Genomic DNA, 55507 nt, shown 5'->3' on the forward strand with positions numbered 1-55507 from the left:
CGGGCTCTTAGCTCAGTTGGTAGAGCAGCGGACTCTTAATCCGTTGGTCGTAGGTTCGAATCCTACAGGGCCCACCAAGAATTCAGAGGCTGCCTGCGGGCAGCCGCCGTCAGCGATGACGGGCTCTTAGCTCAGTTGGTAGAGCAGCGGACTCTTAATCCGTTGGTCGTAGGTTCGAATCCTACAGGGCCCACCACCTTCACCCCCTGGCCGCGCACACCGCGGCCCCTCCGGCCGGCGCTGGATGCGAACATCGCGGGGTGAGCCACCTTTTTCCTCGCGCTTGTGACCGCCTGAACCGGCGTCGGTGTCTGTTGACCATCGCCTCGGCCCTGGCCGGCTGTGCCACGCCCCGCCCACGCGCCACCTGGCAACCGGACGATGCCGTGATGGCCGCGCTGCCCGACTGGATGCAGCGCGCCCAGGTGCCTGCCGTGTCGATGGCGGTGCTGGAAGGGGGCGAACTCGCCTGGCAGCACCAGCAGGGGCTGGCGAATGCGCAGACCGGGCAGGCGCTGGCGCCGCAGGCCTTGTTCGAGGCGGCCTCGCTGACCAAACCAGTGTTCGCCTGGCTGGCCTTGCAGCAGGCGAGCGAGGGGCGGCTGCGGCTGGACGAGCCGCTGGTCGACACCCTGCGGCCAGCCTGGCTGGATGACCACCCCTGGAGTGCCCGCATCACTGCGCGCCACGTGCTGTGCCACACCAGCGGTCTGCCCAACTGGCGCCGCGAGCCGATGAAGGAGACCCTGCGGCCCGCCTTTGAGCCGGGGACGCGCCTGAGCTACTCCGGCGAGGCCTTCTTCTGGTTGCAGTTCGTGGTCGAGCAGCGCAGCGGCCTGTCGCTGCCGCGGCTGGCGCAGCGTGCCCTGTTTGAGCCCGCGGGCCTGCGCGACAGTGATCTGGCCTGGAGCGAGGAGGTCGCCCGCCGCGCGGTGTGGGGCCATGCCGCACCCCAGGCCGCGCCTTTGGTGCCGCTGCCCCGACAGATGATGCGCGAGGCCTGGCTGCAGGCGCTGCCACTGGCCAGGGCCTGGGGGCGGCCCTTGGCCGACTGGCGCTGGGACGACGCACAGCGGGCCTTCGCGGCCCTGGGCGGCAGCGTGCCCTCGGCCGCGGTGGCCTGGCCGGGCGACCTGATGAGCAATGCCGCCGCCAGCCTGCGCTGCACGGCGGCCGACTACGCGCGCTTCCTGCGGGTGCTGATGCCCATGGCCCGCGGGCCCCACCTGGCACCGGCCTGGCAGCGACTGCACACCGAGCCGCAGTTCGAGACCCGCCCGCCGTGGTCCGCCAAGACCCTGGGCTGGAACCGGGAGCAAACGGCCATCGGACCGCTGCTCTACCACGCCGGCAACAACGCCAACCAGTTCCGCGCCTTCGCGCTGGCTGATGTGGCGCGCGGCCATGCGCTGGTGGTGCTGACCAATGGCGGTGGCGGTGACGCGCTGTGTCAGGCCGTGGTGCGCGCGGCCACCGGGCTGGCGCTGCAGGCGTTCGAGCCTTGAACGCCGCGGCGCCGGATCGGCTCAAGCCTCCTTGAACATGAACTCGGTGACTTCCTTGGCCACGCCGGTGGGCGGGTTGTTGCGCTTGAGCCAGGTGATGGCGTAGACCTCGGCAAACCATTCGGCCGGCGAGCGCCACTGGTACTTGTTGACCTTGGTGGCGGCGACACTGGCGTGCCGGTAGCTCCACCAGTCGTTGCTGTAGGACTCGATGTAGCAGCGGCCGTCGGCCAGCGCCGGCGGCGGGTTGAACCAGGGCTCGGCGGCCTCGCAGGACGGCCGGACCGTGGGAGACAGAAAGCCCGACAGCAGGGCGTTCCACTCAGTGGCATCGACCCCCTGCGGCACCGCCAGCGAGGTGCTGCCCTTGAGCACCTGCTTGATGGCGCTCTCGACCACCGCATCGCTCAGCGTGGCGCCCGCCGGCCCGGAGCCCTTGAACTCCTTGAGCATGGCCGCCACCACCGAAGCCAGGCTCTCCTTGACCCAGCCGCCGCAGCCGTCCAGGCCCTGGAAGCGGTCCATGATCTTCTTCTCGTCGTCCAGCGCATGGCCCATCTCGTGCAGCATGGTGACGTCGAAGGAGTTGGCCGGCAGGGCCTTGCCGTCCACGGTGTAGGTCTCTTCGCCGGTGGCGTCGCCGAAGTCGCCCATCAGGATCTCGCCGCCGCCGTAGGCACCGCTGCCCTTCCAGCCCTTGTCGCGGGTGTACTCCAGCTTCTTGAGCTTGTCGTGGCCGGTCTGGCCCTTGGGCACGGTGCCCATCATGTCGAAGACCCGGTCGAGGTGGGTGTTGCTCATCAGCAGCGGCACCGAGAGCTTCAGGCCGTAGAAGTCCTCCAGGGCCTGCTGGTAGATCTTGTTCTTCTGGGCGTCGGTGGGGGCCTTCTTGCTGTCACCCATCACCGCCTTGCGCGCGTTTTCCAGGGCGTTGGCGTGGGCCTGGATTTCATCGATGCGGCGGTTGATGCGCTCGATCGCCGCCTGCCGTTCTCCCTCGTCGGTGATCGATGCGGCGTTCTCCAGTGCCTTGCGCTGGTAGGCCAGGTCGTCCTTGATGCGCGTGGTGTCCAGGCCGGTATCGCCGTCGGTCAGCGTCTTGGTGGTGGAGAACAGGCGCATCAGCTTGTTCTCGGCCGAGGACAGGGCCTCGGTGAAGGCGTTCTTGCGCGCCTTGCCGGATTCGGGAGGGGTGTCGCCCTCGTCGGCGCCCACGCCCAGCACCTCCTGCAGCCAGGCCAGCTTCAGTTCCTGGCTCATGAGGCACCTCCACGCCGGACCTTCTGCCAGCCCTGCAGCATGGTCGACTCGGCGTCGCAGGCATCGGCCACGCGCTGGCACAGCAAACGCAGTTCGGCGTCGCGGCCATGCGTCAGGCCAATGCGGGCCAGTCGGCCCAGTGCGGCCAGTTGCACCGCCAGCAGCGCGGCCACGTCCGCGTCGGGGTCCTGGGTGAATGCGATGCTCAGCTGCAGTCGCAACTGGTCGACGTGGGTGTTCAGGTCCAGCGTGGCTTGCGGCGGCTCGGGGCGCTTGCCCGGGCCCTTGGACAGCAGTCCCATGGGGGCGTTCTCCGAAGTGGCGGCCAGGCCGGCACGCGCACCGGCCAGCCAGGTCATGCCGACAGCCGTCAGCCCGGCCAGGCGGCGGCGGGTGATGGGCGTGCGCATCAGGCCTGCGCGCTGGCGAACATCAGCCGGCGCCAGTCGATGAGCAGGGCGCCGTCGAACTGCGCGCGCAACTCGGCCCAGTCGTCGGGGTGGTCGATGATCTCGTCGTAGCGGCTGCGCGGCACCTCGACGGCTTCGAGCACGCGCTCGGTGGCCAGCTCGTGCCAGGCCATCACCAGCGCCTGGGCGTTGCCCTGAACCAGACGCAGCTCGGTCTGGTCGGCCAGCGGCGGGCTGTCCATGTCACGCAGCACGCCCAGCTTGCACATCTCTAGGGCCACGTCGTCCAGGCCCAGCTCAAAGGCGATGAGCTTCTCGCGCAGCGCCGGCCAGCCCAGCACCAGGCGGCTGGTCATGCTCTCGCCCATGCGCCGGGCGTGCGGCGTGGCGCGGCTGCCGAAGGCACGGTCCCAGGTCTGGCGGGCGCTGTCCTCCAGCGCTTCGAAGCCGTTGATGCGGTCGGCCGAGTCGATCATGAACCACTGCTTGCGGGCCATGTCGAGGTAGGTCAGGTGAGGGGGGATGCGCAGCACGGTGCCGCACTGGGCGCAGTCCTGCTGCTGGAAGCTGCCGTCGAGGATGGCGGCGCGCAGGTCAGGGCGGCGGTCGGCGTTGACGCTGGCGGTGCGCTGCACCTCGTTGGTGTGTCCGCATTGGCCGCAGATGGCCTGGACCGGGTGGAAGATCGACATCGGGGGGCTCCTGGTTCAGTCCTGCCACATGTAGGCGGCCACGCTGGCGTCCACCGCCGCGGGCGGCTTGGTGCGCTTGAGCCAGCTGATCGCGTAGACCTCGGCGAACCACTCCGCCGGCGAGCGCCACTGGTAGTCGTTGACCCGCGTCTTGCCGCGCGCGGCGTGCTCGAAGCTCCACCATTCATCGGTGTAGGACTCGAGGTAGCAGCGCCCGCCCAGCGACACCGGCGCCGGGTTGAACCAGGGATCGGCGTCCTCGGTGGACGGATAGACCACGCGGACGATGAAGTCCAGCAGGTCGTTCCAGTCATCGGGGTCGACGCCGGACGGGGCAGCCGGCGTGGCGCTGTCCAGCGCGGTGTCGATGGCCGCCAGCACCGCGGCCTCGTCCAGCGTGCCGCCCATGGTCTCGGTGGCCTTGTAGTGGTCGAGCATGGCAGCGGCCACGCTGGCCTTGGTCTCGGACTTCCAGCCGCCGCAACCGCTCAGTGCGCCATGGGCCGACATGATGCCCTCGGCATCGTCGAGCGCGTGGCCCATCTCGTGGAGCATGGTGACGTCGAAGGAGTTGGCCGGCAGCACCTTGCCATCGACCTCGTAGTTCTCAGCACCCTTGGCGCGGCCGAAGTCGCCCATCAGGACCTCGGCGCCACCGTAGGCGCCGCTGCCCTTCCAGTCGGCGGTCTTGTCATAGGTGAGCTTCTTGAGCTTGCCGTGTTCGACCTGCGACTTGGGCACCGTGCCCATCATGTCGAACACACGGTCGAAGTGCGTGTTGCTCATGCCCGCCGGCACCGTGATGGCCAGGCCGTAGTGGTCCTCCAGCGCCTTCTGGTAGATGGCCGATTTCTGCGCGGCACTGGGCTTGCCCTTGGCGCCGGCCATCACGGCCTCGGTGGCGGTCTTCAGGGCCTCGGCATGCTCCTGCAGTTCCTCCAGGCGCAGACGGATGCGCTCCATGGCGGCGGTGCGCTCGGCGCCCTCGGGCAGGGCCATCGCGGCCTTCAGGGCCTTCTGCTGGAACTGCTGGTCCTTCTGCAGACGCGACGTGTCCAGGCCCAGCTTCTTCAGCTCGGCGACTTCGCCGCTCAGGAAGTGCTCGGCAGCCTTGTCCCCCTGCTTGGTGACCTCCTCGGTGAAGTCGCTCGCGCTGATCTTGCGGGCCGGCTGGCGGGTGGTGCCCGGGGTGCTGCCGGATGCCTGGGCCTGACCGACCCCCAGGACCTGCTGCAACCAGGCGAGTTTGGTGTCCTGCGTGGCCATGCTCAGGCCTTGGGCAGGCGCTGCTTGAGCGCGCGCAGCTGCTGCTCGTCGGTGCTGCTGGACTGCTGCACCCGCTGCACCAGTGCCTTCAGCTCAGCGTCGGTCGCATGGGTCTGGCCGATGCGGGCCAGCTCGGCCAGCGCCTCCAGTTGCACCGCCATCACGGCTGCGACGTCGCGGTCGGCCTGGCCGGTGAAGGCCACGCTGAGCTTGAGGCGCAGGTGGTCAGCCTGCGTCTTCAAATCCAGCGTCGACTGCGGCGGACGGGGGATCTTGTTGGGGGTCTTCGGCGTAGAGGTCATGGTGGTCGGTTCCGGCCGTGGATCGGTGTGTCAGGGGGTCAGGCGGTGGCGAACATCAGCCGGCGCCAGTCGATGAGCAGGGCGCCGTCGAACTGCGCGCGCAACTCGGCCCAGTCGTCAGGGTGGTCGATGATCTCGTCGTAGCGGCTGCGCGGCACCTCGACGGCTTCGAGCACGCGCTCGGTGGCCAGCTCGTGCCAGGCCATCACCAGCGCCTGGGCGTTGCCCTGAACCAGACGCAGCTCGGTCTGGTCGGCCAGCGGCGGGCTGTCCATGTCACGCAGCACGCCCAGCTTGCACATCTCTAGGGCCACGTCGTCCAGGCCCAGCTCAAAGGCGATGAGCTTCTCGCGCAGCGCCGGCCAGCCCAGCACCAGGCGGCTGGTCATGCTCTCGCCCATGCGCCGGGCGTGCGGCGTGGCGCGGCTGCCGAAGGCACGGTCCCAGGTCTGGCGGGCGCTGTCCTCCAGCGCTTCGAAGCCGTTGATGCGGTCGGCCGAGTCGATCATGAACCACTGCTTGCGGGCCATGTCGAGGTAGGTCAGGTGAGGGGGGATGCGCAGCACGGTGCCGCACTGGGCGCAGTCCTGCTGCTGGAAGCTGCCGTCGAGGATGGCGGCGCGCAGGTCAGGGCGGCGGTCGGCGTTGACGCTGGCGGTGCGCTGCACCTCGTTGGTGTGTCCGCATTGGCCGCAGATGGCCTGGACCGGGTGGAAGATCGACATCGGGGGGCTCCTGGTTCAGTCCTGCCACATGTAGGCGGCCACGCTGGCGTCCACCGCCGCGGGCGGCTTGGTGCGCTTGAGCCAGCTGATCGCGTAGACCTCGGCGAACCACTCGCCGGGCGCACGCCACTGGTAGCTGTTGACGAGTGTGCCGGCACGCGAAGCCAGCTGGTAGCTCCACCAGTCGTTCGAGTAGGACTCGACATAGACGGTGCCATCGACGTCCACCGGTGCCTTCCACCACGGCTTGGCGGCCGCGATGATGGTCAGGCAATGGGCGCGCACGTAGCCGATGACCTTCTGCCAGTCCTCGTCAGTGGCGTCGTCGGGCTTGGGCGCCTGGGTGCCGGTCAGGCCCTGGTCGATGGCTGTGCGCAAGGCGTCGTCGGCGATCGGCTTGGACAACGTCACCGTCTTCTTCAGGTGGGCCAGCAGCGCGGTGCCGACGGAGGCCGCACTCTGCCGGGTCCAGCCGCCGCAGCCGGCCTTGTTGCCGTGGTTCTGCATGATCTGCTGCTCGGCATCCAGCGCATGGCCCAGCTCGTGCAGCGTGGTCACGTCGAAGGAGTTGGCCGCGTGGGTGGTGCCGTCGACCACGTAGTCCTCGGTGCCGGAGGCGTCGCCGAAGTCACCCATCGTGACGCGGCCCAGGCCGCGGTTGTAGGAGCCGCTGCCGGACGAGCTGTTGTAGTTCAGGATCTTCAGCTTGTCGTGCTTGGCCTGCGACTTGGGCACGGTGCCCATCATGTCGTAGACGCGGTCGAAGTGGGTGTTGGTCATGCCCTCGGGCACGGTGATGGTCAGACCGTAGCGGTCTTCCAGCGCCTTCTTGTAGATGGCCGACTTCTGGGCCGGCGTGGGGGCGTCCTTGGACTTGCCCATCACCTCCCTGGCGGCAGCCTCCAGGGCGTTGGCGTGGGCCTTGATCTCGCTGAGCCGCTGGCGGATGCGCTCCAGCGCCGCGGCGCGCTTGTCGGGGTCGGTGATGGCCTTGGCATCGGCCAGCGCCTTCTCCTGCGCTGCCTGGTCCTGGGCCAGCCGATCGGTGTTCAGGCCCAGCTTCTTCAGGCCCTCCACCTCGGCGCTCAGGAAGTGCGCCACCACCTTGTCGCCCAGGTTGGCGATGGCGTCGGTGAAGCCTGAGAGGCTGAACTTGCCACTCTCCTCGGGCCCCTGCCCGGCGGCCACGCCCAGCACCTGGGACAGCCAGTCGAGCTTGGCTTGTGCGTTGTCCATCGCATGGTCCTTTCAGGCCGGCACGCTGGCCGGCGGGCACATCAACGCGCCAGGCGCGCCTGGATGTCCTTGAGCGATCCCTCGAGGCTGCCGGTCTGGTCGGCGATGCGCTGGGCCAGCGCGCGCAGCTCCGGATCGCGGGCATGCTGCAGCGCGATCGTGGCCAGCCGGCCCAGCGCGCGCTGCTGCACCGCCAGCAGCGCGGCCACATCGCGGTCGGCCTGACCACTCAGGGTCAGGCCCAGGTCGAAGCGCAGGTCGATCACATGCTGCTCGAGCGCCAGCGTGGCGTCGCTGGGACGCGGGCTCTTGCCGGGCTCCCGGGTGTCGTCGGTCATGGGGGAACTCTCCTTCGATGAGACCGCGGCCGCAGCCACCAGCCAGGGGGCCAGCAGCAGCGCACGGCGCCGGCGCAGCATGGAGGCCACGTCAGGCCACCTGCTTGGACAGCACCTGCAGCGTGGCGCCCAGCGCGGCGCGCGGATCGATCGGCACGAAGGGGTTGTCCTTCAGCCGCGAGAGGACGGGGTCGGTGTCGAGCTGCGACAGCATGCGCTGGATGCTTTGCGCGGCCTGGCGGTGCAGGCGGATGCGCTCGGCCTCGTCGGCGGCGGCGCCGGCCTGGCTGAGCACGGCCTCAAGCTGGTCATCGAAGCGCTGCGCCACCTCGTCCAGGCGGCCGATGCGCGCGTTGATCTCGTTGATCAGCGGGCTGGCGGCGAACTCGCTGAGGATGGCCTCGCGCAGCTTCTTCAGGTCGTCGCTGACGCGGGTGCGGGTGACGGTCCAGACCTGGGCGCAGCGGGCGTAGTCGGCCTTCTTGGGCACGTCGGTCGCGGGGGTGGGGGCGGGCGCCTCGCCGCCGCCCTGACCCAGCAGCTTGGCCAGCACCTCCAGCGCCTGCAGTCCGGCGCCGAACTGGCCGCCGTCGGCCTTGCCCTTGGCGAAGTTGAGCAGCTCGCGCAGCTTGGCCGCCGCCGGATGGCCACCGTCGAGCGCCTGCTGCAGCGGGGTGGCCAGCGCCTTCAGGCGCTGCTCGTAGGGGGTCTTCTGCGGGTCTTCGCTGCGGGGCGATTCCTGGGGGGGGGCGTTGTCCGATGAGCTGCCTTCCGGCGGCGGCAGGTCCTTCTCGTCGGCGACGTCTTCCTCGAGGACCTTGCCCTCGGCGTCCCACAGCACCACCTTGGCGATGCGGAAGCCGCAGGCCTTGATCGGTGCGCGCACCTTCTTGACGACGCCACCCATGGCCTTGTCGATCTGCAGCACCAGCGTGGTGCCGTCCAGCCAGGCCACGCCAAAGGTGCCGACCTTGCTTTCCAGCGCCTCGCTCAGCTTGGCAAACAGCTTGCGGCCCGCGACCTTGGGGCTGAGCGTGAAGCCCGACTCGGTCTTGGCGGCGACAAAGGCGAACTGCGCCCGCCGCTGCGGGTCGCGCTTGAGCATCTGGAACTGCGACAGCAGGCGCTTGGGATCGAGCAGCACCGCTGCCGCGGCGTTCTCCTCGTCGTCCTCGGACTCGCCCTTGGCGGCGTCCTTGGCGTTCTTCGCGGCCTTGGCGGCCTCGGCCACCACCTTCTCGTAGTCCTTGCGCTGGCTGCTGATCGACTTGTCCAGGTTGCCCAGCCAGGTGGTCAGCACCTTGTCGCCCTTGGCCGACTTGCCCAGCAGGTCGGCCTGCTTCTGCACCTCATCGAGCGCCTTGAGCCCATCTTCGGGGCCGGACTTGTCGGCCTTCTCGAAGGCGGCCAGGGCCTTGGCCAGCGGTTCGGCCTTCCAGGCCGTGCCCTTGCTGGTGTTCTTCCATTCCTTCTCGCTGAGGTACTTGTCAGCCATGCGATGGTCCTCCTGGTCTGTTCGCCGGGCCCTGGGCCCGGCGCGCTAGTATCGGCCGATGATCACGCTCTATGGTATCCCCAACTGTGACACGGTGAAAGCGGCGCGCGCCTGGTTGGCTGCTCAGCAGATTCCCCATGTCTTCCATGACTACAAGAAGCTGGGCGTGCCGCCCGATCACCTGGCCCGCTGGGCCGCGGCGCTGGGGTGGGAGCGGCTGCTGAACCGCCAGGGCACGACCTGGCGGCGCCTGGACCCCCGCCGGCAGGCGGCCGTGGTGGACAGCGCCGCGGCGATGGCCCTGATGGTGGAGGAACCCAGCCTGGTGCGGCGGCCGGTGGTGGAATGGCCCGATGGCGGCATCAGTGTCGGCTTCACCGCCGACGACTGGCAGGCGCGGGCCGGGCGGCAGCCGCCCGGCTGATCAGTCCGGCAGCGCCAGGCTCAGGCTGTCGGTGCGGGCCCAGGCCTGGGCCTCTTGCGCCAGCAGGTAGCGGGTGCGGGGATTGGCCAGTGCCTTGCCGGCCTGAAGCTGCACCTGGCGACCGCGCCGCTGCAGCCGTACCGCGCTGCTCGGCTGATCGACGCGTGCATGGCATACGATGACGGCCAGCCGCAGGCACAGCAGCTGCTCGACGAAGCCTTCGCGCGGCAATGCCCCTTCCAGCTTGCGCAGCCCGCCGCGCTGTCCCAGCACCAGTTCGCCCAGGCGCCGCTGCTGGCTCTGCGAGAAGCCGGCGGCGTCGACGTGGTCCAGCAGGTAGGCGCTGTGGCGGTGGTGGTCGTGGTGCGAGACCATCATGCCGATCTCGTGCAGTTGGGCCGCCCACCACAGCTCGCGGCGCTCTTCCGCCGCCGCCTGCGGCGAGAGCTGGTCGTGTAGGGCCATCGCCACACGGGCCACACGCTCGGCCTGGGCGGTGTCGATGCCGAAGCGCCGCTGCAGCGCCTGCACGCTGTCGTCGCGCATGTCACGGCGCCCGCTGCGGGGCCGGTGCGCGCGCAGGCGCTCTTGCAGGTCGATGATGACGCCCTGGCGCAGCGCGCCCTTGGCGGGCAGCAGGGCCTGGATGTCGAAGTGGGCAGCCAGGGTGTAGAGGATGGCCAGGCCGCCCGGCAGCACCGCGCGCCGCTCGGGCTTCAGGCCGGGCAGGTCCAGGCGGTCGACGTGGCCGGCCTCGATGCAGCGGCCGATAAGCCAGCGCAGGCCCGCCGGCGTGATCACGCCATCGTCGATGCCGCTGGCCTTGAGCACGTCGGAGACCGCCCCGGCCGTGCCGGAGGAGCCCAGCGCCTGCGCCCAGCGGCTGGGGGCGAACACCGCCAGCGCCTCTTCGATCTCGGCGCCCGCCGCCACCTGCGCGGCGCGAAAGCCCTCGGCATCGAGCCGGCCCTGCGGGAAGTGGTTCATCGACAGGCTGACACTGCCGATCTGGAAGGATTCCGCGTCGCCCGGCTGCCGGCCCTGGCCCAGGATCAGCTCGGTCGAGCGCCCGCCGATGTCGATGACCAGGCGCCGCTCGTCGGAGGGCTGCAGAAAGGACACGCCCACATAGATCAGCCGGGCCTCCTCGCGGCCCGAGATCACCTCGATCGGCTGCCCCAGCGCCGCGCTGGCCCGCTGCAGGAAGGCATTGCGGTTGCGCGCCTCGCGCAGCGTCTGTGTGGCCACGGCGCGCACCCGTCCCGGCTCGAAGCCCTCCAGGTGCTGGGCGAAGCGGCGCAGGCAGTCCAGGCCGCGCTGCATCGCCTCCTCGGTCAGGCACAGCTCGGCATCCAGGCCGGCGCCCAGGCGCACGGTCTCCTTCAGGTACAGCTGTCGCTGGTAGCGGGCTCCCCGGACCTGGCCAACCTCAAGGCGGAAGCTGTTGGAGCCCATGTCGATCGCCGCCAGCGGGGCATCTGCAGCGGCGGAGGTCAAGGCGGTGTGCGGCATGGAGGGGCATTGTGCCCGCGCTGGCGGGTCCATCTCCCCGGGCGCCTTGGGGATCGCTGCCCACTCCTAGAATCGGTCGATCCCCATCAACGCGGAGACGGACCATGACGGTGAATCAGTGGCACGAGGACGGTGAGGCCCTGGTGGGCCAGACGGCGGGCCTGCAACGCCGGGGGGTGCTGCGCGCCGCCCTGGGCAGCGGTTTCGCGGCGGCAGCGCTGCCGGTGGTGGCGCAGACCGTGGTCAAGACCCCGGCTGAGGGGCTGGAGGCCGGTGAGGTGACCATCCCGGTCGGTGACTTCAAGATGCCGGCCTACCGGGCGATGCCCCAGGGCAAGCGCGGTGCGCCGGTGATCCTGGTGATCAGCGAGATCTTCGGTGTGCACGAGCACATCGCCGATGTCTGCCGGCGCTTCGCCCGGCTGGGCTGGTGCGCCATCGCCCCCGAGCTGTTCGTCCGGCAGGGCGATGCCAGCGCCTATGGCGAGATCGCCAAGCTGGTGGCCGAGGTGATTTCCAAGGTGCCCGACGAGCAGGTCATGACCGACCTGGACGCCACCGTGGCCTGGGCCGAGGCCCAGGGCCAGGACGCCGGCAAGCTGGCCATCACCGGCTTCTGCTGGGGCGGGCGCATCACCTGGCTGTACGCGGCCCGCCAGCCGCGGCTGAAGGCGGCGGTGGCCTGGTATGGCCGGCTGGAGGGCGCCTCCACACCGCTGACCCCGAAGCACCCGGTAGAGCTGACCGTTGCGCTGAAAGCGCCGGTGCTGGGCCTGTACGGTGGCCAGGACACCGGCATCCCGCTTGACAGCGTTGCTAAGATGAAGACCGCGCTGGCCCAGGGCTCGGCGGCCGCCAAGGCCTCCGAGTTCGTCATCTACGCCGACGCCCCGCATGCCTTCCACGCCGACTACCGCCCCAGCTACCGGGCCGAGGCGGCGCAGCAAGGCTGGGCGCGTTGCGTGGCCTGGCTGCGCGACCACGGCGCCGCCTGAAGACGCCTCCCGCCCTGAACTCCGGTCCGGGGCGTCTGCCCTGACTCCCCGATGACCCTGTTCTACATCGTCCTGGCCACGCTGATCGGCGGCGTGCTGTCGGTGGTGATTGCCGCCTCGCTGACCACTTCGGTGCTGACCTATGTGGTCAAGCACCTGGTGAGCCTGTCGGCTGGCGTGCTGCTGGGCACGGCGCTGCTGCACACCCTGCCCGAGGCCTTCGAGAGCGCGGTCGACGCCCACACGCTGTTCGCCACGCTGCTGGGGGGGCTGCTGTTCTTCTTTCTGCTGGAGAAGGCCGAGCTCTACCGCCACGACCACCACCACGAGGGCGACGGCCACCACCATCACCACCAGCACGACGCCGAGCAGGCCGGGCGCGGCGGCTACAGCGTGCTGGTGGGCGACAGCATCCACAACTTCTGCGACGGCATCATCATCGCCGCCGCCTTCATCGCCGACCCCTGGCTGGGTGTCACCACCTCGGTGGCCATCATCCTGCACGAGATCCCGCAGGAGGTGGGCGACACCATCGTGCTGATCAATGCCGGCTTCGGCCGCCGCAAGGCGTTGCTGTTCAACGCGCTGTCAGGCCTGGCCGCGGTGGTGGGCGGCTTGCTGGGCTACTACGTGCTGGCCTGGTGGCAGTCGCTGTACCCGTACCTGCTGGTGGTCGCGGCCAGCAGCTTCATCTACGTGGCGGTGGCCGACCTGATCCCGCAGATGCAGCGCCGCATGCCGCTGCGCGACCTGCTCAGCCAAGTGGCCTGGATCGGCGCCGGACTGCTGCTGATCGTGGTGGCGATCAGCTTCATGCACGAACACGGCTGATCCTCAGGCCTGAGAAGGCCGCGGGGCCGTGATCGGCCCCGCGTGGTCGTACGTCACCGGGCGATGGCCCGTGCGGTCCTCACTTGATGACCAGCACCGGCACCTGGCAGTGGGTCAGCACCTTCTGCGTCTCGCTGCCCAGCAGCAGTGCGCTGACGCCCCGGCGGCCGTGCGAGGCCATGACGATCAGGTCGCAGGACTGGGTCTTGGCGTGGTCGACGATGGCTTCCCAGGGATGGACCGCCTCGACCGTCGCCGCCTCGCAGGCCACGCCAGCGGCGGCAGCGGCATCGGCCACCGTCTTGACGCGGGCTGCGGCGATGCGCTCCTGGGCGTCATAGAACTCCTGCGGCGGCACCGGCTGCATCTCGGAGATGGCGCTGTAGGGGAAGGGCTCCTTGACGCTGATGACGGTGAGCTTGGCGCCCAGAGTCTTGGCCAGCGTCAGGGCGGTCTGGACCGCGTTGGCGGTGATGTCGGAACCGTCGGTGGGAACCAGGATGTTGCGGTACATGTGGGACTCCTTGCACTCGTCTGCCGGGGATGCCGGCCCATGGGCACAGTGTCGTCTTCTGGACTTTTCAGTTCTTGATGGCGGTCAAGCCGATTGCGCCACCGGACGCGTCGGGTCGGCCGACCACTCGCTCCACGAGCCGGGGTAGAGCGCGCTGCCGCCCAGGCCGGCGGCCTCCATGGCCAGCAGGTTGTGGCAGGCAGTGACGCCCGAGCCGCACTGGTGCACCACGCGTGCCGCGTCGGCACCCAGGCTGGCGAACCGCTGGCGCAGCGCGTCTGCGGGCAGGAAGCGGCCGTCGGGGCCCAGGTTGTCCTTGAAGAAACGGTGGCGCGCACCGGGGATGTGGCCGGCCTGGGCGTCCAGCGGCTCGACCTCGCCGCGGTAGCGCTCGCCGGCCCGGGCATCCACCACCACCCGGGCGCCAGGCGCGGACAGCAGGGTGGCGGCGTCCACGGTGGGCATGCTCGCGCCACCCAGCGGGTAGGGCGGGGCGGCCTCGGGGGCGGCCGGGGCGATGGTCTCCATCGCCCCCCCGGCGGCCTGCCACGCGGCGATGCCGCCGTCGAGCACCGCCACCTCGGCGTGGCCGATCCAGCGCAGCATCCACCAGGCCCGCGCGGCATAGCAGCCGCCCTGGGCGTCGTAGGCGACGACCAGGCGGCCCGGGCGCAGCCCCCAGCGGCCGGCCCGTTCGGCAAAGACCTCGCGCGAGGGCAGCGGGTGGCGGCCGCCATCGATCGAGCCGCGCGGCGACTTCGGCCCCGAGAGGTCCCGGTCCAGGTGGACGTAGAGCGCACCGGGCAGGTGGCCCGCGGCATGGGCCCGCTCGCCGGCCGCCGGGTCCATCAGGTCGAAGCTGCAGTCCAGCAGCAGCGGGGGCGGTGCCTCGCCCAGTCGTTGACGCAGCGCGGTGGCGGTGATCAGCGGATGCATGGTGGGGTCTCCCGGGCTGGATCAGCCCTCGGTGGTGGTGTCGGGGGTGTTGGCGGCCACCTGCTGGCGCAGCCGCGTGGCGACGACGCCGGCGCCAATGATCAGCGCCATGCCGGCCACGGCTTCCGTCGTGACCGGGTCGTCGAACAGCAGCACGCCGAAGATGAACGAGAAGACGATGCCCAGGTACTGCAGGCTGGCGTTGCTGAGCGTGCGGCCGATCGCGTAGGCGCGGGTCATGGCCATCTGGGCGGTGGTGGCCAGCAGGCCGATGGCCAGCAGCAGCGCGGCCCCCTGCAGATCATGCGGCCGTGGCGGCGCCGGCAGCCACTGCGCCAGCACGGCGCCCGCCACGCAGCCGCCCATCGAGAAATAGAAGACGATGCGGTACTCCGGCTCGCCGGCCCGGCCCAGGGCCGTGACCTGCAGATAGGCCAGCGCCGAGATCATGCCCGACAGCAGGCCCGCCAGCGCGCCGGGCGCCTGGCCCGGCCCGAGCGAGGGCTGCAGCACCAGCGCCACGCCGCCGAAGCCCACCATCACCGTGGCCACCAGCCGCGGGTCGACCCGGGCCGCGCCCATCAGGATCGCGCCGCCCACCAGGAACATCGCCATCCACACCGAGGACATGTAGTTCAGCGTCACCGCGGTGGCCAGCGGCAGGCGCGACATTGACCAGAACCACAGCATCAGCGCCGTCACGCCCACCGCGGCACGCGTGACATGCATCATCGGCACCGCGGTGCGCAGGCTGCCGCCGCGCAGCCGCACCACGCCCAGCACGAAGAGCATGCCGATCAGGCCACGCCAGAACACGATCTCGCCGGTGTTGTACTGCAGCGAGGCGAGCTTCACGCACACCCCCATGCCGGCGAACAGCAGGGATGCAAGAACCATCAGGACAGGGGCCGACATGCGGGCATTGTCACCGCCGCGGCTACACTGCGCGGCCTCATGAAGAACATCGTCATCCTGCTCTCCGGGCGCGGCAGCAACATGCGCTCGGTGGTGCAGGCCTGCCGTGCCGAATCCTGGCCGGCACGCATCGCCGCCGTCATCGCCAACCGCCCCGACGCCGAAGGCCTGGCCTGGGCTGCGGCCCAGGGCCTGACCACCGCCGTGGTCGACCACCGCGCCCATGCCGACCGCGAGGCCTTCGACGCTGCGCTGGCCGCCGAGATCGACCGCCACCAGCCCGACCTGCTGCTGCTGGCCGGCTTCATGCGCATCCTGACCGATGGTTTCGTGCGCCACTACGAGGGCCGGATGCTGAACATCCATCCCTCGCTGCTGCCGGCCTTCCCGGGCCTGCACACCCACCGCCAGGCCCTGGCCGCGGGCGTCCAGGCGGCGGGCGCGACCGTGCACTTCGTGACCCCGCAGCTGGACCACGGCCCGATCGTCGCCCAGGCGGTGGTGCCGGTGCTGCCTGGCGACGATGAGACCGCCCTGGCGGACCGGGTGCTCGCTGCCGAGCACCGCCTGTACCCGATGGCGGCGCGCTGGTTCGTCGAGGGCCGGCTGGCGCTGGCGCAGGGCCGGGTGCGGCAGCTGGATGGCGCCCCCCAACTGCTGTGGGATGGCGGGCTGGGATAATCCGGCCGATGCACCCGAATGCCCTGTTGGACCTCGCCACCGAACTGCTGCGCCAGGTCCTGAAACTCGACGCCCCCGCCGACCAGACGGTGTCGGCCTTCTTCCGCAAGCACCGCACGCTGGGCCCCCGCGAGCGGCACAGCCTGGCCGAGACCACCTACCAGGTGCTGCGCCAGCGCCTGCTGCTGGCCAACCTGGCGCAAAGCGGCAGCGGCGCGCTGGAGCGCCGCCTGGCCATCCTGGCCTGGCAGGGCAGCGAGTCCTTCCTGCGGGGTGCCCTGGGCCCGAACGAGCAGAAATGGCTGGCCGAGGTGCAGGCGGTGGACCGCGCCAGCCTGCCCGAGAAACTGCGCCACAACCTGCCCGACTGGCTGGCCCAGGCGCTGCATGCCGAGCTGGGCCAGGACTTCTGGCCGCTGGTCGAGGCGATGGAGCAGTCCGCGCCGCTGGACCTGCGGGTCAATCTGCTGAAGGCCAGCCGCGCCGAGGTGCTGGCCGAGCTGGCCGAGGCCGGCATCCCGGCCACCGCCACGCCGCACTCGCCCTGGGGCGTGCGGCTGGAGGGCAAGCCGGCGCTGCAGAAGCTGCCGCTGTTCACCGCTGGACGGGTCGAGGTGCAGGACGAGGGCAGCCAGTTGCTGGCGGCGCTCACCGGCGCCAAGCGCGGCGAGATGGTGGTGGACTTCTGCGCTGGTGCCGGCGGCAAGACGCTGGCGCTGGGCGCGATGATGCGCAACACCGGCCGCCTGTACGCCTTTGACGTGTCCGGCCACCGGCTGGATGGGCTGAAGCCGCGCCTGGCGCGCTCGGGGTTGTCCAATGTCTACCCGGCACAGATCGCCCATGAGCGCGACGAGCGCGTCAAGCGCCTGGCCGGCAAGATCGACCGCGTGCTGGTGGATGCCCCCTGCTCGGGACTGGGCACGCTGCGCCGCAACCCCGACCTGAAATGGCGCCAGTCGCCGCAGGCGCTGGAGGAACTGGGCGCCAAGCAAAGTGCCATCCTGGCCAGTGCCGCCCGCCTGCTCAAGCCTGGCGGCCGGCTGGTCTACGCCACCTGCAGCCTGCTGCGGCGCGAGAACGAGGCGGTGGCCGAGGCCTTCGGCGCCGCCCACCCGGACTTCGAGCCCCTGCCAGCCGGTCCGCTGCTGGAAACCGCCCAGGTCGAGGGCGCCGCCGAACTGGTCAGCGAGGCCGGCCACCTGCGGCTGTGGCCGCAGCGGCACCGCACCGACGGCTTCTTCGCCACCGCCTGGCAGCGCAAGACCTGATCTGGCGCACACGCCCTGGGGAGTTTCCCCTGACCTGATCGGTATCAAGCGCCTAGAATTGAAGCACGCGTCCATCCGCCGGTGGATTCGATTGCAGTTGGGAACCCTCGCACGATGAACGACCTGCTCGTCTGGGCGGCTGATTTCGCCGCCAACGGACTGCTCCACGCCTCTGGCTGGCAGCTCCTGGCCTACACCCTGGTGGTGACGCACATCACCATCGCCGCGGTGACCATCTTCCTGCACCGGGCGCAGGCGCACCGGGCGCTGGACCTGGGTCCGATTCCCTCGCACTTCTTCCGCTTCTGGCTGTGGCTGACCACCGGCATGGTCACCAAGGAATGGGTCGCCATCCACCGCAAGCACCACGCCAAGTGCGAGACGCCCGACGACCCGCACAGCCCGATCACCCGCGGCATCGACACCGTGCTGCTGCGTGGCGCCGAGCTCTACCGCACCGAGGCCAAGGTGGCCGAGACGCTGAGCAAGTACGGCCACAACACGCCGGATGACTGGATCGAGCGCCACCTCTACACCCGCCACAGCGCGCTGGGCGTGAGTCTGCTGCTGATCGCCAATGTGCTGATGTTCGGTGGCTGGGGCCTGACGATCTGGGCGGTGCAGATGCTGTGGATCCCGATCTGGGCCGCTGGCGTCATCAACGGCATCGGCCACTACTGGGGCTACCGCAACTTCGAGGCGCCGGATGCCTCCACCAACATCTCGCCCTGGGGCCTGCTGATCGGTGGCGAGGAACTGCACAACAACCACCACACCTACGCCACCTCGGCCAAGTTCTCGGTCAAGCCCTACGAATTCGACCTGGGCTGGGCCTACATCCGGGTGCTGCAGGCGCTGGGCTGGGCCAAGGTGCGCAAGGTGGCACCGCAGCTGGTGCTGGGTTCGGTCAAGGCCGAGGCCGACCGCCGCACACTGGAGGTCATCATCGCCAACCGCTACGAGCTGATGGCCGAGTACGCCAAGGAGCTGCGCCGCACCTGCGCCACCGAGCTGGCGCGGCTGAAGGCCGAGGGCGCCGCCAAGAGCGCCGCCTGGACCAACCTGCGCCTGGCCGAACGCTGGCTGCACCGCGATGCCGACCGCATTCCCGGCAATGTGCGCGAGCAACTGGACGCCGCGATCGCCGGCAGCCCGTCGCTGCAGAAGCTGGTGACGATGCGCGAAGAGCTGCGCCAGCTCTGGACCCGCACCAATGTCTCCGGCGAACAGCTGGTGGCCGAGCTGCAGGACTGGTGCCGCCGCGCCGAAGCCAGCGGCGTGGCCGCGCTGCGCGACTTCTCGGTGCAGCTGCGCTCGGCGCGCGCCTGACGCCGCGGCGCCTGGCGCGCTGGAACTAGGGCCCGCCTCGTGCGGGCCTTTTTCCTGGGCGTGTGGATCCCGTCACCCGCGGGGTCGGTGCGCCCCGCACCCGCCCATGAAAAAAGCCCGCCGGTGGCGGGCTTTTCATCGCGTGAAGCGCGGCGCGGGGCCGATCACTTCAGCTTGGTTTCCTTGTAGAGGACGTGCTTGCGGGCCTTGGGGTCGAACTTCATGAATTCGAGCTTGCCCGGGGTCGTCTTCTTGTTCTTGTTCGTGGTGTAGAAGTGGCCGGTGCCCGCGGTGGACTCCAGCTTGATCTTCTCGCGGCCGCCTTTGGATGCCATGGTGTCGCTCCTGATTCAGTGGATTAGGCTTGACCGCGCGCGCGCAGGTCGGCCAGAACGGCGTCAATGCCCTTCTTGTCGATCAGACGCAGGGCGGCGTTGCTGATGCGCAGGCGCACCCAGCGGTTCTCGCTCTCGACCCAGAAACGACGGTATTGCAGGTTCGGAAGGAACCGGCGCTTGGTCTTGTTGTTGGCGTGGGAAACATTGTTCCCGACCATGGGCTTCTTGCCCGTGACTTCGCAGACGCGTGCCATGAGGACACTCCTGTTGTTGTCCGGCGGAACACACTTCCCAACCTCGACCTGTGCCAGCGCACATGCAGTTGTGAAATTGCGTTCGGCCTCACCTCGCCATTCGCTTGTGCGGGGTGGCGGTAACCCCTTGTTCCTTCGGCTCTGCTTCGGGCCCAGCGTTGGGCTCTAATTCGGCAGGTCGCGCGCGGGAAAACCAGGCATTGTAGCAGAACCCGCCGGGCCTGCTCAATGGCCCCCTTCCAGGAAGCGCTGGGCATCCAGCGCGGCCATGCAGCCGGTGCCGGCCGAGGTGATCGCCTGGCGGTAAATGTGGTCCTGCACATCGCCAGCGGCGAACACGCCGGGCACGCTGGTCTGGGTGGCAAAGCCGTTCTGGCCACTCTTCGTGACCAGGTAGCCGTCCTTCATCTCCAGCTGGCCCTTGAAGATCTCGGTGTTGGGCGAGTGGCCGATGGCGATGAAGCAGCCGTGCAGCGTCAGGTCCTGGGTGCTGCCGTCCTGGGTGGACTTGATGCGCACGCCGGTCACGCCGCTGGCGTCGCCCAGCACCTCGTCCAGCGTGTTGTGCAGGTGCAGGACGATCTTGCCCTCGGACACCTTCTCCATCAGGTGGTCGATCATGATCGCCTCGGCGCGGAACTTGTCGCGGCGGTGGATCAGGTGCACCTTGGTGGCGATGTTCGACAGGTACAGCGCCTCCTCGACCGCGGTGTTGCCGCCGCCCACCACGCAGACCTCCTGGCCCCGGTAGAAGAAGCCGTCGCAGGTGGCGCAGGCGCTGACGCCGCGGCCCGAGAAGGCCTGCTCGGATTCCAGGCCGAGGTACTTGGCGGAGGCGCCGGTGGCGATGATCAGGCTGTCGCAGGTGTAGCTGCCCGAGTCGCCGGTCAGCGTGAACGGACGCCTGGACAGATCGACCGCGTTGATGTGGTCGAAGACGATCTGGGTGTTGAAGCGCTCGGCGTGCTGCTGGAAGCGCTGCATCAGCTCAGGGCCCTGCACGCCCATCACGTCGGCGGGCCAGTTGTCCACCTCGGTGGTGGTCATCAACTGGCCGCCCTGGGCCAGGCCGGTGACCAGCAGCGGCTTGAGGTTGGCGCGCGCGGCGTAGATGGCGGCGGTGTAGCCGGCGGGGCCGGAGCCCAGGATCAGCACCTGGGCGTGGGTGGTGGAAGCGCTCATGGCCAGCAAGAGGAGGTGGTGTGATCTGGGGACGATGCGTTGCGGGGCGCGCAACAGGGGTGGGACGGATGTCCTGGGCCCCGTGCGCAAACCGGATATGCTCGCGCATGCATCGGGCTTATCGATGCCGCGATTGTAGGCAAGCACCGGGCCCCTGGCTTCGGGTGCCGCGGACCTGCCATTTTGAGAGGGGACATTGAATGTCGATGCTGTCGAACCTGGACCTGATCCGCCGGGTGCCGCTGTTCTCGATGCTGACCAATGACCAGGCGCGTGCCGTCGCCGATGGCGTGGTCAAGCGCCGCTACCGCCGGGGCGAGCTGGTGGTGGAGCAGGGCAAGAAGAGCAATGCGCTCTACATCCTGCTCAATGGCCGGGCGCGCGTGCTGACCGCCGACTCCCGCGGGCGCGAGGTCATCCTGGCGGTGCTGGAAGCTGGCGACTATGTCGGCGAGATGAGCCTGATCGACAACCAGCCCCACTCGGCCACGGTGCGCTGCGAGGTGCAGTGCGACATGCTGATCCTGGGCCGCGCCGAGTTCGCCCGCTGCCTGCCCGAGAACTCCAGCCTGTCCTACGCGATCATGCGCGGCCTGGTGACGCGCCTGCGCGCCGCCGACCGTCAGATCGAGTCGCTGGCGCTGCTGGACGTCTACGGCCGCGTCGCCCGCACGCTGCTGGACATGGCCGAGGATGTCGATGGCGAAAAGGTCATCCGCAGCAAGGTGTCGCGCCAGGACATGGCGAAGATCGTCGGCGCCTCGCGCGAGATGGTCAGCCGGGTCATGAAGGACCTGGAGGAGCGCGGCGTGATCGAGACCCAGGAGAACGGGTCGGTGCTGCTGAAGAATCGATTGGGCTGATGACCTGCATGTGTCTGTGGTGCCGCCGCCCGGTGGCGCCCTGGGAGGCCCGGTGAGCGGGCTCGTGGGATGGCGCCGTGGCATGGGCGCGGCTTTGACCGGCGTGGCGCCCGAGCCGCCGCGGCGGGTGCCTGCCTGGCGTCTGCTGGTGCGGGCCGCGCTGTGGGGCGCGCTGTGGCTGGTCCTGACCTTGTCGCTGCTGAGCCGTCGGCCCGGCGATCCGGCCTTCAGCACCTCGGGCGTGGATGGCAGCACGCTGAACTGGCTGGGCGCGCCCGGCGCCTGGGTGGCCGACCTGACGCTGATGCTCTTCGGCTTCTCGGCCTGGTGGCTGGTGCTGGCAGGACTGCGGCATTGGCTGTCGGCGCTGGCAGCGCTGTGGCGCTCGACCCAGCCGCCAGGGCCTGCCGCGGCCCCGGCTGCCGAGCCCGACGGCACGGTGCCGCTGGGCCTGGCGCTGGTGATGCTGTCGAGCTGTGCGCTGGAATGGACCCGCATCTACGCCTGGGAAGCCCACCTGCCCGGACCGGCCGGTGGCGTGCTGGGCCACTGGGCGGGGCCGGTCTCGCAGCAGTGGCTGGGCTTTGCCGGTTCCGGCGCGCTGTGGATTGCCCTGCTGGTGGCGGCGCTGCCCTGGGCGCTGCGTTTCTCGTGGGTGCGCACCGCCGACACGATTGGCGGCTGGATCGACGGCGCCCGTGAGCGGCGCACGCAGGCGCGCGAGTTCCAAGAAGACGTCCGCCTGGGCGAGCAGGCCCTGCGCGAGCGCGAGCAGGAGGTGGTCGAGGAGCGCCAGGAGCAGGTCGAGCACCGCCCCATCGTGATCGAGCCGCCGGTGCTGGAGGTGCCCAAGTCCGAGCGCGTGGCCAAGGAGCGCCAGAAGCCGCTGTTCATGGAGCTGGCCGACACCAAGCTGCCGCAGATCGACCTGCTTGACAAGCCGCCCGCGCGGGTCGAGACGGTGACGCCCGAGTCGCTGGAGATGACCAGCCGCCTGATCGAGAAGAAGCTGGGCGACTTCGGTGTCGAGGTGCAGGTCATCGCGGCCCAGCCCGGCCCGGTGATCACCCGCTACGAGATCGAGCCGGCCACCGGGGTCAAGGGATCCCAGGTGGTGAACCTGGCGAAGGATCTGGCGCGTTCGCTGAGCCTGGTCAGCATCCGCGTGGTCGAGACCATTCCGGGCAAGAACCTGATGGCGCTGGAACTGCCCAACGCCAAGCGGCAGACCATTCGCCTGTCCGAGATCCTGGGCTCCAAGGTCTACCACGACGCCGGCTCGCTGCTGACGATCGGCCTGGGCAAGGACATCGTCGGCTCGCCGGTGGTGGCCGACCTGGCCAAGATGCCGCACTGCCTGGTGGCCGGCACCACCGGCTCGGGCAAGTCGGTGGGCATCAACGGCATGATCCTCAGCCTGCTCTACAAGGCCGAGGCGCGTGATGTGCGCCTGATCCTGATCGACCCCAAGATGCTCGAGATGAGCGTCTACGAGGGCATCCCGCACCTGCTGTGTCCGGTGGTCACCGACATGAAGCAGGCCGGCAACGCGCTGAACTGGTGCGTCGGCGAGATGGAGCGGCGCTACAAGCTGATGAGCAAGCTGGGCGTGCGCAACCTGGCCGGCTACAACAAGAAGATCGACGAGGCGGCGGCCCGCGGCGAGCACCTGCCCAACCCGTTCAGCCTGACGCCCGAGGCTCCGGAGCCGCTGGAGCGGCTGCCCTACATCGTTATCGTCATCGACGAACTCGCCGACCTGATGATGGTGGTGGGCAAGAAGATCGAGGAGCTGATCGCCCGTCTGGCCCAGAAGGCGCGCGCCGCCGGCGTCCACCTGGTGCTGGCCACGCAGCGGCCTTCGGTGGATGTGATCACCGGCCTGATCAAGGCCAACATCCCCACCCGGCTGTCCTTCCAGGTCAGCAGCAAGATCGACAGCCGCACCATCCTGGACCAGATGGGCGCCGAGGCGCTGCTGGGCATGGGCGACATGCTCTACCTGGCGCCCGGCACCGGCCTGCCGGTGCGGGTGCACGGCGCCTTTGTCTCCGACGAGGAAGTGCACCGGGTGGTCGAATCGCTGAAGGCCCAGGGCGAGCCCAACTACATCGAGGGCATCCTGGAAGGCGGCACCCTGGATGGCGAGGCGGGCGACGCCGCCGGCGGCGGTGCCGCAGGCGGCGACGGCGAGTCCGATCCGCTCTACGACCAGGCGGTGGCGGTGGTGCTGCAGCACCGCAAGGCGTCCATCTCGCTGGTCCAGCGGCATCTGCGGATTGGTTACAACCGCGCGGCGCGACTGCTGGAACAAATGGAGCAATCCGGGCTCGTATCGGCACTGTCCCCCAACGGCAGCCGCGACCTGCTGCTGCCCAAGCGCGATGAATGAACGAACCGTCGGACGACGGGAATGCCTGGGTCTGCTGGCCCTGGCGATGCTGCCGCCGGGCGCGCGCGCCGATGCGCTGTCGGCCCTGAACACCTTCATCCGCGACGTGCGCTTCGGCCGCGCTGATTTCACCCAGACGGTGACCTCGCCAGACGGCCTGAAGAAGAAGTTGTCCAGTGGCCGCTTCGAGTTCCAGCGCCCGAACCGCTTCCGTTTCGCCTACCTGAAGCCCTATGCGCAGACCATCGTCGGCGATGGCCAGAAGGTCTGGTTCCACGACCCCGACCTGAACCAGGTCACGGTGCGGCCCTGGAACGAGGCGCTGGGCAGCACGCCCGCCGCCTTGCTGGCCGGCCAGTCGCTGGAGCGCGAGTTCGAGCTGAAGGTCCTGCCCTCGACCGGCGGCCTCGACTGGGTGCAGGCGGTGCCTCGCCAGCCGGGCGGCACGATCGTGTCGATGAAGGCGGGTTTCCGCGGCGCGGCCTGGGCGGCGCTGGAGATCGCCGACAGCTTTGGTCAGCGCTCGCTGATCGAGTTCGGCGCGATGCAGACCGATGCCGCACCGCCGCCCGAGACCTTCCGCTTCGTCCCGCCTCCCGGCGCGGACGTCAACGCGGGCTGATCAGAACGCGAAGCGCAGACCCAGGGTCATCGCCCGGGCGCGCGGATGTCCGGTCTGCCAGCCCCAGCTGGCATCCAGCCACAGGCGGTTGGGCAACGGATTCCAGCGCACGCCGGCCTGGATCCAGGGGCGGCGCGTGCGGTCGTTGTCGAACAGCTCGCCCATCAGGTCCCACTGGCCGCTGGCCGCATGTTCCACGGCCAGCGCCCAGGAGGTGGTGCTGGCATGCGCCTGCCGCGAGCGGGTCCAGCCCAGGTTGCCGTGCAGCACGAAGCCAGGCGCCATCGGCCAGCTGACCACGCCATTGACGTAGCTCTGGTCCGAGCGCAGGCCAGCGCCATCGTCGGTCGCGCCCAGGCCATAGGCCAGGGCGATGCTGGCGCCGTCGTCCCCGCCGTCGATCAGGCGGGATTTGCCGGCCAGCGTCAGGCTGCGGACCGAGCTGCCCGCGCTGTGGGCCCGCTGGCCCAGCAGGGCCAGTTGGGTGTGTTCGGTGGCGCCGCAGCCCAGCTGAAGGCTCTGCACGCCCACGCTGGGCGTGCCATCCTCCCGGCCGTGGCCCAGGTAGCTTTCCAGTTCGCAGACGCCGGGGCTGATCGTGCCGGCATCCTCGGTGGCGGCGGGTCGCCCGGCCAGCGCCGGCAGCGACAGGCTCAGCAGCAGCGCAGACAGCAGGGGGTGGTGGCGCATGGCGTGGGCCTTCAGTGCAGGACGGCGTCCATCAGGCCCATGTCGGCGGAGGTCATCATCTGCTCGATGTCCATCAGGATCAGCATGCGTTCGTCGTCGCCGTGCTTGATCGTGCCCAGGCCGGTGATGTAGCTGGCGTCGATCGCGCCGTTGAATTCGGGGGCCGGCTTGATCTGGCCGGCCGGCAGCTCCAGCACGTCGCTGACCGAGTCCACGACCATGCCCACGGTGCGGTGGGCGATGTTCAGGATGATCACGACGGTGAATGCATCGTACTTCACGTCGGGCAGGTCGAAGCGCAGCCGCATGTCGACGATCGGCACGATCACGCCGCGCAGGTTGACCACACCCTTGATGAAGTGCGGCGCATTGGCGATGCGCGTGGGTTGTTCGTAGCCGCGGATTTCCTGCACCTTCAGGATGTCGATGCCGTACTCCTCATGGCCCAGCTTGAAGGACAGGTACTCGCGCGGCGCGCCGGTGGCGGCCAGGGTGGGCTGCAGGGTGCTGCGTTGGTCGCTGGTCATCAGGGTGCTCATCGTCAGGGACTCCTCGGGAGGCGGCTCAGGTGGCTGGAAGTGTGCGGCGCAGGCCGCCGTCGCAAGCCCTGAAAAGCAGCCGTCCGGCCGGGCTATTCGCGCCGACTGCGGCCACAATCCGCGCATGGACCACTCCCAGGACGGCCTTTTCGAAGACCTGCCGGCCCCCGCTGCCAGCGCCGACGCCGCCGCCAATCCGCCGCTGGCCGAACGCCTGCGTCCGGCCACGGTGGACGAGGTGGTCGGCCAGACGCACCTGCTGGGCCCGGGCCGGCCGCTGCGGCTGGCCTTCCAGTCGGGGCGGCCCCACTCGATGATCTTCTGGGGCCCGCCGGGGGTGGGCAAGACCACGCTGGCCCGCCTGACCGCCCATGCCTTCGAGTGCGAGTTCATCGCGCTGTCGGCGGTGTTCAGCGGCGTCAAGGACATCCGCGCGGCGATGGAGCAGGCGCAGCAGCACCAGCGGCGCGGCCGACGCACCATCCTCTTCGTCGACGAGATCCACCGCTTCAACAAGGCCCAGCAGGACGCGCTGCTGCCCTATGTCGAGAACGGCCTGGTCACCTTCATCGGCGCGACCACCGAGAACCCGTCGTTCGAGGTGAACTCGGCGCTGCTCTCGCGCGCCCAGGTCTATGTGCTCAAGCCGCTCAGCGAGGACGAGCTCAAGCAGCTGCTCGAGCGCGCCCGGCGCCAGGTGATGCCCGAGCTGTCGATCGATGCCGCCGCGTCCGACACGCTGGTGGGCTACGCCGACGGCGATGCACGGCGCTTCCTCAACCTGGTCGAGCAGTGCGCCAGCGCGGCGATGGCGGCTGGCGTGGCGGCCATCGATGCGGCGTTCGTCCAGGCGGCGATGGCGCTCAACAGCCGCCGCTTCGACAAGGGCGGCGACGCCTTCTTCGACCAGATCTCGGCGCTGCACAAGTCGGTGCGCGGCTCCCACCCCGACGCCGCGCTGTACTGGCTGTGCCGCATGCTCGACGGCGGCGCCGATCCGCGCTACCTGGCCCGGCGCATCGTGCGCATGGCCTGGGAGGACATCGGCCTGGCCGATCCGCGCGCGATGCAGATCGCCAACGATGCCGCCGCCACCTATGAGCGCCTGGGCAGCCCCGAGGGCGAGCTGGCGCTGGCCCAGGCCGTGATCTACCTGGCCGTGGCCGCCAAGAGCAATGCCGGCTACAACGCCTACAACGAGGCGCGTGCCTTCGTGAAGCAGGACCGCAGCCGCGAGGTGCCACCGCACCTGCGCAACGCGCCCACGAAGCTGATGAAGGAACTGGGCCACGGCCATGCCTATCGCTATGCGCACGACGAGCCCGACGCCTACGCGGCCGGCGAAACCTACCTGCCCGACGGGCTGACCGAGCCCGGCTGGTACCGGCCGGTGCCGCGTGGGCTGGAGCAGCGCATCGCCGACAAGCTGGCGCAACTGCGCCGCTGGGACGACGAGGCGCGCCAGACACCGCCAGCGGCGCCCTGAACCGCCGCATGGCTTGTCCACGGCGGGCGTGAGCAAGCCTGTGGGCAAGTCGTGGGAGAGGCGCGCAAGTGCTTGTCACTGCTGCGCTTTTTCTGGTCTGCCGGGAAATGTGGCAGTTCGGTGACGGCTTGTCCACGGCGCTGCGGAGCAAGCCTGTGGGTAAGTCGTGGGTGGATGCGGCAAGTGCGTGTCGCGCCGTGGGTTTTCCTGGACTGCCCGAAAAGCGGGCAGGCCGGCGCCGAGCGCCTACACTGGCGGGCTCTTCTCGCTGAGTCCCTGCACCGTGTCGCTGTCCGATCGCCTGGCCGTCCTGCCGCAATACCTGCTGCCCAAGCAGGCCCTGACCCAACTGGCCGGCGCCTTCGCCCAGCACCGCGGCGGCGCGCTCACCACGGCGGTGATCCGGCGCTTCATCGCCCGCTACGGCGTGGACATGGCCGAGGCGGCCAACCCCGACCCGGCGGCCTACGCCAGCTTCAACGACTTCTTCACCCGTGCGCTGCGCGACGGGGCCCGGCCGCTGGCCGCCCAGGGCCTGTTGTGCCCGGTCGATGGCGCGATCAGCCAGTTCGGCCCGGTGCAGGGCGACCAGGTCTTCCAGGCCAAGGGCCATGCCTACAGCACGACGGCGCTGGTCGGTGGTGATGCCGCGCTGGCGGCGCGTTTCCAGGACGGCCATTTCGCCACGCTGTACCTGAGCCCGCGCGACTACCACCGCATCCACATGCCTTGCGCCGGCCGGCTGCGCCGGATGATCCATGTGCCGGGCGATCTGTTCTCGGTCAACCCCACCACCGCGCGCGGTGTGCCGGGGCTGTTCGCGCGCAATGAGCGGGTGGTCTGCGTGTTCGACACCGACGCCGGCCCCTTTGTGCTGGTGCTGGTGGGGGCCACCATCGTTGGCAGCATGGCCACCGTCTGGCATGGCGTGGTCAACCCGCCGCGGCCGGGCGAGGTGCGCGAGTGGGCCTACGACGACCAGGATATCCGGCTGGCGCGCGGCGCCGAGATGGGCCGTTTCCTGCTGGGCTCGACCGTGGTGATGCTGTGGCCCAAGGGGCCGCTGCGCTTCAACCCGGCCTGGGTGCCGGGCCGGCCGATCCGCATGGGCGAGCCGATGGCCGGTTTAGCCTGACATGCGACACTGACCCACCCCACCGCAGGAGAGCACCTTGGCCGCGCCGCGCATGAGCACCGACGACGAGATCGACGCACTGGACCGCGTCTGCCAACGCCTGGCCGGCTTCGAGGACGACCTGTCGCTCGAGTGGCTCGACGGCTACATGACCGCCCTGCTGGCTGGCCCGCGGCGCATTGCCCGCGACGAATGGCTGCCGCGCTTGGGCCAGGGCGTGTTCGGCCGCGCCTATGGCGACCCCGAGGACGCCGCGCCCGCACTGGCCGCGATTGACGCCCGCTACGAGGTGCTGGCGCAGCAGCTCGACCCCGACCAGATCCTCGACGACCCGGACGTGCTGCGCCTGGCGCCACTGATGATCGAGCTGACCGACGAGGACAAGCAGCGCCTGGTCGCCGAAGGCCATGTGCAGCAGGATCAGCTGCACCTGCTGGAGCAGACCGGTGAGGTCTGGGCGATCGGCTTCATCGAGGCCACGCGCGACTACCCCGACGACTGGCCGCCGCAGGACATGGAGACCGAGGACGGCCAGCTGTTTGACGAGTGCCTCACGCGCATCGTTTCGCTGACCATGGAGGCCGAGGAGCTGAAGGAAGTCTTCGAGGACCTCTACGACGGCGAGGAACTGAACCGCGACGAACTGGTCAACGAGGCGCTCTATGCCGCCCAGGACCTGCGCCTGTACTGGCTGGACCATGCGCCCAAGCCGGCGCCGCGCCGCGTCGAGGCCCTGCCGGGTCGCAACGACCTGTGCCCCTGCGGCAGCGGCAAGAAGTTCAAGAAGTGCCACGGCGCGCAGATGCAGTGAGACCATGGCTGATCGACTGGATCTGAGCGGCCGCCACATCGTTCTCGGGCTCTCCGGCGGCATCGCCTGCTACAAGGCGGCCGAGCTGGCGCGCGAGCTGGTCAAGGCCGGCGCCACCGTGCAGGTGGTGATGACCGAGGCGGCGACGCACTTCATCACCCCGGTGACCATGCAGGCCCTGACCAACCGGCCGGTCTACACCCACCAGTGGGACCCGCGCGAGGCCAACCACATGGCCCACATCAACCTCTCGCGCGAGGCCGATGCGGTGCTGGTGGCCCCGGCCAGCGCCGATTTCATGGCCAAGCTGGTGCACGGCCGGGCCGACGAGATCCTGTCGCTGCTGTGCCTGGCGCGGCCGGCCGAGCGCGTGCCACTGCTGGTGGCGCCAGCGATGAACCGCGAGATGTGGGCCCACCCGGCCACCCAGCGCAACGTGGCTGCGCTGCGCGCCGATGGCGTCAGCGTGCTGGGTCCGGCCGCCGGCGACCAGGCCTGCGGCGAGGTGGGCGACGGCCGCATGCTGGAGGCGGCCGAGTTGCGCGACGAGCTGATCGCCTTCTTCCAGCCCAAGCGGCTGGCCGGCCAGCGCGTGCTGATCACCGCCGGCCCCACTTTTGAGGCGATCGATCCGGTACGCGGCATCACCAACCACTCCAGCGGCAAGATGGGCTTCGCGATCGCCCGCGCGGCGCAGGAGGCCGGGGCGCAGGTCACGCTGGTCGCCGGCCCGGTGCACCTGCCCACGCCGGCCCATGTGCGGCGGATCGATGTGCAGAGTGCGCTGCAGATGCACGACGCGGTGATGCCGCTGGCCGCCGCGCATGACGTCTTCATCGCCACCGCCGCGGTGGCCGACTGGCGCCCGGTGGCGGCGGCCGAGCAGAAGCTGAAAAAGGACGGCAGCGGCTGCCCGCCGGCGATCGAGATGGTTGAGAACCCCGACATCCTGGCTGCGGTGGCGCGGCTGCCGCAGCGCCCGTACTGCGTCGGCTTCGCGGCCGAGAGCCACGACCTGCTGCGGCACGCACAGGACAAACGCGCCCGCAAGCAGGTCCCGCTGCTGGTGGGCAACCTGGGCCCGGCCACCTTCGGCCAGGACACCAACGCGCTGCTGCTGGTCGATGAACACGGCCACCGCGAACTGCCGCAGGCCGACAAGCTGACGCTGGCGCGTCAGCTCGTGGCCGAGATCGCCACCCGTTTGACCCCACCCACCCGATGACGACGATCGACGTGAAGCTGCTGGACCCGCGCATGGCGGACCAGCTGCCCGCCTACGCCACGCCCGGCAGCGCCGGCCTGGACCTGCGCGCCTGCCTGGATGCGCCACTGGAGCTGGCCCCGGGCCAGACCGCACTGATCCCCACCGGCCTGGCGGTGCACATCGCTGATCCGGGCCTGGCGGCGATGATCCTGCCGCGCTCGGGCCTGGGCCACAAGCATGGCATCGTGCTGGGCAACCTGGTGGGCCTGATCGACTCCGATTACCAGGGCCCGCTGATGGTCAGCTGCTGGAACCGCGGCCACACCGCGTTCACGGTCCAGCCGCTGGAGCGCATCGCGCAGATGGTGATCGTGCCGGTGGTGCAGGCGGCGTTCCGCGTGGTCGACGATTTCGAAGCCAGCGACCGCGGTGCCGGTGGCTTCGGCTCGACCGGCCAGGCCTGATCAGTGCACTGAGCTGCCGGGTGGCGGGCCGCTGAGCACCGCCAGTGGCGAGTCGCCCACGCTGCCGGCGGCCTGCTCCTCGGCGGTGGCCTCGCGCACGCCGCGCACCTTCAGCGCGATGCGCAGCGCGATGCCGGCCAGCGGATGGTTGGCGTCCAGCACCACGTGCTCGGGGTAGATCTCGGTGACGGTGTAGATCAGGCCCTCGGGCATCTCCGAAGCGGCGCCCTCGGGCAGGCCGTCGAAGCGCATGCCGGGCTCCAGATCGGCCGGGAAGAGGGCGCGGCGCTCGAAGCAGACCAGCTCGGCGTCGTAGTCGCCAAAGGCGTGTTCGGGTTCCAGGTGCAGCTGGGTCTCGAAGCCCTCGGCCTGACCGGCCAGGGCCTCCTCGACCTTGGGCAGCAGGTCCTCGCCGCCATAGAAGAACTCGACCGGCTCGTCGAGCTCGTCGATCAGCTGGCCCTGGGCGTCAGACAACGTCCAGGTGAGCGTCACGACGCAAGGGGAAGTGATGTCCATCAACGGATCATCGCACAGCCCCTGCGGCGGCCGCGCGACAATCCGGGCCCATGGACATCGATCAAGCGCTGCCGCTGCTCGGCGGCCTCTCTCCCGCGGCCTTCATGCGCCGCTACTGGCAGAAGAAGCCCTTCGTCATCCGCCAGGCCGTGCCCGGCGTGGTGCCGCCGCTGCCCCGCGCCGAGCTGTTCGAGCTGGCCGGACGCGAGGACGTGGAGTCGCGCCTGCTGCAGCAGTCACCCACCACCTGGACCCTGCGCCACGGACCGTTCACGCGTCGCCAGATTCCGCCGCTGGGCAAGCCGGGCTGGACGCTGCTGGTGCAGGGGCTGGACCTGCATGTGCCGGCGGCCCATGAGCTGCTGTCGCGTTTTCGCTTCGTGCCCGAGGCGCGCCTGGACGATCTGATGATCAGCTACGCCAGCGATGGCGGCGGGGTCGGGCCGCACCTCGATTCCTACGACGTCTTCCTGCTGCAGGTCAGCGGCCGGCGACGCTGGCGCATCGGCCCGGTGAAGGACGCGCAACTGCTGCCCGACAAGCCGGTGAAGATCCTGGCCAACTTCCAGCCCACCGAGGACCTGGTGCTGGAGCCCGGCGACATGCTGTACCTGCCGCCGCGCTGGGGCCACGACGGCATCGCCGTGGGCGACGATTGCATGACCTGCTCGATCGGCTTTCGCACGCCCACGCCCACCGAGACCGCGCGCGAGGTGCTGCAGCGCATGGTCGACGCGCTGGAGCCCGACACCGACGAGCCGCACTACCGCGATCCGGCCGGCAGCGCCACGGCCACGCCGGGCCTGATCCCGCAGGCGCTGCAGCACTTCGCGCAGAAGGCGGTGATCGAGGCGCTGAACGACGCCCGCAGCCTGGCCTGCGCGCTGGGCGAGACCCTGACCGAGCCCAAGGCCATCGTCTGGTTTGATGGCGGCGAGCCGCTGGCGGCGGGGCAGGGCGCCCGGCTGGATGCGCGCTCGCGCATGATGTACGACGAGCACCATGTGTTCATCAACGGCGAGTCCTTCCGTGCCGGCGGCCGGGACGCGCGGCTGATGCGGCAGCTGGCCGATGCGCGGCGACTCTCCGCGGCGCAGCTGGCGCAGCTCAGCCAGGCCGCACGGGCACTGATCGACGAGTGGGCCTGTGATGGATGGGTCCGAGCCGACTGAGGCCGATGCCTGGCCGCAGGCCCCGGGCCGGCTGAACTGGACGGGCCGTGAGGCCTGGGCCGATGCGGTGGCGCGCCTGGTCGATGGCCTGGAGGCGGCGCGCGTCACGCGGCTGTGCTGGATCACCCAGGACCCGCTGTCCTGGCCCTGGGAACAGGCCGAGCTGCTGGAACGCCTGGCACGCTGGGCGCGCCCTGCCGGCCGGCAGTGGCTGTGGTTGGGCACGGACTTCGAGCCGGTGCGCCACGGTGCGCCGCGCCTGATGCGCTGGCGCGCCACCTGGGACCATCGGGTACAGTGTCTGGCGGTCGAGGAGGCGCGCCTGCTGGAAGGCCGCGAGTGCCTGCTGGCGCAAGGTCTGGGGTTGATCGAGCGCGTGCCGGGCCCGCAGGTGCAAGGCCGCATCTGCACCGATCCACGTGAACTTGTCCTCAACGCCCGGTGGATTGATGCAGTTTCGCAACGCGCCACCGTGACGTTCCCCGTGACAACCATCGGCATCTAGGGACTCTACCTAGAGTGGGTATAATGTAAGGCTAGGCACAGGATTGATCTGCCGCGCTCGTTGGGCGCCCGGCCGTCCTGGTCTGTGTCGAGGAGGAGGTTCGCCAGAACAGCGGGCCTTCAGAACTACCGGTATTTCTGTTCGTCCCCCACTTTTCTCTTTGAGGAACTTCATGAACAAGTCGCTCCTGCTGGCCTCCCTGATCGCTGTCGCTGCCCTGGCCGCTTGCGGCAAGAAGGCTGAAGAAGCTGCCCCGGCCGCTGCCGCCGCCGTCGCTTCCGCCGCCGCCCCGGTGGCCGACGCCGCCGCTTCGGCTGCCGCTCCGGTGGCTGACGCCGCTGCCTCCGCCGCTTCGGCCGTTGCCGATGCCGCCAAGGACGCCGCTGCTGGCGCCGTGAACGCCGCCGCTTCGGCCGCCATGGACGCCGTCAAGAAGTAATCCTTCTTCCGCGCCAGTGAAAGCCGCCTTCGGGCGGCTTTTCTTTTTGGCCGCATGGCACACGCAAGAAAGCCGCCCGAGGGCGGCTTTGTGCTGTGTGCGGCCGCGCGTGGGGCCATGCCGACCCCACGCCTGGCCTGGGGATCAGCGGCGCAGTTCGGTCAGCAGCAGCGAGGCCACGCGGCGCGCGTTCTCGGACGCGTCGGGGCGGCCCTCGGCGTCCAGCACGTTCACCGCGGTGCTGCCATCGGGTTGCGACTTCAGCGCCAGGCGGAAGCGGGCCAGCTGCACGGCATCCTTGGCGCCGAACAGCTTGGCGAAGAAGCTCGGCTGATCCTCGCTGGCGGTGGACGGATCGGCAAAGCGCACGAAGTAGGTGGCCTGGCCGCGGTCGCGGTCTTCCACCGTGAAGCCGCTGCGGTCCAGGGCCAGGCCGACGCGGCGCCAGGTGCGCTCGAGGTCTTCGGTCACGCGCAGTGCGGCGCCAGGCTGGCCGCTCAGTTCCTCGGCGCGCGACGACACGGCGGCCGGCGCGGCCGCCGCCACCGCTGGCGCCGCCGGGTTGGCCTTGGCATCCTTGGCGGCCTGCTCGGGGGCGCCCAGCGCCAGCATCAGGCGCGAGAGCATCTCGGCCTCGAGCTGCGGGTCGCTGGCGCGGGGCGTCCAGACCAGGTTGTCCTCGCGCGTCTGGCTACTGAAGACCTCCTGCACGCCCCGGTGGCTGATCAGGATCTCGGTGCCGCGGGCGGTGCGCTCGATGCGGGTGCGGAACTTGTCGCGCTCGCCGGTGGAGTACAGCGAGTCGATGATCTTGCCCAGGGTGTTGCGGATCAGGTCGTCAGGAATCTTGGCGCGGTTCTCGGCCCAATCGGTCTCGAAGACGCCGGTCTCGGGGCTGTCCTTGACCAGCGTGAAGCCCATGTCCTGCCAGAACTGGCGGATGCGCGGCACCAGCTGCTCGGGGGACTGCGGGGTCACCAGCCAGCGCGTGTTGCCTTCGCGCTCCATGCGGATCGAGCCGACCTGGTTGGGTGCGGCGGTGGGGGCGGTGGCTGCGGCCGTGCGCGAGCCGCCAGCCTGCTGCAGCTGGTTCGCGCTGACGGCGCCCGATTGCGGCAGGAAGCGGCCATCGCGGTTGAGCGGCGTCAGGTCGGGCGGCACTTCGAGCGGGTTGGTCTTGCGCGCGGCCCGGCCATAGTCGATCTTGTCGCCACCCAGCGTGCTCTCCAGGGCGCTGCACCCTGCCAGCCCGACGATCATGAGCAGGACGGCGGCACGCAGGGGCGTCGAGGCGAAGGCTTGTTTCACTGAAGCGGTCTCCAAGAGAGCCGACGGACCGGTGCTCGGTGCGGCGGCTCGGAACAGGTGAGGGGGGATCAGGCCAGCAGCCCGGCGTCGCGCATCGCGCTGCCGACCAGGGCCTGGCCGGCATCGCTCAGCGGGGTGAGCGGCAGCCGCACGGTAGTGCCGCAGCGACCCAGCTGGGACAGGGCCCACTTGGCGGGGGCCGGGCTGTTCTCGCAGAACAGCTGCTTGTGCAGCGACAGCAGCAGGAAGTGGATGCGGCGGGCGGTGGGAATGTCACCGCTGAGCGCCGCGGCGCACATCTCGTGCATCAGGCGCGGCGCCACGTTCGCCGTGACGCTCACGTTGCCCGCGCCGCCCAGCAGCATCAGCGCGATCGCGGTGCCGTCATCGCCGGAGAAGACCTTGAAGCCGGCCGGTGCGTGCTTGATCAGCCAGGCGGCGCGCTCGATGTTACCGGTGGCTTCCTTGATGCCGAAGACGCCGGGGATGGTGGCCACGCGCAGCGTGGTCTCGGGCAGCATGTCCGCCACCGTGCGACCGGGCACGTTGTAGACCATCACTGGAATGTCCACCGCCTCGGCGATGGCCTTGAAGTGGCGGTACATGCCCTCCTGCGAGGGCTTGTTGTAGTAGGGCACGACCTGCAGCGTGCAGTCGGCACCCACCTGCTTGGCGTAGCGGCTGAGCTCGATGGCCTCGGTGGTGCTGTTGGCGCCGGCGCCGGCCATGATCGGGATGCGGCCCTTGGCGTGCTCGACGGCCACACGGATGATCTCGAAGTGCTCCTCGAAGCTCACCGTGGCGGATTCACCAGTGGTGCCAACCACGCAGATGGCATCGGTGCCTTCGGTGACATGCCAGTCGATCAGCGCGCGCAGGCGGTCGTAGTCGACACTGCCGTCTTCGTGCATCGGCGTCACCAGCGCCGGGATGCTGCCTTGAATGGATCTCATCGTGATTCCTTGCGAATGGTGGATTCTAGCCACCCGGTGCAACGGCCCAGACCGGCAGATGGTGCACCGCGTCATCGCGCTGCGCGGCGATGCGCTGGACCACCCGCTCGGGCGACGGCAACTGCCCGCACTCATAGCCCAGCACCTGCAACTCGCGACAGGCCTGCAGCAGCTCTGCCGGTTGCAACAGGAAATCCGGACGTGACGGCCGGCCCAGGCGCTCATGTCCGGCGCCAAAGGTCTCGTAGACCAGCCGACCGCCCGGCGCCACCGTGTCGATGATCGCCGGCAGCAGCGGGCGCCACAGGTAGTTGGTGACGACCACCAGGTCGAAGCGGCGGCCCGCCAGCGGCCAGGGCCCGGACTCGATATCTGCGTGCAGCAGCTCGCCCAGGCCCTGCAGGCCGGCCAGGGCCTGTTCGTCGCGGTCGACGCCGGTGACCTGCCAACCCTGCTGCGCCAGCCAGCGCAGATGCCGCCCGCGGCCACAGGCCAAGTCGAGCGCGCGGCCCGGCGCGAGCCCGGTGCACCAGCGGCGCACCCAGTCCGACGGCGGCGTGGGCGTGTCGTGCATCAGAAGCAGGCCCACAGGCGGTCGGCCAGGTCTCGAACCAGGTGCGGGCTGAGGTAGGCCAGGAAGACCAGCAGCAGCGCGCCCAGCACCAGCGTCCAGGTCAGCAGCCTCACCCACATGGTGTCAGGCGGCAGCGGGCCGCAGCAGCGGCGTTTCGCGCACCGGCTGGTTGGCCAGCGCCGCGAAGATGCCCAGCGCCACCGCGATCCACCACACCGGCGTGTAGCTGCCGGCGCGGTCGTATATCCAGCCGCCCAGCCACACGCCCAGGAACGAGCCCACCTGGTGGCTGAAGAACACCACGCCTCCCAGCATAGACATGTACTGCACGCCGTAGACCTGGGCCACGATCGCGTTGGTCGGCGGCACGGTGGACAGCCACAGCACGCCCATCGTCGCGGCGAACAGGTAGACGCTCATCGGCGTCAGCGGAGCGGCCAGAAAGATCACGATCACCGCCGAGCGCAGCAGGTAGATCGCCGAGAGGATGTGGCGCTTGGGGAAGCGCTGGCCCAGCACACCGGCGCCGTAGGTGCCGAAGACGTTGAACAGGCCGATCAGCGCCAGCGCCGTGGTGGCCACCGAGGGGTCCATGCCCTGGTCGCGCAGGTAGCTGGGCATGTGCACGCCGATGAACACCACCTGGAAACCGCAGACGAAATACCCGGCGGTCAGCCAGCGGAAGCTGCCATGGCCGAAGGCCTCGCGCAGCGCGGCACCAATGCTCTGCTGCGGCCGCGCGGCCCCGCCGGCCAGGCCAGGCTCCTTCAGGCCCAGCGCCAGCGGCATGATCGCCAGCGCGGCGCAGCCCAGCACGAACAGCGCGCTCTGCCAGCCCCAGGTGGCGATCAGCCAGCTCTCCACCGGCACCATCATGAACTGGCCGAAGGAACCCGCTGCCGCGGCCACGCCCATCGCCCAGGAGCGCTTCTCGGGGGCGACGTTGCGGCCGATCACGCCGTAGACCACGGCGTAGGTGGTGCCGGACTGGGCGATGCCGATCAGCAGCCCGGTGGCCCCGGTGAAGGCCAGGCCCGAGGTGGCCAGCGCCATCAGCACCAGGCCCAGTGCATAGAGCAGGGCGCCGACCAGCAGCACCCGGAAGGCCCCGAAGCGGTCGGCCAGCGCGCCGGCGAACGGACCGGCGGCGCCCCAGGCGATGTTCTGCACCGCCAGCGCGAACGAGAAGGTCTCGCGCGTCCAGCCGCGGTCCATGGTGATCGGCTGCAGCCACAGCCCGAAGCCGTGGCGGATGCCCATCGACAGTGTCACGATCAGCGCGCCGCACAGCAGCACCTGGGTCATGGACAAGGGGCGGCGGTCGGCGGCGGTGCTCATCCAGGCACTGTAGCCCAGCGGCGCGCCCGGCGATGCACAGCAGGGTATTGCTGTCGCCTGCGTGACAGCCTGGGGAGGTAGACTGTATGCACATCCAGGCCGTCTGTTCCGTCGATGGCGACGGCAGGCTGCTGCCTACAATTTCCCGCATGGCCACCCGTTCCGCTTCCCCTTCGCCCGAGTATGGCGAGGCCTCGATCCGCGTCCTCAAGGGCCTCGAGCCCGTCAAGCAGCGCCCGGGCATGTACACCCGGACCGACAACCCGCTGCACATCATCCAGGAAGTCATCGACAACGCCGCCGACGAGGCGCTGGCCGGCTTCGGCAAGCGCATCGCGGTGACCTTGCACACCGACGGCTCGGTCAGCGTCGACGATGACGGCCGGGGCATCCCCTTCGGCCTGCACCCTGAAGAGCAGGTGCCGGTGGTGGAGATCGTCTTCACCCGGTTGCATGCTGGCGGCAAGTTCGACAAGGGCGCCGGCGGTGCCTACAGCTTCTCGGGCGGCCTGCATGGCGTGGGCGTCAGTGTCACCAACGCGCTCGCGAAGCGGCTGCAGGTGGCGGTCTGGCGCGATGGCCAGGCGGCCCAGCTGGCCTTCTCGGGCGGCGACGTGGTCGAGCCGCTGGTGGTGCGCGCCGCGCAGGCCGGTGAGCGCAAGAAGGGCACCTCGGTACGCGTCTGGCCCGACGCCAAGTACTTCGAGAGCGCCGAACTGCCGCGCAGCGAGCTGACCCACCTGCTGCGCAGCAAGGCGGTGCTGATGCCCGGGGTGACGGTCACGCTCACCACCGAGAAGACCGGCGACACCCAGACCTGGCTCTACAAGGGCGGCCTGCGCGACTACCTGCAGCAGGCGCTGCCGGCCGACCCGCTGATCCCGCTGTTCGAGGGCGCGCACTACGCCGGCGCCAACGAGGACGAGAACTTCGCCGAAGGCGAGGGCGCCGCCTGGTGCGTGGCCTTCACCGAGGATGGCGCGCTGCTGCGCGAGAGCTATGTCAACCTGATCCCCACGGTCGCCGGTGGCACCCATGAGGCCGGGCTGAAGGACGGTCTGTTCACCGCCATCAAGGGCTTCATCGAGATGCACTCGCTGCTGCCCAAGGGCGTCAAGCTGATGCCCGAGGACATCTTCGGCCGCGCCAGCTTCGTGCTCAGCGCCAAGGTGCTGGACCCGCAGTTCCAGGGCCAGACCAAGGAGCGCCTGAACAGCCGCGACGCGCTGCGTCTGGTGTCCGCCTACGTGCGCCCGGCGCTGGAGCTGTGGCTGAGCCAGCATGTCGAGCACGGCCGCAAGCTGGCCGAGCTGGTCATCAAGCAGGCCCAGACCCGCCAGCGCGCCAGCCAGAAGGTGGAAAAGCGCAAGGGCTCCGGCGTGGCCGTGCTGCCCGGCAAGCTCACCGACTGCGAGAACCGCGACATCGCGCTCAACGAGCTGTTCCTGGTTGAGGGCGACTCGGCTGGCGGCAGCGCCAAGATGGGCCGCGACAAGGAGACCCAGGCCATCCTGCCGCTGCGCGGCAAGGTGCTCAATGCCTGGGAGGTGGAGCGCGACCTGCTGTTCAAGAACAACGAGATCCACGACATCTCGGTGGCCATCGGCGTCGACCCGCATGGGCCCAACGACACGCCGGACCTCTCCGGCCTGCGTTATGGCAAGGTCTGCATCCTCTCGGACGCCGATGTCGACGGTTCGCACATCCAGGTGCTGCTGCTGACGCTGTTCTTCCGCCATTTCCCAAAGCTGGTCGAGGCCGGCCATGTGTACGTGGCCAAGCCGCCGCTGTTCCGTATCGACGCCCCGGCGCGCGGCAAGAAGCCCGCGGCCAAGCTGTATGCGCTGGACGAGGGCGAGCAGGAGGCGGCGCTGGACAAGCTGCGCAAGGAAGGCGCCCGCGAGGGCAGCTGGAGCATCAGCCGATTCAAGGGCCTGGGCGAAATGAGCGCCGAACAGCTGTGGGAAACCACGCTGAACCCCGACACCCGCCGCCTGCTGCAGGTGGGTTACGGTGCGATCGGCTTCACCGCCACCGTCGAGGCCTTCGGTCGGTTGATGGGCAAGGGCGAGGCCGCGTCGCGGCGCGAGCTGATGGAGATCCACGGTGACAGCGTCGAGATCGACGTCTGAGCGCTGCGCCCGGCTGGCCGGGGCGCTGCTGGGCGCCGCGTGGCTGCTGGGCCCACTGGCGGCCTCGGCCCAGACGCCGCTGTACGGCTACGTCGATGGCCACGGTGTGGCCCACCTGGCCCAGCAGCCGCTGGACACGCGCTTCGAGCCACTGCTGCGCGAGCGGGGCGACTCGCGCGTGCGGGTGCCTGGCAAGTCGATCGACCGCGGCAGCCTGCTGACCTGGCTGGAGTTCGCCCCCGAGGTCAAATCGCTGATGCCCTTGATGCGCCAGGCGGCCGAGTCCAGCGGGCTGGACGTGGAACTGCTGAAGGCGGTGATCGCGGTGGAATCGGGCTTCCGGGCCGACCAGGTCTCGCCCGCCGGGGCGATCGGCCTGATGCAGCTGATGCCGGCTGCTGGTGAGCGGTATGCCACCCGCGGCGAACGCGCGGCCGCACCGGTCGAAACCCTGCTGCGCGACCCGCGCCACAACCTCACCATCGGCTCGCGGATGCTGGCCGACCTGTGGCGGCGCACCGGCAGCATCGATGCGGCGCTGGCGGCCTGGAACGCCGGTGAAGGGCGGGTGCGCAAGGCTGGCAACCGGGTGCCCGACATTGCCGAGACCCGCGCCCATGTCCACCTGGTGCTGGAGCTGTACTGGTCCTTGCTGCAAAGCAGCCAGTCGCAGCGGGCGCGCAGCCTGCGATTCGCGTCGGGGTCATCGGTCGCCCATCCGGAGTGACCCTGTGTCCAGCGCCGCCCTTCGAAGTTGGGGGGTTGACGCTGCCAGGGGTGGTCCGGGACAGTCGGACGCTTCGCGTTACCCGACTGAGGATCCCGTCATGTCCATCCCCTCGTTCAAGCTCAGCCGCCTGTGTGTCGCCGTGGCCATCGCCGCGCCCGCCGCGCTGGTTGGCAGCGGTGCCGTGGCCGCTGAAGCCACCGTCAAGCTGATCGTCAACCATGGTCAGGCCAGCACCATGGCCGTGGGCAGCCACGCCAGTGCCGTGGGCGGCCGCGTCACGCGCGACCTGTCGCGCCTGGGCGCCACCGCCGTGGAAGTGCCGGCCAGCAAGGTCGCTCAGTTCAAGGCCCTGGTGGGCGCGGCCAATGTCGAGGTCGACGCCGAGCGCACCCTGCTGGGCCAGCGCGTCGGCCCCACGGCCACGCCGGTCCTGCGCGGCGCTGCCATTGCCGGCACCGAGGTCGCGCCCTACGGCATCCCGCTGGTGCAGGCCGACAAGGTCAAGGGCACCGGCGCCTGGCAGCCCGTGGTCTGCATCATCGACTCGGGCATCGACGGCCGGCACGAGGACCTGAAGAAGAACACGATGTCGGGCAAGAACTTCACCACGTCCGGCAAGTGGAATACCGACGAGAACGGCCACGGCACCCACGTCGCCGGCACGATCGCCGGTGTCGACAACCAGATCGGCGTGGTCGGCGTCAACGGCAAGAACCAGGTCATCCTGCGCATCAACAAGGTCTTCGACGCGGGCGGCAGCGCCTCGTCCTCGACCGTGGCCGACGCGATGATGGACTGCCTGGACTCGGGCGCCAACGTGGTGTCGATGTCGCTGGGCGGCTCGTCGTCCACCGCGGTCGAGAAGAACGCTGCGCAGGCGCTGGACGCCGCGGGCATCCTGACCATCGCTGCGGCCGGCAACGGCGGCAACACCGCCATCTCCTACCCGGCCGGCTTCAAGGAAGTCGTCTCGGTGGCAGCGGTCGATGCCAACAAGGCCTGGGCCACCTTCTCGCAGTTCAACGCCGACGTCGAAATCGCCGGCCCCGGCGTGCTGACGCTATCGTCGGTGCCCACCGGCACCGGCGTGATCGGCAGCCTGACCGTGGATGGCACCGCCTATGAAGCCATCGCAATGACCGGCTCGGCGCAGGGCAGCGTCTCGGCACCGCTGTACGACTTCGGCCTGGGCCAGACCGATGACACCGGCGTGGCCGGCAAGGTCTGCCTGATTTCGCGCGGCGTGATCACCTTCGCCGAGAAGGTGACCCGTTGCGAGGCCAACGGTGGCGTGGGTGCGGTGATCTACAACAACGCGCCGGGCAACTTCGCCGGCACGCTGAATGGCGCCCCGACGACCATCCCGTCGATGAGCCTGTCGCAGGCCGATGGCGCAGCGCTGCTGGCCATTGCCGGCTCGAGCGCCAACGCGGCTGTCGCGATCTCGAACTACGCTTACAACAGCGGCACCTCAATGGCCACGCCGCACGTCTCCGGCGTGGCGGGCCTGGTGTGGAGCTTCCACCCCGAGTGCACGGCAGCGCAGATCCGCAAGGTGCTGAACAACACCGCGATGGACCTGGGCGACCCGGGCCGCGACGACAAGTTCGGCAATGGCCTGGTGCAGGCCAAGGCCGCGCTGCAGAAGCTGGAAGGAGGCTTCTGCGCCGCCAACTGATGAGCGCTGACCGTGCCGCTGGCGGCACGGTCCCCTGTGCGCCCGACGGGCCGCCCGATCCCTGTGATCCGGCGGCCTTTCTCATTGGCGATCAGGTGCGCCCGGGCCGGTAAGATGGCGGGCTGCGTCCGGGTCGTTCGGCCCGGCGCCGGAAGGCTGTGCGGACCGCCGGGGTCCGCGCTGGCGTGGGCCACTGGCCCGTGGGCCTTCCCCTTCAACAAGCACCATGTCCGACCAAGCCGATCTGTTCTCTGCGCCCGCCGCTCCGGCGGGCGATGCCATCACGCTGGCGCACTACGCCGAACGCGCCTACCTGGAATACGCGCTCAGCGTGGTCAAGGGCCGGGCCCTGCCTGATGTGACCGATGGCGCCAAGCCGGTGCAGCGCCGCATCCTGTACAGCATGCAGCGCATGGGCCTGGGCTTTGGCGGCTCGGGCGGTGCGCCCAAGCCGGTCAAGAGCGCCCGCGTGGTGGGCGATGTGCTGGGCAAGTTCCACCCGCATGGCGACACCGCGGCCTATGACGCGATGGTGCGCATGGCGCAGGACTTCTCGCTGCGCTACCCGCTGATCGATGGCCAGGGCAACTTCGGCAGCCGCGACGGCGACAGCGCGGCCGCGATGCGCTACACCGAGGCGCGCCTGGCCCCGATCGCCCGCCTGCTGCTCGACGAGATCGACGAGGGCACGGTGGACTTCGTGCCCAACTATGACGGCGCGTTCGAGGAACCCCGCCAGCTGCCGGCACGCCTGCCGTTCGTGCTGCTCAACGGCGCCAGCGGCATTGCGGTGGGCATGGCCACCGAGATCCCCAGCCACAACCTGCGCGAGGTGGCCGCCGCCGCGGTGGCCCTGATCCGCGACGACCAGCTGTCCGATGACGCGCTGTTCGAACTGCTGCCCGGCCCCGACTACCCCGGCGGTGGCCAGCTGATCAGCAGCGACGCCGAGATCCGCGAGGCCTACCGCAGCGGTCGCGGCAGCCTGAAGCTGCGTGCGCGCTGGAAGATCGAGGACCTGGCGCGTGGCCAGTGGCAGCTGGTGGTGACCGAACTGCCGCCGGGCACCAGCGCGCAGAAGGTGCTGGAGGAGATCGAGGAGCTCACCAACCCCAAGGTCAAGACCGGCAAGAAGGCGCTGACCCAGGAGCAGACGCAGCTCAAGGCGGCCATGCTGGCGGTGCTGGACGCCGTGCGCGATGAATCCAGCAAGGACGCCGCCGTGCGGCTGGTCTTCGAGCCCAAGAGCCGCACCGTGGAGCAGTCGGAACTGGTCACCGCGCTGCTGGCCCACACCAGCCTGGAAAGCAACGCCCCGGTCAACCTGACGATGGTGGGCCTGGACGGCAAGCCGGTGCCCAAGAGCCTGCGCCAGATGCTGACCGAGTGGGTGGCTTTCCGCCAGACCACGGTGCAGCGCCGCACCCGCCACCGCCTGGACAAGGTGCTCGACCGCATCCATGTGCTCGAGGGCCGGCAGCTGGTGCTGCTGAACATCGATGAGGTGATCCGCATCATCCGCGAGAGCGACGAGCCCAAGACGGCCCTGATCGCCCGTTTCTCGCTGAGCGACCGCCAGGCCGAGGACATCCTCGAGATCCGGCTGCGCCAGTTGGCCCGGCTGGAGGCGCTGCGCATCGAGCAGGAGCTCAAGGGCCTGCGCGAGGACCAGGCGAAGCTGGAGGACATCCTGGGCAGCCCGGCCACGCTCAGGCGCACGCTGATCAAGGAGATCGAGGCCGACGCCAAGCAGTTCGGCGACGAGCGCCGCACGCTGATCCAGGCCGACAAGCGCGTGGTGGCCGAGGTCAAGATCGTCGACGAGCCGGTGACCGTGATCGCCAGCCTCAAGGGCTGGGTGCGCACGATGAAGGGCCATGAGGTGGACGTGGCCAACCTGTCGTTCAAGGCCGGTGATGGCCTGTACGGCACCTTCGCCTGCCGCAGCGTCGACACGCTCTATGTGCTGGGCAGCACCGGCCGCGCCTTCAGCATCCCGGTGGCCAGCCTGCCAGGCGGCCGCGGCGATGGCGTGCCGGTGACCAGCCTGATCGATCTGGAGCCGGGCACCCAGGTGGCCCACCTGATGGCCGGCCCGGCCGAGCAGGTGGTGCTGCTGGCCAACACCGGCGGCTTTGGTCTGCTGGCCCGCCTGGGTGACCTGGCCAGCCGGCAGCGGGCCGGCAAGAGCTTCCTGAGCCTGGAGCCGGCGGACCGCCTGCTGCCACCGGTGCCGGTGGCCTCGACGCATGCCAACGTCGCCTGCCTGGCGATGGACGGCCGGCTGCTGGTGTTCCCGCTGGCCGAGCTGAAGTTGCAGAGCAACGGCGGCCGCGGCCTGACGCTGATGGACGTGGACGCCAAGGCGCCGCTGGTGTCGGCCGCCACCTGCGGCGACAGCCTGCGCGTGCTGGGCAGCGGCCGCGGCGGCAAGGACAAGGACGAACTGGTCAAGGGCGCGGCCTTCGCCCACCATCTGGGCAAGCGGGCCCGCAAGGGGCACAAGGTCGAGGGCGTGATGAAGGTCGCGCGGGTCACCGCCGCCTGAGCGGCCGTGCGTCCGGCAGCGGGGCGCGCACCGCCCCGCGCATGCCTGACGCTCAGCGCAGCAGGTCGGACAGCGGCGGCAGTTTGGGCAGCTTCGGCAGGGCAGGCAGCTGCGGCAGCGGCGGCGCCTTCAAATCGCCCCACGGCGTCTTCAGCCGGTCGCCGGTCAGCTGGCGCGTGACCGCGCTCTTGATCGGCGGCACCCAGTTGGTCACCCGCACGATCGCCTCGCGGGCCAGCTGGGCGGGCGCCGTGTCGGTGGTGAAGAGCTTGACCACCAGGTTGGTGCCCAGGTAGATCGGCAGCGTCACGCGGCGGTGTTCGTCCGCATAGGCCTGCAGTGCCCGGGCGTCGCCCAGGTCGCGGCCATCGGCGCGCGCCTTGGCGAGTTCGGCCGCCAGCACCTCGATGCCGTAGAGACCGAAGTTGTAGCCGTGCGCGGTGACCGGGTGCATGCCCACGGCGGCGTCGCCGATCAGCGCGAAGCGCTCGGCGCAGAAGCGCTGCGCGTAGACCGCCACCAGCGGGTAGGCGTGGCGCTGTCCAGCCAGCTCCAGCCGGCCCAGGCGATGACCGAAGGCGGCGTCCACCTTGTCGGCGAACTCGGCCTCGGGGGCGGCCATCAGCGCGGCGGCGCCGTCGCTGGTGACGGTCCACACCGCCGAGCTCTGGCGGCCAGCCATCGGCAGCATGGCCAGCGTGTGGCCGTGCAGGAAGCATTCGTGGGCGGTGCCGTCGTGTTCCAACTCGTGGCGCATGCGCGCGACGATGGCGGTGCGGCCGAAATCCAGCATGCGCGCACCGATGCCGGCCATGCGGCGCACGGTGGAGAAGCGGCTGTCGGCGGCGATCACCAGCGGGGCGCGCAGCCGTTGGCCACTGGCCAGCGTGACGCTGGCGCCGCTGGCGTCGCGGTCCAGCGCGGTGACGCGGGCGTCGCCGGTGATCGTGACCCGCTCGGCGCGCGCGCTGGCACCCGCAAAGCAGGCTTCGCGGATGCGGTGGTTGGGCACCAGCCAGCCCAGTTGCTCGTGGCCGTCGGCGCGGCCATCGAAGGGCAGCACCATCGGTGATTCGCCATTGGTGACCTGGGCGGCCCTCAGCGGTGCGATCTCGTCGGCCGGCAGGCGCTCCCACAGGCCCAGCTGGGTGAGGATGCGGCGGGCGCGGTGGGTCAACGCGATGTCGCGGCCATCTTCCGGCGGCGCCACCAGGCTGTCGCGCGGGGCCTGCTCAAGGACATGGCTGCGGATGCCGGCATCCGCCAGCGCGCAGGCCAGCGCCAGACCGGCAGGGCCGGCGCCGACGATCAGCACGTCGGTATCGAAGGAGGTGGAATCGCTCACGGCAGAACTTTCGCGGCAGGTCATGGCAGCGGCAGCGCTGCCCAGGGCAGCGTGCATCATCGCTGTGCATTGTCGCGCGGCGCTTGACCCGCGTCAGCCTCGCGGGCTTCAGCGGCGCAGCGCGGCCAGGCAGGCCAGACCGGCCAGTGCGAACAGCGCCAGGCTCCAGAAGGCGTAGGGCACGCCCAGCAGGTTCACCGCCGCGTCGGCACAGGAGGCCATCGGCATGAACACCTCGGGCGCCAGGTCCAGCAGGCCCAGGCCATCGAGGATGCGGTCGGCCAGCGTCAGGTTGCACGAGGCGCTGGCCGCGGCCACGAAGTGCTGCCACAGCGCCGCCGCCACGCCGCTGAGCGCCAGCAGCATGCCCAGCCCGGCCAGCGGCTTGCGCAGCGGCTCGACCGCCGCGCCCAGCAGCGCGGCGGCGCCCAGCACCAGGAAGATCAGGCGCTGCAGCGTGCACCAGGGGCAGGGCGGCATGTCGAAGCGGTACTGCGACAGCAGCGCCAGGCCCACCGCGGACCAGCAGGCCAGCGCGGTCAGCAGCAGCAGCGGCCGCGGACGGGCCAGGGTGCGGACCAGCGACATCGTCAGGCCTTGAGCTCGGCGATCAGCTCGATCTCGACACAGGCGCCCAGCGGGATCTGCGCCACGCCGAAGGCGCTGCGCGCATGGGCGCCCACCTCGGGGCCGAAGACCTCGGCCAGCAGCTCCGAGCATCCGTTGGTGACCAGGTGCTGCTCGGTGAAGGTGGGCGCGGAGTTCACCAGGCTCATCACCTTGACGATACGTACCACGCGGTCCAGGTCACCGCAGGCGGCCTGCAGCGTGCCCAGCAGGTCGATCGCGATCGCCCGGGCCGCGGCCTTGCCTTCTTCCGTGCCCATCGTCAGGCCCAGCTGGCCCACCCAGGGCTTGCCATCCTTCTTGGCGATGTGGCCGGACAGAAAGACCAGCGAGCCGGTCTGGACAAACGGCACATAGGCGGCGGCGGGCACGGCCACCGGCGGCAGGGTGATGCCCAGGCTCTGCAGGCGGGCGGCAACGGACATGGATGGCTCCTTTGGGGGAGAGGCGAATGCGGGCCGCGATCCTACACTGCGCCATGGCCGCCGCGACGCCCGACGCCCGCTGTGCAGTCCCCCTGACCCGGCAGCCGCAGCCCTGGCAACTGGCGGCGTGGCCGGTGGTCTGGATGCTGGGGCTGGCCGGGCAGTTGCAGCAGGCCGAGCTGCTGCCGCCCGGCGTGGCATGGGCGGTGCTCGGGCTGGGCACCGCCTGTCTGGGACTGGCGGCGGCCTGGTCCCGACGCGGTGGCCCCTGGCCCGCGCTGCTGCTGGCCACCGGCCTGCTGAGCGTGGCGGCGGGCAGCACCGACCTGCGCGCCGACAGCCGCCTGCAGGACCGGCTGGCCCCGGCGCTGGAGGGCCGCGACCTGCGCCTGCAGGGTCGTGTCCAGGGCCTGGTGCAGGTGCAGGCCGACGGCCTGCGCTTCGCCTTCGAGCCTGACCCCGCCGCGCCGTTGCTGGACGAGTCCGAAGGCCCGCTGAGCACGCCCCTGCCCAGCCGCCTGTGGCTGGTCTGGCCCACCGCCGACGGCGCGCTGGCGGCCCCCGCCGCGCTGGCCGCGGGCGAGGCCTGGCGTCTGCCGGTGCGCCTGCGTTCACCGCATGGCCAGCTCAACCCGCAGGGTTTCGATGCCGAACTGTGGGCCTTCGAGCGTGGCCTGGGCGGCTTTGGCCAGGTGCGCACCGGCCGCGGCGCGGTGGCCCAGCGTCTGGGTCCGCCGCGCTGGTGGGTGCCCGAGGAAGCGCTGGGCTGGTTGCGCCAGCGGGCCCGCGACCGCATCTTGCTGTCCGGCCCCGACCCGGCCACGGTGGGTGTGCTGGCGGCGCTGGCGATCGGTGACCAGTCGGCGATCGGGCCGGCGCAGTGGGCGGTGTTCCGCGACACCGGCGTGGCGCACCTGATGTCGATCAGCGGCCTGCACATCACGCTGTTCGCTGCGTTGGCGCAGGCGCTGCTGGCGGTGGTGTGGCGGCGCTGGCCCGCTGGCGTGGCGCGCTGGCCAACGCCCTGGGTGGCCCGCTGGGGCGGGCTGGCCCTGGCGGCGGCCTATGCCGTGCTGTCGGGCTGGGGCGTGCCGGCCCAGCGCACCGTGGGCATGCTGGCACTGGGGGTGGCGATGGCGCATGTCGGCTGGCGCTGGCCGGCGCTGCTGCGGGGCGTGTGGGCGGCCGCGGGCGTGGCCACGCTCGATCCCTGGGCCTTGCTGCAACCAGGGTTCTGGCTGTCCTTCGTGGCCGTGACCTGGCTGTTGGCGGCCGATCCCGAGCCCCGCGCGGCCAGCGGGCCGGGTTGGCGACGCATAGGCGCGGCGCTGGCCCAGACCTGGCGCACCCAGTGGGTGGTGGGCCTGGGCCTGGCGCCGCTGGTGGTGCTGTGGTTCAACCAATGGTCGCTGGCCGCCTGGCCGGCCAACCTGGTGGCCGTGCCCTGGGTGACCTGGGTCATCACGCCGCTGGCGCTGCTGGGCTTGCTGTGGCCGCCGGTCCTGACAGTCGCCGCCGTGCTGCTGGCGCCGCTGCTGTGGCTCACCGACGCATTGGCACAAGGCCATTGGGCCAGCCTGGCGGTGCCGGCCGGGCCCGGCTGGCTGGTCGCGCCGGCGATGCTGGGGGCGGGATTGGCCGTCTGGCGCCTGCCCCGGCTGGTGCAGGCCCTGTCCCTGCTGCTGGCCCTGCCGGTGCTCTGGCCGGCGCAACGCCTGCCAGCGCCCGGCCACTGGTGGGTGCAGGCGCTGGACGTGGGGCAGGGCAGTGTGGCCCTGGTGCGCACGCGCCATCACCTGCTGGTCTACGACGCCGGGCCCGCCCAGGGCGAGGGCGAAGACGCCGGCGAGCGGGTGATCTGGCCGGCGCTGCGGGCGCTGGGCGAGCGGCAGATCGACGAACTGTTGCTGAGCCACGGCGACCTGGACCATATCGGCGGTGCAGGCAGCCTGCTGCGCCGGCTGCCGGTGGCGCGGCTGCGGCATTCGCTGGACCCATCGCATCCGCTGCTGGCGGACCGAACCGGCGCCCAGCCCTGCCAGGCCGGCCAGGCATGGGTCTGGGATGGCGTGCACTTCGAGGTGCTGTGGCCGCCCGAACCCGGCGCCCGCCGCCAGGGCGCCACCAATGCGGCCAGCTGCGTGCTGCGCGTCGATGATGAGCAGGGTCGCGCCCTGCTGTTGACCGGTGACATCGGCGTCGCCGAAGAAGCCGCGCTGGCCCCCGGCCTGGCGGCGCGCCCGCCACTGTCGGTGCTGCTGGTGCCGCACCACGGCAGCCGCAGCTCCTCCTCCGACGCGCTGCTGGGCGCCACGCGGCCGACCGTGGCCGTGATGCAGCTGGGCTACCGCAACCGCTACGGCCACCCGCATCCCGAGGTGATGGCCCGCTATCGGGCGGCGAGCATCGATGTGGTGCGTACGGATGTCTGCGGCGCCTGGCGGTGGGATGATGCTGGTGCATCGTGCACCCGCGATGTGCATCGCCGCTACTGGCACCATCGGCCATCCGATGTGCCGCCCCCGCCGGCTGGTGCGCTTGTTGCTAAGCCGGAGGCAGGAGAGACCGAATGAGACCCAGCTTCGACGAGATGCAGGCCACCAGCACCACGGTGCGCCCGCATTACAAGACCTACGACCAATGGCTGGCCCGCCAGCCGCGCGATGGCATGCAGGCGCGGCGCGAAGAGGCGGAGATGATCTTCCGCCGCGTCGGCATTACCTTTGCCGTCTACGGTGACAAGGACTCGGGGGAGGGCACCGAGCGCCTGATTCCGTTTGACCTGATCCCGCGCGTCATCCCCGCCCATGAATGGCGCGAGATGGAGAAGGGCCTGCGCCAGCGCGTCACCGCACTCAACCGCTTCATCCACGACATCTACCACGGCCAGGAGATCCTCAAGGCCGGCATCGTGCCGCGCGAGCAGATCCAGAACAACGCCCAGTTCCGCCCCGAGATGATGGGCGTCGATGTGCCGCAGGACGTGTACTCGCACATCGCCGGCATCGACATCGTGCGCGCTGCCCAGCCTGACGGCAGCGGCACCTACTATGTGCTGGAGGACAACCTGCGCGTGCCCAGCGGTGTCAGCTACATGCTGGAGAACCGCAAGATGATGATGCGGCTCTTCCCCGAGCTGTTCGCCCAGCACCGCGTCGCACCGGTGGCGCACTACCCCGACCTGCTGCTCGAAACCCTGCGCAGCGTCGCGCCGCGCCAGGTGGCCGACCCCACCGTGGTGGTGCTCACCCCCGGCATGTACAACTCGGCCTACTTCGAGCACGCCTTCCTGGCGCAGCAGATGGGGGTGGAACTGGTCGAGGGCCAGGACCTGTTCGTCAAGGACCGCACCGTCTTCATGCGCACCACGCAGGGCCCCAAGCGGGTGGACGTGATCTACCGCCGCATTGACGACGACTTCCTCGACCCGCAGGTCTTCCGCAAGGACTCCACGCTGGGCTGCGCCGGTCTGGTCGACGCCTACAAGGCCGGCAACGTCACGCTGAGCAATGCGATCGGCACCGGCATCGCCGACGACAAGTCGATCTACCCCTACGTGCCCAAGATGGTGGAGTTCTACCTCGGCGAGAAGCCCATCCTGCACAACGTGCCCACCCACCTGTGCCGCGAGAAGGACGACCTGGCCTATGTGCTCGACCACCTGGACGAACTGGTGGTCAAGGAAGTGCACGGTGCCGGCGGCTACGGCATGCTGGTCGGCCCGGCCGCCACCCGGGCCGAGATCGAGGACTTCCGCGCCCACCTCGTGGCCAACCCCAGCAACTACATCGCCCAGCCCACGCTGAGCCTGTCGACCTGCCCCACCTTCGTCGACAGCGGCATCGCGCCGCGCCACATCGACCTGCGTCCCTTCGTGCTCTCGGGCACCGAGGTGCAGATGGTGCCCGGCGGCCTGACGCGCGTCGCCCTGAAAGAGGGCTCGCTGGTCGTCAACAGCAGCCAGGGTGGCGGCACCAAGGACACCTGGGTGCTCGAGAACTGACCCCCCGATCGGCCCCTTCAGGAAACAAGAACATGCTCTCTCGTACCGCCGATCACCTGTTCTGGATGTCCCGCTACATGGAGCGGGCCGAGAACACGGCCCGGATGCTCGATGTCAACTACCAGACCTCGCTGCTGCCCCAGTCCAGCGACACCGCCGAGCAGGGCTGGCGCGGTCTGCTGTCGATCTCCGAACTGACCCAGGACTACCAGGCCCGCTATGGCGCGATCGACGCCGCCCGGGTGCAGGACTTCATGGTCCGCGACGAACGCAACGCCTCGTCGATCCTGTGCTGCCTGCGCGCCGCGCGCGAGAACGCCCGCGCCATCCGCGGCACGCTGACCACCGAGGTCTGGGAGACCACCAACCAGACCTGGCTGGAGTTCAACCGCCTGCTCAAGGACGGCCTGCTGGCGCGCGACCCGTCGGCGCTGTTCGAGTGGGTGAAGTTCCGCTCGCACCTCTCGCGCGGCGTGACCGTGGGCACGATGCTGCAGGACGAGGCCTTCAACTTCATCCGCATCGGCTCCTTCCTGGAGCGCGGCGACAACACCGCCCGCTTGCTGGACGTGAAGTTCCACGCGCTGCAGGGCCACCCGGCCGGCGACAGCGGCCCGCGGGGCGGTGAGCAGGACTTCTACCACTGGTCGGCGATCCTGCGTTCGGTCTCTGCCTTCGAGATCTACCGCAAGGTCTACCGCAACGTGATCGAGCCGCCCAAGGTGGCCGAGTTGCTGATCCTGCGCGCCGACATGCCGCGCTCGCTGGCCCATTGCACCGGTCAGGTGCTGCGTAACCTCAAGCGGGTGGCCAACCAGCAATCGGCCGAGACCCTGCGTCTGGCCGGCCGGCTGGCCAGCGACCTGGAATACGCGCGCATCGAGGAGATCCTCGAGACCGGCCTGCATGCCTACCTGAGCCAGTACCTCGACCGCGTGGGCGATCTGGGGGCGGGCATCAGCCGCGACTTCCTGGTGCCGTCCTGAGCGTCACGACCTGATCACCGTCGACGGCGATCCTCGGGTGCACCTGCATCGGGGGGTCGCGTCGTCGCCAGTCCGAGATTCGATTTCCACCAAGGAACGCCCGTGTCCATCCACGTCGCCCTCAAGCACGTCACCCATTACCGCTACGACCGCCGCGTGGGGCTGTCGCCGCAGATCGTCCGGCTGCGGCCGGCGCCGCACTGCCGCACGCCCATCCTGTCGTACTCGATGCAGGTCGAGCCGGCCGGCCACTTCATCAACTGGCAGCAGGACGCCTTCGCCAACTACATGGCGCGCCTGGTCTTTCCCGAGAAGACCACCGAGTTCAAGGTCACCATCGACCTGGTGGCCGAGATGTCGGTCTACAACCCCTTCGACTTCTTCCTGGAGCCCGAGGCCGAGCACGTCCCCTTCGCCTACACCGACAGCCTGCGCGCCGAGCTGGCGCCCTACCTGGTGGTCGAGCCGGCCACGCCCCGGCTGGCCGCGCTGCTGGCCAGCGTGCCCACCGAGAAGACCCGCACGATCGATTTCCTGGTGGGCCTGAACCAGCGCCTGCAGCGCGACATCGCCTACACGATCCGCATGGAACCGGGCGTGCAGACGCCCGAGGAGACGCTGACCAAGGGCAGTGGCTCCTGCCGGGACACCGGCTGGCTGCTGGTGCAGATGCTGCGCCACCTGGGCCTGGCGGCGCGCTTCGTCTCGGGCTACCTGATCCAGCTGGCGCCCGACGTCAAGGCCCTGGATGGCCCCAGCGGCACCGAGGTCGACTTCACCGACCTGCACGCCTGGTGCGAGGTCTACCTGCCGGGTGCCGGCTGGATCGGCCTGGACCCCACCTCCGGCCTGCTGGCCGGCGAGGGCCACATCCCGCTGGCCTGCACGCCGCAGCCCAGCAGCGCGGCCCCCATCTCCGGCGCGGTGGACGAGTCCGAGGTCAGTTTCGGCCACGAGATGGGCATCACCCGCATCTGGGAATCGCCGCGCGTCACCAAGCCCTACACCGAGGACCAGTGGGCGCGCGTGCTGCGCCTGGGCGAGCAGGTCGATGCCGAGCTGCAGGCCGGCGACGTGCGCCTGACCATGGGCGGCGAGCCCACCTTCGTCTCGGTGGACGACCGTGACGGCGCCGAGTGGAACACCGACGCACTGGGCCCCACGAAGCGCCTGTATGCCCAGGACCTGGTGCAGCGCCTGCGGGCGGAGTACGGCCAGGGTGGCTTCCTGCACTACGGCCAGGGCAAGTGGTACCCCGGCGAGCAACTGCCCCGATGGGCGCTGTCGATCTGCTGGCGCGCCGACGGTCAGCCCTGCTGGAACGACCCGTCGCTGTTCGCCGACGAGCGCGACCCGCATGCCTACACCTCGGCCGATGCCAAGCGTTTCCTGCTCGCCCTGACCCGCCGCCTGGGCCTGAGCACCGATTACATCCAGACCGGCTTTGAAGACACCTGGTACTACCTGTGGCGCGAGCGCCGGCTGCCGGTCAACGTCGATCCGTTCGACTCCCGCCTGGACGACGAACTGGAGCGCCTGCGTCTGCGTCGCGTCTTCGACCAGGGCCTGGACCACGAGGTCGGCTATGTGCTGCCGATCAAGGTCGACGAGGGTCCGGGCCTGAGCGGCACCCGCTGGGTCACCGGCCCCTGGTTCTTCCGCGACGAGCGCATGTACCTGTTCCCCGGCGATTCGCCGATGGGCTACCGCCTGCCGCTGGACTCGCTGCCCTGGGTGGGCAAGGGCGAGTACCCCTTCCTGCACGAACACGACCCCTTCGCGCCGCGCGACGCGCTGCCGGCCGCCAGCCGGCTGAAGGCGCAGTTCGCCCATGAGGTGGGCGGCGAACAGGGCTATGCCGCTCACCGCGTCGGCGGCGGCTTTGCCGAGGGCGGCACGGTGGCGCTGCAGTCGGCCGACCTGGACGGCGCTGGTCTGGCAGGCGCTGGCGCTGCCGCCGACCTGGGCGTCGGCACGGGTCAGGGGCAGGGCGAGCGGGTGCCCGGCCAGGGCGACGCCGGCGCGGCGCCCGGCGCTGCCTCCGTGCCGCTGGACCAGCGCCCTGAGCGTTTCCAGAGCGCCCACTGGATCACCCGCACCGCGCTGTGCGTGGAGGTGCGCGATCCGCGCCGCGCCAACGGCCCCAAGGCCGAGGCGGTCGGCCAGGCCAGTGGCGTGATGTACGTCTTCATGCCGCCGCTGCAGCGCCTGGAGGACTACCTGGCGCTGCTGGCCGCGGTGGAAGCCACGGCGGCCGAACAGGGCGTCAAGCTGGTGCTGGAAGGCTACCCGCCGCCGCGCGACCCGCGCCTGAAGCTGCTGCAGGTCACGCCGGATCCGGGCGTCATCGAGGTCAACATCCATCCGGCCCATCGCTGGAGCGAGGTGGTCCAGCACACCGAGTTCCTCTATGACGCCGCCTGGCGCTCGCGCCTGTCGACCGAGAAGTTCATGCTCGATGGCCGCCACACCGGCACCGGCGGCGGCAACCACATCGTGCTGGGCGGCGCCACGCCGGCTGATTCGCCCTTCCTGCGCCGCCCGGACCTGCTGGGCTCGCTGCTGGCCTACTGGCACAACCACCCCAGTCTCAGCTACCTGTTCAGCGGTCTGTTCATCGGCCCGACCAGCCAGGCGCCGCGGGTGGACGAGGCGCGCAACGACCAGCTGCGCGAGCTGGAGATTGCGCTGGGCGAAATCGAGCGCAGCAAGGCGCTCTACGGCCAGGACATGCCGCCGTGGCTGGTCGACCGCACGCTGCGCAACGTGCTGGTCGACGTGACCGGCAACACCCACCGCAGCGAGTTCTGCATCGACAAGCTCTACTCGCCAGACAGCAGCACCGGTCGCCTGGGCCTGCTGGAACTGCGCGCCTTCGAGATGCCGCCGCATGCCCGCATGAGCATCGTGCAGCAACTGCTGCTGCGCGCCCTGATCGCCCGCTTCTGGACCACGCCCTACCGTGCGCCGCTGGTGCGCTGGGGCACCGAGTTGCATGACCGCTTCCTGCTGCCGGCCTTCGTGCAGATGGACTTCGCCGACGTGATGGAGGAGATGCAGCAAGCCGGCTACGCGATGGAGCCCGGCTGGTTCGCGCCGCACTTCGAGTTCCGCTTCCCGAAGATCGGCGAGTTCGCCGCACGCGGCGTGCACGTCACGCTGCGCAGCGCGCTGGAGCCCTGGCATGTGATGGGCGAGGAGGGCGCCACCGGCGGCACGGTGCGCTATGTGGATTCGTCGCTGGAGCGGCTGGAGCTGCGCGTCAGCGGCCTGGTCGATCCGCGCCACCGCATCACCGTCAATGGCGTGGGCGTCGACCTGCAGCCCACCGGGCGGGCCGGCGAGTTCGTTGCTGGCGTGCGCTACCGTGCCTGGCAGCCGCCGTCTGCGCTGCATCCGACGATCGGTGTGCACGCGCCACTGACGGTGGACCTGATCGACACCTGGATGCGCCGCTCGCTGGGCGGTTGCCAGTACCACGTGGCGCATCCGGGCGGCCGCAACTACGTCACCTTCCCGGTCAACGCCTATGAGGCCGAGAGCCGCCGTCTGGCGCGCTTCTTCGCGATGGGCCACACGCCGGGCACCGTGGACGCGCCGATGCC

52 protein-coding genes and 2 tRNA genes (1 of these 54 cut by a window edge) are annotated in these 55507 nt (G+C 70.1%); 28 read left to right on the plus strand and 26 right to left on the minus strand.

Annotated features, from left to right (window positions below; translation table 11 throughout):
• Position 1 precedes the first annotated feature (1 nt).
• The 3 genes from KAK03_RS15415 to KAK03_RS15425 all read left to right on the plus strand — a co-directional run bounded on the left by KAK03_RS15415 (position 2) and on the right by KAK03_RS15425 (position 1505).
• Positions 2 to 77 (plus strand) — tRNA-Lys (locus KAK03_RS15415).
• Positions 78 to 120: 43 nt separating this feature from the next.
• Positions 121 to 196: transfer RNA gene (locus KAK03_RS15420), tRNA-Lys, on the plus strand.
• 118 nt (positions 197 to 314) lie between these two features.
• Entirely contained in the window at positions 315 to 1505 is a 1191-nt protein-coding gene (locus KAK03_RS15425; protein WP_210854970.1) for a serine hydrolase domain-containing protein, read from the plus strand.
• Positions 1506 to 1526: 21 nt separating this feature from the next.
• Here the strand turns inward: KAK03_RS15425 and KAK03_RS15430 are convergent, their stop codons facing one another.
• The 9 genes from KAK03_RS15430 to KAK03_RS15470 form a co-directional block, all read right to left on the minus strand.
• Positions 1527 to 2765, minus strand: coding sequence for a hypothetical protein (locus KAK03_RS15430; RefSeq protein WP_210854971.1), 1239 nt, complete (start codon positions 2763 to 2765; stop codon positions 1527 to 1529).
• On the minus strand, positions 2762 to 3175 hold the full coding sequence (locus tag KAK03_RS15435; RefSeq protein WP_210854973.1) for a hypothetical protein: 414 nt from the start codon (positions 3173 to 3175) through the stop codon (positions 2762 to 2764). The genes KAK03_RS15430 and KAK03_RS15435 overlap by 4 nt, the downstream gene beginning before the upstream one ends.
• Positions 3175 to 3867: a CpXC domain-containing protein gene (locus KAK03_RS15440; RefSeq protein ID WP_210854974.1), complete on the minus strand. Its 693-nt coding sequence runs from the start codon at positions 3865 to 3867 to the stop codon at positions 3175 to 3177. The genes KAK03_RS15435 and KAK03_RS15440 overlap by 1 nt, the downstream gene beginning before the upstream one ends.
• 15 nt (positions 3868 to 3882) lie before the next feature.
• Positions 3883 to 5133 carry a hypothetical protein gene (locus tag KAK03_RS15445; RefSeq protein ID WP_210854976.1) on the minus strand — a complete coding sequence of 417 codons (1251 nt, stop codon included), beginning with the start codon at positions 5131 to 5133 and terminating at the stop codon, positions 3883 to 3885.
• A gap of 2 nt (positions 5134 to 5135) precedes the next feature.
• On the minus strand, positions 5136 to 5435 hold the full coding sequence (locus KAK03_RS15450) for a hypothetical protein (protein ID WP_210854978.1): 300 nt from the start codon (positions 5433 to 5435) through the stop codon (positions 5136 to 5138).
• A gap of 38 nt (positions 5436 to 5473) precedes the next feature.
• On the minus strand, positions 5474 to 6160 hold the full coding sequence (locus KAK03_RS15455) for a CpXC domain-containing protein (RefSeq protein WP_210854980.1): 687 nt from the start codon (positions 6158 to 6160) through the stop codon (positions 5474 to 5476).
• Between the two features lie 15 nt (positions 6161 to 6175).
• Positions 6176 to 7396, minus strand: coding sequence for a hypothetical protein (locus tag KAK03_RS15460; protein WP_210854981.1), 1221 nt, complete (start codon positions 7394 to 7396; stop codon positions 6176 to 6178).
• 41 nt (positions 7397 to 7437) lie between these two features.
• Complete coding sequence (locus KAK03_RS15465) at positions 7438 to 7734, minus strand: hypothetical protein (RefSeq protein ID WP_210854983.1); 297 nt, start codon at positions 7732 to 7734, stop codon at positions 7438 to 7440.
• A gap of 91 nt (positions 7735 to 7825) precedes the next feature.
• On the minus strand, positions 7826 to 9229 hold the full coding sequence (locus tag KAK03_RS15470) for a hypothetical protein (RefSeq protein WP_210854985.1): 1404 nt from the start codon (positions 9227 to 9229) through the stop codon (positions 7826 to 7828).
• A 58-nt stretch (positions 9230 to 9287) separates the two neighbouring features.
• On the opposite strand from KAK03_RS15470, the gene KAK03_RS15475 reads away from it, so the two are divergent.
• Positions 9288 to 9653 carry an ArsC family reductase gene (locus KAK03_RS15475; protein WP_210854987.1) on the plus strand — a complete coding sequence of 122 codons (366 nt, stop codon included), beginning with the start codon at positions 9288 to 9290 and terminating at the stop codon, positions 9651 to 9653.
• Here the strand turns inward: KAK03_RS15475 and KAK03_RS15480 are convergent, their stop codons facing one another.
• Positions 9654 to 11165 carry a Ppx/GppA phosphatase family protein gene (locus tag KAK03_RS15480; protein WP_210854989.1) on the minus strand — a complete coding sequence of 504 codons (1512 nt, stop codon included), beginning with the start codon at positions 11163 to 11165 and terminating at the stop codon, positions 9654 to 9656.
• 104 nt (positions 11166 to 11269) lie between these two features.
• On the opposite strand from KAK03_RS15480, the gene KAK03_RS15485 reads away from it, so the two are divergent.
• Both KAK03_RS15485 and KAK03_RS15490 read left to right on the plus strand, forming a co-directional pair.
• The gene (locus KAK03_RS15485; protein WP_210854991.1) at positions 11270 to 12160 is read left to right on the plus strand and encodes a dienelactone hydrolase family protein; all 891 of its coding nucleotides are present in this window, start codon (positions 11270 to 11272) and stop codon (positions 12158 to 12160) included.
• A gap of 51 nt (positions 12161 to 12211) precedes the next feature.
• Positions 12212 to 12991 carry a ZIP family metal transporter gene (locus KAK03_RS15490; RefSeq protein ID WP_210854993.1) on the plus strand — a complete coding sequence of 260 codons (780 nt, stop codon included), beginning with the start codon at positions 12212 to 12214 and terminating at the stop codon, positions 12989 to 12991.
• A 79-nt stretch (positions 12992 to 13070) separates the two neighbouring features.
• On the opposite strand, the gene KAK03_RS15495 is transcribed toward KAK03_RS15490, so the two are convergent.
• The 3 genes from KAK03_RS15495 to KAK03_RS15505 form a co-directional block, all read right to left on the minus strand.
• Positions 13071 to 13505, minus strand: coding sequence for a universal stress protein (locus KAK03_RS15495; RefSeq protein ID WP_210854995.1), 435 nt, complete (start codon positions 13503 to 13505; stop codon positions 13071 to 13073).
• Positions 13506 to 13589: 84 nt separating this feature from the next.
• Positions 13590 to 14441: a sulfurtransferase gene (locus tag KAK03_RS15500; protein ID WP_210854997.1), complete on the minus strand. Its 852-nt coding sequence runs from the start codon at positions 14439 to 14441 to the stop codon at positions 13590 to 13592.
• Between the two features lie 21 nt (positions 14442 to 14462).
• Positions 14463 to 15356 (minus strand): DMT family transporter, encoded by an 894-nt coding sequence (locus tag KAK03_RS15505; protein ID WP_210854999.1) that lies wholly within the window; start codon positions 15354 to 15356, stop codon positions 14463 to 14465.
• A 39-nt stretch (positions 15357 to 15395) separates the two neighbouring features.
• Here KAK03_RS15505 and purN point away from each other — a divergent pair, with 39 nt between their 5' ends.
• The 3 genes from purN to KAK03_RS15520 all read left to right on the plus strand — a co-directional run bounded on the left by purN (position 15396) and on the right by KAK03_RS15520 (position 18637).
• A complete protein-coding gene (purN, locus tag KAK03_RS15510) occupies positions 15396 to 16037 on the plus strand; it encodes a phosphoribosylglycinamide formyltransferase (protein WP_210855001.1) in 642 nt (213 codons plus the stop codon).
• Positions 16038 to 16045: 8 nt separating this feature from the next.
• On the plus strand, positions 16046 to 17308 hold the full coding sequence (locus KAK03_RS15515) for an RsmB/NOP family class I SAM-dependent RNA methyltransferase (protein ID WP_210855003.1): 1263 nt from the start codon (positions 16046 to 16048) through the stop codon (positions 17306 to 17308).
• A gap of 114 nt (positions 17309 to 17422) precedes the next feature.
• Positions 17423 to 18637, plus strand: coding sequence for a DesA family fatty acid desaturase (locus KAK03_RS15520; RefSeq protein ID WP_210855005.1), 1215 nt, complete (start codon positions 17423 to 17425; stop codon positions 18635 to 18637).
• A 164-nt stretch (positions 18638 to 18801) separates the two neighbouring features.
• Here the strand turns inward: KAK03_RS15520 and rpmG are convergent, their stop codons facing one another.
• The 3 genes from rpmG to trxB all read right to left on the minus strand — a co-directional run bounded on the left by rpmG (position 18802) and on the right by trxB (position 20411).
• On the minus strand, positions 18802 to 18972 hold the full coding sequence (rpmG, locus tag KAK03_RS15525) for a 50S ribosomal protein L33 (protein ID WP_210802310.1): 171 nt from the start codon (positions 18970 to 18972) through the stop codon (positions 18802 to 18804).
• A 23-nt stretch (positions 18973 to 18995) separates the two neighbouring features.
• Complete coding sequence (rpmB, locus tag KAK03_RS15530; protein WP_022979438.1) at positions 18996 to 19229, minus strand: 50S ribosomal protein L28; 234 nt, start codon at positions 19227 to 19229, stop codon at positions 18996 to 18998.
• Between the two features lie 225 nt (positions 19230 to 19454).
• Positions 19455 to 20411, minus strand: a complete 957-nt coding sequence (trxB, locus tag KAK03_RS15535) for a thioredoxin-disulfide reductase (RefSeq protein ID WP_210855006.1) — start codon at positions 20409 to 20411, stop codon at positions 19455 to 19457.
• 200 nt (positions 20412 to 20611) lie between these two features.
• Here trxB and KAK03_RS15540 point away from each other — a divergent pair, with 200 nt between their 5' ends.
• From KAK03_RS15540 to lolA, 3 genes are all read left to right on the plus strand, one after another.
• The gene (locus KAK03_RS15540) at positions 20612 to 21274 is read left to right on the plus strand and encodes a Crp/Fnr family transcriptional regulator (protein ID WP_210802312.1); all 663 of its coding nucleotides are present in this window, start codon (positions 20612 to 20614) and stop codon (positions 21272 to 21274) included.
• A gap of 82 nt (positions 21275 to 21356) precedes the next feature.
• Positions 21357 to 23666 (plus strand): DNA translocase FtsK, encoded by a 2310-nt coding sequence (locus KAK03_RS15545; protein WP_210855008.1) that lies wholly within the window; start codon positions 21357 to 21359, stop codon positions 23664 to 23666.
• A complete protein-coding gene (gene lolA, locus KAK03_RS15550) occupies positions 23659 to 24288 on the plus strand; it encodes an outer membrane lipoprotein periplasmic chaperone LolA (protein WP_210855009.1) in 630 nt (209 codons plus the stop codon). Before KAK03_RS15545 ends, lolA begins: the two co-directional genes overlap by 8 nt.
• Here the strand turns inward: lolA and KAK03_RS15555 are convergent, their stop codons facing one another.
• Entirely contained in the window at positions 24289 to 24978 is a 690-nt protein-coding gene (locus KAK03_RS15555) for a PA4824 family protein (protein ID WP_210855011.1), read from the minus strand.
• Positions 24979 to 24989: 11 nt separating this feature from the next.
• Positions 24990 to 25517 (minus strand): chemotaxis protein CheW, encoded by a 528-nt coding sequence (locus KAK03_RS15560; protein WP_375140987.1) that lies wholly within the window; start codon positions 25515 to 25517, stop codon positions 24990 to 24992.
• 124 nt (positions 25518 to 25641) lie between these two features.
• On the opposite strand from KAK03_RS15560, the gene KAK03_RS15565 reads away from it, so the two are divergent.
• The 5 genes from KAK03_RS15565 (at position 25642) to dut (ending at position 30620) form a co-directional block, all read left to right on the plus strand.
• Positions 25642 to 27003: a replication-associated recombination protein A gene (locus KAK03_RS15565; protein WP_210855013.1), complete on the plus strand. Its 1362-nt coding sequence runs from the start codon at positions 25642 to 25644 to the stop codon at positions 27001 to 27003.
• A gap of 289 nt (positions 27004 to 27292) precedes the next feature.
• Entirely contained in the window at positions 27293 to 28138 is an 846-nt protein-coding gene (gene asd, locus KAK03_RS15570; protein WP_210855176.1) for an archaetidylserine decarboxylase, read from the plus strand.
• Between the two features lie 37 nt (positions 28139 to 28175).
• Entirely contained in the window at positions 28176 to 28949 is a 774-nt protein-coding gene (locus KAK03_RS15575; protein WP_210855015.1) for a UPF0149 family protein, read from the plus strand.
• 4 nt (positions 28950 to 28953) lie between these two features.
• Positions 28954 to 30174, plus strand: a complete 1221-nt coding sequence (gene coaBC / locus KAK03_RS15580) for a bifunctional phosphopantothenoylcysteine decarboxylase/phosphopantothenate--cysteine ligase CoaBC (RefSeq protein WP_210855017.1) — start codon at positions 28954 to 28956, stop codon at positions 30172 to 30174.
• Positions 30171 to 30620: a dUTP diphosphatase gene (gene dut / locus KAK03_RS15585; protein ID WP_210855020.1), complete on the plus strand. Its 450-nt coding sequence runs from the start codon at positions 30171 to 30173 to the stop codon at positions 30618 to 30620. The genes coaBC and dut overlap by 4 nt, the downstream gene beginning before the upstream one ends.
• On the opposite strand, the gene KAK03_RS15590 is transcribed toward dut, so the two are convergent.
• Complete coding sequence (locus KAK03_RS15590; RefSeq protein WP_210855022.1) at positions 30621 to 31139, minus strand: FKBP-type peptidyl-prolyl cis-trans isomerase; 519 nt, start codon at positions 31137 to 31139, stop codon at positions 30621 to 30623.
• A 50-nt stretch (positions 31140 to 31189) separates the two neighbouring features.
• On the opposite strand from KAK03_RS15590, the gene KAK03_RS15595 reads away from it, so the two are divergent.
• The 3 genes from KAK03_RS15595 (at position 31190) to KAK03_RS15605 (ending at position 33255) form a co-directional block, all read left to right on the plus strand.
• The gene (locus tag KAK03_RS15595; RefSeq protein ID WP_210855024.1) at positions 31190 to 32311 is read left to right on the plus strand and encodes a cupin domain-containing protein; all 1122 of its coding nucleotides are present in this window, start codon (positions 31190 to 31192) and stop codon (positions 32309 to 32311) included.
• Positions 32289 to 32816, plus strand: a complete 528-nt coding sequence (locus KAK03_RS15600; RefSeq protein ID WP_210855026.1) for a hypothetical protein — start codon at positions 32289 to 32291, stop codon at positions 32814 to 32816. Before KAK03_RS15595 ends, KAK03_RS15600 begins: the two co-directional genes overlap by 23 nt.
• 172 nt (positions 32817 to 32988) lie before the next feature.
• Positions 32989 to 33255: a hypothetical protein gene (locus KAK03_RS15605; RefSeq protein WP_210855028.1), complete on the plus strand. Its 267-nt coding sequence runs from the start codon at positions 32989 to 32991 to the stop codon at positions 33253 to 33255.
• 144 nt (positions 33256 to 33399) lie between these two features.
• Here KAK03_RS15605 and bamC read toward each other — a convergent pair whose 3' ends face one another.
• The 4 genes from bamC to KAK03_RS15625 form a co-directional block, all read right to left on the minus strand.
• Complete coding sequence (bamC, locus tag KAK03_RS15610; RefSeq protein WP_310738625.1) at positions 33400 to 34563, minus strand: NlpB/DapX family lipoprotein; 1164 nt, start codon at positions 34561 to 34563, stop codon at positions 33400 to 33402.
• Between the two features lie 68 nt (positions 34564 to 34631).
• Entirely contained in the window at positions 34632 to 35516 is an 885-nt protein-coding gene (gene dapA / locus KAK03_RS15615; protein WP_210855030.1) for a 4-hydroxy-tetrahydrodipicolinate synthase, read from the minus strand.
• A 25-nt stretch (positions 35517 to 35541) separates the two neighbouring features.
• Complete coding sequence (locus KAK03_RS15620) at positions 35542 to 36090, minus strand: class I SAM-dependent methyltransferase (protein ID WP_210855031.1); 549 nt, start codon at positions 36088 to 36090, stop codon at positions 35542 to 35544.
• 123 nt (positions 36091 to 36213) lie between these two features.
• Positions 36214 to 37428, minus strand: a complete 1215-nt coding sequence (locus KAK03_RS15625) for an MFS transporter (protein ID WP_210855033.1) — start codon at positions 37426 to 37428, stop codon at positions 36214 to 36216.
• Between the two features lie 149 nt (positions 37429 to 37577).
• Here KAK03_RS15625 and KAK03_RS15630 point away from each other — a divergent pair, with 149 nt between their 5' ends.
• The 4 genes from KAK03_RS15630 (at position 37578) to parC (ending at position 44516) form a co-directional block, all read left to right on the plus strand.
• Positions 37578 to 39560 carry a DNA topoisomerase IV subunit B gene (locus KAK03_RS15630; RefSeq protein ID WP_210855035.1) on the plus strand — a complete coding sequence of 661 codons (1983 nt, stop codon included), beginning with the start codon at positions 37578 to 37580 and terminating at the stop codon, positions 39558 to 39560.
• A complete protein-coding gene (locus tag KAK03_RS15635) occupies positions 39535 to 40287 on the plus strand; it encodes a lytic transglycosylase domain-containing protein (RefSeq protein WP_310738626.1) in 753 nt (250 codons plus the stop codon). Before KAK03_RS15630 ends, KAK03_RS15635 begins: the two co-directional genes overlap by 26 nt.
• 100 nt (positions 40288 to 40387) lie before the next feature.
• Complete coding sequence (locus KAK03_RS15640) at positions 40388 to 41968, plus strand: S8 family serine peptidase (RefSeq protein WP_210855037.1); 1581 nt, start codon at positions 40388 to 40390, stop codon at positions 41966 to 41968.
• 226 nt (positions 41969 to 42194) lie between these two features.
• Positions 42195 to 44516, plus strand: coding sequence for a DNA topoisomerase IV subunit A (gene parC, locus KAK03_RS15645; protein ID WP_210855039.1), 2322 nt, complete (start codon positions 42195 to 42197; stop codon positions 44514 to 44516).
• Positions 44517 to 44568: 52 nt separating this feature from the next.
• Here parC and ubiM read toward each other — a convergent pair whose 3' ends face one another.
• The 3 genes from ubiM to KAK03_RS15660 form a co-directional block, all read right to left on the minus strand.
• The gene (gene ubiM / locus KAK03_RS15650; protein WP_310738627.1) at positions 44569 to 45861 is read right to left on the minus strand and encodes a 5-demethoxyubiquinol-8 5-hydroxylase UbiM; all 1293 of its coding nucleotides are present in this window, start codon (positions 45859 to 45861) and stop codon (positions 44569 to 44571) included.
• Between the two features lie 108 nt (positions 45862 to 45969).
• On the minus strand, positions 45970 to 46449 hold the full coding sequence (locus KAK03_RS15655) for a disulfide bond formation protein B (protein ID WP_210855042.1): 480 nt from the start codon (positions 46447 to 46449) through the stop codon (positions 45970 to 45972).
• A 2-nt stretch (positions 46450 to 46451) separates the two neighbouring features.
• Positions 46452 to 46913 (minus strand): RidA family protein, encoded by a 462-nt coding sequence (locus tag KAK03_RS15660; RefSeq protein ID WP_210855044.1) that lies wholly within the window; start codon positions 46911 to 46913, stop codon positions 46452 to 46454.
• Positions 46914 to 46966: 53 nt separating this feature from the next.
• On the opposite strand from KAK03_RS15660, the gene KAK03_RS15665 reads away from it, so the two are divergent.
• The 4 genes from KAK03_RS15665 to KAK03_RS15680 all read left to right on the plus strand — a co-directional run.
• Entirely contained in the window at positions 46967 to 49486 is a 2520-nt protein-coding gene (locus KAK03_RS15665) for a DNA internalization-related competence protein ComEC/Rec2 (RefSeq protein WP_210855046.1), read from the plus strand.
• The gene (locus tag KAK03_RS15670) at positions 49483 to 50916 is read left to right on the plus strand and encodes a circularly permuted type 2 ATP-grasp protein (protein ID WP_210855048.1); all 1434 of its coding nucleotides are present in this window, start codon (positions 49483 to 49485) and stop codon (positions 50914 to 50916) included. Before KAK03_RS15665 ends, KAK03_RS15670 begins: the two co-directional genes overlap by 4 nt.
• 32 nt (positions 50917 to 50948) lie before the next feature.
• Positions 50949 to 51902 carry an alpha-E domain-containing protein gene (locus tag KAK03_RS15675; RefSeq protein WP_210855050.1) on the plus strand — a complete coding sequence of 318 codons (954 nt, stop codon included), beginning with the start codon at positions 50949 to 50951 and terminating at the stop codon, positions 51900 to 51902.
• Positions 51903 to 52004: 102 nt separating this feature from the next.
• Positions 52005 to 55507: the 5' portion of a transglutaminase family protein gene (locus tag KAK03_RS15680; protein WP_210855052.1), read on the plus strand. The gene runs 55 nt beyond the window's last position; the window shows 3503 of its 3558 coding nt (coding positions 1-3503); it begins with the start codon at positions 52005 to 52007; the stop codon falls past the right edge of the window.

The sequence above is a fragment of the Ideonella alba genome, assembly GCF_018069845.1.
Classification (GTDB): Bacteria; Pseudomonadota; Gammaproteobacteria; order Burkholderiales; family Burkholderiaceae_C; genus Ideonella; species Ideonella alba.

What these genes read in the sequence shown, in the direction of transcription:
- KAK03_RS15665 (WP_210855046.1), top strand. Translation starts at nt 46,967, where the DNA reads ATGGCCGCCGCGACGCCCGACGCCCGCTGTGCAGTCCCCCTGACCCGG.
- KAK03_RS15545 (WP_210855008.1), top strand. Translation starts at nt 21,357, where the DNA reads ATGGGCGCGGCTTTGACCGGCGTGGCGCCCGAGCCGCCGCGGCGGGTG.
- KAK03_RS15430 (WP_210854971.1), bottom strand. Translation starts at nt 2,765, where the DNA reads ATGAGCCAGGAACTGAAGCTGGCCTGGCTGCAGGAGGTGCTGGGCGTG.
- rpmB (WP_022979438.1), bottom strand. Translation starts at nt 19,229, where the DNA reads ATGGCACGCGTCTGCGAAGTCACGGGCAAGAAGCCCATGGTCGGGAAC.
- KAK03_RS15440 (WP_210854974.1), bottom strand. Translation starts at nt 3,867, where the DNA reads ATGTCGATCTTCCACCCGGTCCAGGCCATCTGCGGCCAATGCGGACAC.
- KAK03_RS15490 (WP_210854993.1), top strand. Translation starts at nt 12,212, where the DNA reads ATGACCCTGTTCTACATCGTCCTGGCCACGCTGATCGGCGGCGTGCTG.
- KAK03_RS15675 (WP_210855050.1), top strand. Translation starts at nt 50,949, where the DNA reads ATGCTCTCTCGTACCGCCGATCACCTGTTCTGGATGTCCCGCTACATG.
- lolA (WP_210855009.1), top strand. Translation starts at nt 23,659, where the DNA reads ATGAATGAACGAACCGTCGGACGACGGGAATGCCTGGGTCTGCTGGCC.
- KAK03_RS15620 (WP_210855031.1), bottom strand. Translation starts at nt 36,090, where the DNA reads ATGCACGACACGCCCACGCCGCCGTCGGACTGGGTGCGCCGCTGGTGC.
- KAK03_RS15505 (WP_210854999.1), bottom strand. Translation starts at nt 15,356, where the DNA reads ATGTCGGCCCCTGTCCTGATGGTTCTTGCATCCCTGCTGTTCGCCGGC.
- KAK03_RS15455 (WP_210854980.1), bottom strand. Translation starts at nt 6,160, where the DNA reads ATGTCGATCTTCCACCCGGTCCAGGCCATCTGCGGCCAATGCGGACAC.
- KAK03_RS15495 (WP_210854995.1), bottom strand. Translation starts at nt 13,505, where the DNA reads ATGTACCGCAACATCCTGGTTCCCACCGACGGTTCCGACATCACCGCC.
- KAK03_RS15670 (WP_210855048.1), top strand. Translation starts at nt 49,483, where the DNA reads ATGAGACCCAGCTTCGACGAGATGCAGGCCACCAGCACCACGGTGCGC.
- KAK03_RS15600 (WP_210855026.1), top strand. Translation starts at nt 32,289, where the DNA reads ATGGATGGGTCCGAGCCGACTGAGGCCGATGCCTGGCCGCAGGCCCCG.
- KAK03_RS15500 (WP_210854997.1), bottom strand. Translation starts at nt 14,441, where the DNA reads ATGCATCCGCTGATCACCGCCACCGCGCTGCGTCAACGACTGGGCGAG.
- KAK03_RS15625 (WP_210855033.1), bottom strand. Translation starts at nt 37,428, where the DNA reads ATGAGCACCGCCGCCGACCGCCGCCCCTTGTCCATGACCCAGGTGCTG.
- KAK03_RS15565 (WP_210855013.1), top strand. Translation starts at nt 25,642, where the DNA reads ATGGACCACTCCCAGGACGGCCTTTTCGAAGACCTGCCGGCCCCCGCT.
- trxB (WP_210855006.1), bottom strand. Translation starts at nt 20,411, where the DNA reads ATGAGCGCTTCCACCACCCACGCCCAGGTGCTGATCCTGGGCTCCGGC.
- KAK03_RS15595 (WP_210855024.1), top strand. Translation starts at nt 31,190, where the DNA reads ATGGACATCGATCAAGCGCTGCCGCTGCTCGGCGGCCTCTCTCCCGCG.
- dapA (WP_210855030.1), bottom strand. Translation starts at nt 35,516, where the DNA reads ATGAGATCCATTCAAGGCAGCATCCCGGCGCTGGTGACGCCGATGCAC.
- KAK03_RS15660 (WP_210855044.1), bottom strand. Translation starts at nt 46,913, where the DNA reads ATGTCCGTTGCCGCCCGCCTGCAGAGCCTGGGCATCACCCTGCCGCCG.
- KAK03_RS15515 (WP_210855003.1), top strand. Translation starts at nt 16,046, where the DNA reads ATGCACCCGAATGCCCTGTTGGACCTCGCCACCGAACTGCTGCGCCAG.
- KAK03_RS15520 (WP_210855005.1), top strand. Translation starts at nt 17,423, where the DNA reads ATGAACGACCTGCTCGTCTGGGCGGCTGATTTCGCCGCCAACGGACTG.
- KAK03_RS15435 (WP_210854973.1), bottom strand. Translation starts at nt 3,175, where the DNA reads ATGCGCACGCCCATCACCCGCCGCCGCCTGGCCGGGCTGACGGCTGTC.
- rpmG (WP_210802310.1), bottom strand. Translation starts at nt 18,972, where the DNA reads ATGGCATCCAAAGGCGGCCGCGAGAAGATCAAGCTGGAGTCCACCGCG.
- parC (WP_210855039.1), top strand. Translation starts at nt 42,195, where the DNA reads ATGTCCGACCAAGCCGATCTGTTCTCTGCGCCCGCCGCTCCGGCGGGC.
- purN (WP_210855001.1), top strand. Translation starts at nt 15,396, where the DNA reads ATGAAGAACATCGTCATCCTGCTCTCCGGGCGCGGCAGCAACATGCGC.
- dut (WP_210855020.1), top strand. Translation starts at nt 30,171, where the DNA reads ATGACGACGATCGACGTGAAGCTGCTGGACCCGCGCATGGCGGACCAG.
- KAK03_RS15460 (WP_210854981.1), bottom strand. Translation starts at nt 7,396, where the DNA reads ATGGACAACGCACAAGCCAAGCTCGACTGGCTGTCCCAGGTGCTGGGC.
- KAK03_RS15445 (WP_210854976.1), bottom strand. Translation starts at nt 5,133, where the DNA reads ATGGCCACGCAGGACACCAAACTCGCCTGGTTGCAGCAGGTCCTGGGG.
- coaBC (WP_210855017.1), top strand. Translation starts at nt 28,954, where the DNA reads ATGGCTGATCGACTGGATCTGAGCGGCCGCCACATCGTTCTCGGGCTC.
- KAK03_RS15470 (WP_210854985.1), bottom strand. Translation starts at nt 9,229, where the DNA reads ATGGCTGACAAGTACCTCAGCGAGAAGGAATGGAAGAACACCAGCAAG.
- KAK03_RS15555 (WP_210855011.1), bottom strand. Translation starts at nt 24,978, where the DNA reads ATGCGCCACCACCCCCTGCTGTCTGCGCTGCTGCTGAGCCTGTCGCTG.
- KAK03_RS15590 (WP_210855022.1), bottom strand. Translation starts at nt 31,139, where the DNA reads ATGGACATCACTTCCCCTTGCGTCGTGACGCTCACCTGGACGTTGTCT.
- KAK03_RS15560 (WP_375140987.1), bottom strand. Translation starts at nt 25,517, where the DNA reads ATGAGCACCCTGATGACCAGCGACCAACGCAGCACCCTGCAGCCCACC.
- KAK03_RS15485 (WP_210854991.1), top strand. Translation starts at nt 11,270, where the DNA reads ATGACGGTGAATCAGTGGCACGAGGACGGTGAGGCCCTGGTGGGCCAG.
- KAK03_RS15540 (WP_210802312.1), top strand. Translation starts at nt 20,612, where the DNA reads ATGTCGATGCTGTCGAACCTGGACCTGATCCGCCGGGTGCCGCTGTTC.
- KAK03_RS15475 (WP_210854987.1), top strand. Translation starts at nt 9,288, where the DNA reads ATGATCACGCTCTATGGTATCCCCAACTGTGACACGGTGAAAGCGGCG.
- KAK03_RS15655 (WP_210855042.1), bottom strand. Translation starts at nt 46,449, where the DNA reads ATGTCGCTGGTCCGCACCCTGGCCCGTCCGCGGCCGCTGCTGCTGCTG.
- KAK03_RS15605 (WP_210855028.1), top strand. Translation starts at nt 32,989, where the DNA reads ATGAACAAGTCGCTCCTGCTGGCCTCCCTGATCGCTGTCGCTGCCCTG.
- KAK03_RS15450 (WP_210854978.1), bottom strand. Translation starts at nt 5,435, where the DNA reads ATGACCTCTACGCCGAAGACCCCCAACAAGATCCCCCGTCCGCCGCAG.
- KAK03_RS15640 (WP_210855037.1), top strand. Translation starts at nt 40,388, where the DNA reads ATGTCCATCCCCTCGTTCAAGCTCAGCCGCCTGTGTGTCGCCGTGGCC.
- KAK03_RS15465 (WP_210854983.1), bottom strand. Translation starts at nt 7,734, where the DNA reads ATGACCGACGACACCCGGGAGCCCGGCAAGAGCCCGCGTCCCAGCGAC.
- KAK03_RS15630 (WP_210855035.1), top strand. Translation starts at nt 37,578, where the DNA reads ATGGCCACCCGTTCCGCTTCCCCTTCGCCCGAGTATGGCGAGGCCTCG.
- KAK03_RS15480 (WP_210854989.1), bottom strand. Translation starts at nt 11,165, where the DNA reads ATGCCGCACACCGCCTTGACCTCCGCCGCTGCAGATGCCCCGCTGGCG.